At 67.2% G+C, this 46,642-nt stretch carries 43 protein-coding genes and 1 pseudogene; 28 read left to right on the plus strand and 16 right to left on the minus strand.

Annotation, left to right across the window (positions count from 1 at the left end):
* The first annotated feature begins 203 nt into the window (after positions 1-203).
* Positions 204-1,118 (plus strand): alpha/beta fold hydrolase, encoded by a 915-nt coding sequence (locus B1964_RS04430; RefSeq protein ID WP_366664256.1) that lies wholly within the window; start codon positions 204-206, stop codon positions 1,116-1,118.
* A 16-nt stretch (positions 1,119-1,134) separates the two neighbouring features.
* Here the strand turns inward: B1964_RS04430 and B1964_RS04435 are convergent, their stop codons facing one another.
* From B1964_RS04435 to B1964_RS04455, 5 genes are all read right to left on the minus strand, one after another.
* The gene (locus B1964_RS04435; RefSeq protein ID WP_079928998.1) at positions 1,135-1,749 is read right to left on the minus strand and encodes a TetR family transcriptional regulator; all 615 of its coding nucleotides are present in this window, start codon (positions 1,747-1,749) and stop codon (positions 1,135-1,137) included.
* Positions 1,750-1,846: 97 nt separating this feature from the next.
* Positions 1,847-3,508: a SulP family inorganic anion transporter gene (locus B1964_RS04440; RefSeq protein WP_079929030.1), complete on the minus strand. Its 1,662-nt coding sequence runs from the start codon at positions 3,506-3,508 to the stop codon at positions 1,847-1,849.
* Between the two features lie 44 nt (positions 3,509-3,552).
* The gene (locus B1964_RS04445) at positions 3,553-3,927 is read right to left on the minus strand and encodes a metalloregulator ArsR/SmtB family transcription factor (RefSeq protein ID WP_079928999.1); all 375 of its coding nucleotides are present in this window, start codon (positions 3,925-3,927) and stop codon (positions 3,553-3,555) included.
* Positions 3,928-4,075: 148 nt separating this feature from the next.
* Entirely contained in the window at positions 4,076-4,585 is a 510-nt protein-coding gene (locus tag B1964_RS04450; protein ID WP_079929000.1) for a histidine phosphatase family protein, read from the minus strand.
* Positions 4,582-4,944, minus strand: a complete 363-nt coding sequence (locus B1964_RS04455; RefSeq protein ID WP_079929001.1) for a hypothetical protein — start codon at positions 4,942-4,944, stop codon at positions 4,582-4,584. Before B1964_RS04455 ends, B1964_RS04450 begins: the two co-directional genes overlap by 4 nt.
* Positions 4,945-5,000: 56 nt before the next feature.
* Here B1964_RS04455 and B1964_RS04460 point away from each other — a divergent pair, with 56 nt between their 5' ends.
* Positions 5,001-6,023: a DMT family transporter gene (locus B1964_RS04460; protein WP_020170361.1), complete on the plus strand. Its 1,023-nt coding sequence runs from the start codon at positions 5,001-5,003 to the stop codon at positions 6,021-6,023.
* On the opposite strand, the gene B1964_RS04465 is transcribed toward B1964_RS04460, so the two are convergent.
* Positions 5,953-6,411, minus strand: coding sequence for a flavodoxin family protein (locus tag B1964_RS04465; protein WP_079929002.1), 459 nt, complete (start codon positions 6,409-6,411; stop codon positions 5,953-5,955). The two genes, B1964_RS04460 and B1964_RS04465, sit on opposite strands and share 71 nt — an antisense overlap.
* Positions 6,412-6,593: 182 nt before the next feature.
* Between B1964_RS04465 and B1964_RS04470 the strand changes: the two genes are divergently transcribed.
* Genes B1964_RS04470 through mmsB form a run of 3 tightly spaced genes read left to right on the plus strand, consistent with a single transcriptional unit; the run spans position 6,594 to position 10,196 of the window.
* Positions 6,594-8,123: a CoA-acylating methylmalonate-semialdehyde dehydrogenase gene (locus tag B1964_RS04470; protein ID WP_079929003.1), complete on the plus strand. Its 1,530-nt coding sequence runs from the start codon at positions 6,594-6,596 to the stop codon at positions 8,121-8,123.
* 6 nt (positions 8,124-8,129) lie between these two features.
* Positions 8,130-9,293 carry an acyl-CoA dehydrogenase family protein gene (locus B1964_RS04475; RefSeq protein WP_079929004.1) on the plus strand — a complete coding sequence of 388 codons (1,164 nt, stop codon included), beginning with the start codon at positions 8,130-8,132 and terminating at the stop codon, positions 9,291-9,293.
* A gap of 33 nt (positions 9,294-9,326) precedes the next feature.
* The gene (mmsB, locus tag B1964_RS04480) at positions 9,327-10,196 is read left to right on the plus strand and encodes a 3-hydroxyisobutyrate dehydrogenase (protein WP_079929005.1); all 870 of its coding nucleotides are present in this window, start codon (positions 9,327-9,329) and stop codon (positions 10,194-10,196) included.
* Between the two features lie 56 nt (positions 10,197-10,252).
* On the opposite strand, the gene B1964_RS04485 is transcribed toward mmsB, so the two are convergent.
* The 3 genes from B1964_RS04485 to B1964_RS04495 form a co-directional block, all read right to left on the minus strand.
* Positions 10,253-11,122: a type IV toxin-antitoxin system AbiEi family antitoxin domain-containing protein gene (locus B1964_RS04485; RefSeq protein ID WP_172398751.1), complete on the minus strand. Its 870-nt coding sequence runs from the start codon at positions 11,120-11,122 to the stop codon at positions 10,253-10,255.
* Between the two features lie 113 nt (positions 11,123-11,235).
* Positions 11,236-11,739, minus strand: a complete 504-nt coding sequence (locus B1964_RS04490; protein WP_079929006.1) for a MarR family transcriptional regulator — start codon at positions 11,737-11,739, stop codon at positions 11,236-11,238.
* Positions 11,740-11,857: 118 nt separating this feature from the next.
* Positions 11,858-12,490 (minus strand): TetR/AcrR family transcriptional regulator, encoded by a 633-nt coding sequence (locus tag B1964_RS04495; protein ID WP_014361093.1) that lies wholly within the window; start codon positions 12,488-12,490, stop codon positions 11,858-11,860.
* 212 nt (positions 12,491-12,702) lie between these two features.
* Here B1964_RS04495 and B1964_RS04500 point away from each other — a divergent pair, with 212 nt between their 5' ends.
* The 5 genes from B1964_RS04500 to atzF are packed head-to-tail and all read left to right on the plus strand — an operon-like array spanning position 12,703 to position 19,563.
* Positions 12,703-14,304 carry an amino acid permease gene (locus tag B1964_RS04500; RefSeq protein WP_079929007.1) on the plus strand — a complete coding sequence of 534 codons (1,602 nt, stop codon included), beginning with the start codon at positions 12,703-12,705 and terminating at the stop codon, positions 14,302-14,304.
* A gap of 56 nt (positions 14,305-14,360) precedes the next feature.
* Positions 14,361-15,197, plus strand: coding sequence for an urea amidolyase associated protein UAAP1 (locus B1964_RS04505; protein WP_079929008.1), 837 nt, complete (start codon positions 14,361-14,363; stop codon positions 15,195-15,197).
* A gap of 54 nt (positions 15,198-15,251) precedes the next feature.
* A complete protein-coding gene (locus tag B1964_RS04510) occupies positions 15,252-15,923 on the plus strand; it encodes an urea amidolyase associated protein UAAP2 (protein WP_079929009.1) in 672 nt (223 codons plus the stop codon).
* Complete coding sequence (locus B1964_RS04515; protein ID WP_079929010.1) at positions 15,920-17,905, plus strand: 5-oxoprolinase/urea amidolyase family protein; 1,986 nt, start codon at positions 15,920-15,922, stop codon at positions 17,903-17,905. The genes B1964_RS04510 and B1964_RS04515 overlap by 4 nt, the downstream gene beginning before the upstream one ends.
* Positions 17,902-19,563: an allophanate hydrolase gene (gene atzF / locus B1964_RS04520; RefSeq protein ID WP_079929011.1), complete on the plus strand. Its 1,662-nt coding sequence runs from the start codon at positions 17,902-17,904 to the stop codon at positions 19,561-19,563. Before B1964_RS04515 ends, atzF begins: the two co-directional genes overlap by 4 nt.
* A 203-nt stretch (positions 19,564-19,766) precedes the next feature.
* Here the strand turns inward: atzF and B1964_RS04525 are convergent, their stop codons facing one another.
* Positions 19,767-20,363: a TetR/AcrR family transcriptional regulator gene (locus B1964_RS04525; protein ID WP_079929032.1), complete on the minus strand. Its 597-nt coding sequence runs from the start codon at positions 20,361-20,363 to the stop codon at positions 19,767-19,769.
* 48 nt (positions 20,364-20,411) lie between these two features.
* On the opposite strand from B1964_RS04525, the gene B1964_RS04530 reads away from it, so the two are divergent.
* From B1964_RS04530 to B1964_RS04550, 5 genes are all read left to right on the plus strand, one after another.
* The gene (locus tag B1964_RS04530; protein WP_079929033.1) at positions 20,412-20,906 is read left to right on the plus strand and encodes a DUF4188 domain-containing protein; all 495 of its coding nucleotides are present in this window, start codon (positions 20,412-20,414) and stop codon (positions 20,904-20,906) included.
* A 129-nt stretch (positions 20,907-21,035) separates the two neighbouring features.
* A complete protein-coding gene (locus B1964_RS04535; RefSeq protein WP_253193884.1) occupies positions 21,036-22,625 on the plus strand; it encodes a hypothetical protein in 1,590 nt (529 codons plus the stop codon).
* 103 nt (positions 22,626-22,728) lie between these two features.
* Positions 22,729-22,923 (plus strand): hypothetical protein, encoded by a 195-nt coding sequence (locus tag B1964_RS04540; RefSeq protein ID WP_079929013.1) that lies wholly within the window; start codon positions 22,729-22,731, stop codon positions 22,921-22,923.
* A 56-nt stretch (positions 22,924-22,979) separates the two neighbouring features.
* Entirely contained in the window at positions 22,980-23,885 is a 906-nt protein-coding gene (locus tag B1964_RS04545; protein ID WP_079929014.1) for a DUF3558 family protein, read from the plus strand.
* Positions 23,882-24,454: a DUF3558 domain-containing protein gene (locus B1964_RS04550; protein ID WP_079929015.1), complete on the plus strand. Its 573-nt coding sequence runs from the start codon at positions 23,882-23,884 to the stop codon at positions 24,452-24,454. Before B1964_RS04545 ends, B1964_RS04550 begins: the two co-directional genes overlap by 4 nt.
* Here the strand turns inward: B1964_RS04550 and B1964_RS04555 are convergent.
* Positions 24,438-25,316 carry an acyl-ACP thioesterase domain-containing protein gene (locus B1964_RS04555; RefSeq protein WP_079929016.1) on the minus strand — a complete coding sequence of 293 codons (879 nt, stop codon included), beginning with the start codon at positions 25,314-25,316 and terminating at the stop codon, positions 24,438-24,440. The two genes, B1964_RS04550 and B1964_RS04555, sit on opposite strands and share 17 nt — an antisense overlap.
* A 98-nt stretch (positions 25,317-25,414) precedes the next feature.
* On the opposite strand from B1964_RS04555, the gene B1964_RS04560 reads away from it, so the two are divergent.
* From B1964_RS04560 to B1964_RS04585, 6 genes are all read left to right on the plus strand, one after another.
* Positions 25,415-27,109, plus strand: a complete 1,695-nt coding sequence (locus tag B1964_RS04560; RefSeq protein ID WP_079929017.1) for an FAD-dependent oxidoreductase — start codon at positions 25,415-25,417, stop codon at positions 27,107-27,109.
* Positions 27,110-27,181: 72 nt separating this feature from the next.
* Entirely contained in the window at positions 27,182-28,489 is a 1,308-nt protein-coding gene (locus tag B1964_RS04565; RefSeq protein ID WP_079929034.1) for a glycosyltransferase family 4 protein, read from the plus strand.
* A complete protein-coding gene (locus B1964_RS04570) occupies positions 28,483-29,196 on the plus strand; it encodes a class I SAM-dependent methyltransferase (RefSeq protein ID WP_014361079.1) in 714 nt (237 codons plus the stop codon). Before B1964_RS04565 ends, B1964_RS04570 begins: the two co-directional genes overlap by 7 nt.
* On the plus strand, positions 29,193-30,233 hold the full coding sequence (locus B1964_RS04575; protein WP_079929018.1) for a prenyltransferase: 1,041 nt from the start codon (positions 29,193-29,195) through the stop codon (positions 30,231-30,233). Before B1964_RS04570 ends, B1964_RS04575 begins: the two co-directional genes overlap by 4 nt.
* Before the next feature lie 371 nt (positions 30,234-30,604).
* A complete protein-coding gene (locus tag B1964_RS04580; protein WP_079929019.1) occupies positions 30,605-34,594 on the plus strand; it encodes an AAA family ATPase in 3,990 nt (1,329 codons plus the stop codon).
* A 73-nt stretch (positions 34,595-34,667) separates the two neighbouring features.
* Complete coding sequence (locus tag B1964_RS04585; protein WP_079929020.1) at positions 34,668-35,522, plus strand: LLM class F420-dependent oxidoreductase; 855 nt, start codon at positions 34,668-34,670, stop codon at positions 35,520-35,522.
* A 77-nt stretch (positions 35,523-35,599) separates the two neighbouring features.
* Here the strand turns inward: B1964_RS04585 and B1964_RS04590 are convergent, their stop codons facing one another.
* Positions 35,600-36,196 carry a TetR/AcrR family transcriptional regulator gene (locus tag B1964_RS04590; RefSeq protein ID WP_172398749.1) on the minus strand — a complete coding sequence of 199 codons (597 nt, stop codon included), beginning with the start codon at positions 36,194-36,196 and terminating at the stop codon, positions 35,600-35,602.
* Between the two features lie 110 nt (positions 36,197-36,306).
* Here B1964_RS04590 and B1964_RS04595 point away from each other — a divergent pair, with 110 nt between their 5' ends.
* Genes B1964_RS04595 through B1964_RS04605 form a run of 3 tightly spaced genes read left to right on the plus strand, consistent with a single transcriptional unit; the run spans position 36,307 to position 39,400 of the window.
* Positions 36,307-37,680 (plus strand): NAD(P)-binding domain-containing protein, encoded by a 1,374-nt coding sequence (locus B1964_RS04595; RefSeq protein WP_079929022.1) that lies wholly within the window; start codon positions 36,307-36,309, stop codon positions 37,678-37,680.
* Positions 37,677-38,648, plus strand: coding sequence for an alpha/beta fold hydrolase (locus tag B1964_RS04600; protein ID WP_079929023.1), 972 nt, complete (start codon positions 37,677-37,679; stop codon positions 38,646-38,648). The genes B1964_RS04595 and B1964_RS04600 overlap by 4 nt, the downstream gene beginning before the upstream one ends.
* Positions 38,645-39,400: an SDR family NAD(P)-dependent oxidoreductase gene (locus B1964_RS04605; RefSeq protein ID WP_172398750.1), complete on the plus strand. Its 756-nt coding sequence runs from the start codon at positions 38,645-38,647 to the stop codon at positions 39,398-39,400. Before B1964_RS04600 ends, B1964_RS04605 begins: the two co-directional genes overlap by 4 nt.
* Positions 39,401-39,419: 19 nt before the next feature.
* On the opposite strand, the gene B1964_RS04610 is transcribed toward B1964_RS04605, so the two are convergent.
* Complete coding sequence (locus B1964_RS04610; protein WP_006367791.1) at positions 39,420-40,118, minus strand: class I SAM-dependent methyltransferase; 699 nt, start codon at positions 40,116-40,118, stop codon at positions 39,420-39,422.
* Positions 40,119-40,190: 72 nt separating this feature from the next.
* Between B1964_RS04610 and B1964_RS04615 the strand changes: the two genes are divergently transcribed.
* From B1964_RS04615 to B1964_RS04625, 3 genes are read left to right on the plus strand one after another with little or no spacing between them, the layout of a single operon-like run.
* Positions 40,191-41,159 (plus strand): NADPH:quinone oxidoreductase family protein, encoded by a 969-nt coding sequence (locus B1964_RS04615; protein ID WP_079929024.1) that lies wholly within the window; start codon positions 40,191-40,193, stop codon positions 41,157-41,159.
* 11 nt (positions 41,160-41,170) lie between these two features.
* A complete protein-coding gene (locus tag B1964_RS04620) occupies positions 41,171-41,440 on the plus strand; it encodes a DUF2277 family protein (protein ID WP_079929025.1) in 270 nt (89 codons plus the stop codon).
* Between the two features lie 35 nt (positions 41,441-41,475).
* On the plus strand, positions 41,476-42,435 hold the full coding sequence (locus B1964_RS04625) for a hypothetical protein (protein WP_139765626.1): 960 nt from the start codon (positions 41,476-41,478) through the stop codon (positions 42,433-42,435).
* A 16-nt stretch (positions 42,436-42,451) separates the two neighbouring features.
* Here the strand turns inward: B1964_RS04625 and B1964_RS04630 are convergent, their stop codons facing one another.
* The 3 genes from B1964_RS04630 to B1964_RS04640 all read right to left on the minus strand — a co-directional run bounded on the left by B1964_RS04630 (position 42,452) and on the right by B1964_RS04640 (position 45,570).
* Positions 42,452-43,378 (minus strand): amidohydrolase family protein, encoded by a 927-nt coding sequence (locus tag B1964_RS04630; RefSeq protein ID WP_079929027.1) that lies wholly within the window; start codon positions 43,376-43,378, stop codon positions 42,452-42,454.
* A gap of 86 nt (positions 43,379-43,464) precedes the next feature.
* Entirely contained in the window at positions 43,465-44,130 is a 666-nt protein-coding gene (locus tag B1964_RS04635; RefSeq protein ID WP_079929028.1) for a PaaI family thioesterase, read from the minus strand.
* 69 nt (positions 44,131-44,199) lie between these two features.
* A complete protein-coding gene (locus tag B1964_RS04640) occupies positions 44,200-45,570 on the minus strand; it encodes an alpha/beta hydrolase domain-containing protein (protein WP_079929029.1) in 1,371 nt (456 codons plus the stop codon).
* Between the two features lie 449 nt (positions 45,571-46,019).
* Between B1964_RS04640 and B1964_RS04645 the strand changes: the two are divergent.
* Positions 46,020-46,642, plus strand: a pseudogene (locus tag B1964_RS04645) (HNH endonuclease); the annotation flags it as partial.

The following is a 46,642-nucleotide window of genomic DNA, read 5'->3' on the forward strand; positions in this document are numbered from 1 at the left end:
GGGGCCCCGCCGCCGTCACGGCTGACGGCATCAGCTGCGGCTCATCTGCGGGCGAGCAAGGTCTTCTCGACCTTCGCCGCCCGGGGTTACCGTTAGGCGTGTCGTTTCTTCTCGATCACCGCGTGCGCCGCCCCGGGTCCTGCCGTCCGCCAGGGAGTCGGGGCCGACGTCGCGTCACGTCCGTCGCCGTTGCGGCGATGGTCATGGGCTCCGTGTTCGGGATCGGGGCGGCCCAGGCCCGGCCGCACACTCCGTTACCCGTGACCTACGACTTCCTGGCCGGTATCTCCGCCGAACTCGCCCATCCCGGCGGGTCGCTCCCCGGCACCAACGACTACTCGTGCCGCCCGTCGGCCGCCCACCCGCGGCCGGTGATCCTCGTTCACGGCAGCGGCGGTGGGCAGCAGACGAATTGGGCGACGCTCGCGCCAGTGTTGGTCAACGCCGGCTACTGCGTGTTCGCACCCACCTACGGTGCCCTCGGCACGGTGTGGCCGGTGTCGGCGCTCGGCGGACTCGGTCCCAAACCCGACAGTGCCTGGCAGATCAAGGAATTCATCGACCACGTGCGCGCCGCGACCGGCAGTGATCAGGTCGACATCGTCGGACACTCGTTGGGCACCGAGATCCCCACCTACTGGCTGAAATACCTTGGTGGGCGCGGCCATGTGGCCCACTACGTGTCGCTCGCGCCGTACTGGCGTCAGGGACCCGACGACGACGACGTCCGCGGCGAGACGATCGCCGCATTCCGCGCGCGACTCGGGATCGCGCCGCCCGGTCATCCGGCGTGCCCCGAATGCACACCTGCGCCGGCGGATCTGAACTTCAACCAGGCGGTCCGCCTGCCCTCGCCCTACCTGCCGGGGGTGCGGTACACCAACATCGTGACGCGCGACGACGAGATCGTCACCCCGTACTCGTCAGGCATCCTTCCCGGACCACCCGGCACCGACGTCACCAATATCGTTGTGCAGGAAGGCTGTCCGATCGATCACGCCGATCACCTGTCGATCGTGGCGAACCGGCGATCTGTCGCGCTGGTGCTCAACGCTCTCGACCCGGCTCATCCGCGCCTGGTGCCGTGCGTAGCGGTGTCGCCGGTCACCGGTGGCTGATCGGCCGTGACGCTGATCAGGAGGTAACGTACGTGCCGAGCATCCGGACGAACGCGTCGGTGGTGTGCTCGACCGACTCCGGATCACCGGTCATCACATAGCCGAGGGTGAGCCCGTCGGCGGCCGCCACCACCGCGGGAGCGATCTGCTCTTCGGGTATCGCCCAACGGAATCCGCCGAGTCGCGCGCCCTCGCGCAGCATCCGGATGACCAACTCGGTGTAGCGCGCGTACAGGTACTCTGCCAGCGGTTCCAAGCCTGTCGTGCGGCGTGCGAACAGTCCGAGCGAGATCAGCGCATGCTCGCGGGTCGCGTTGCCGACGACGTCTCCGGCGAAGCTCTCGAATCCGGCGCGGATCACCTCGCGCGGATGTAGTGGTGCGTCACTCGAGCGTTCCTCGAGCGCGCCGATCCGCTCGTTGAGCGCATCCAATTCCTCGTTGATGCCATGCTCGGCCACCGCCGCGAGCAACTCGTCGCGACTGTCGAAAGCGTAGAACAGCCCCGACTGCGGAACGCCCGCCTCCAGGGCGATCCGTCGTGTGGTGGCGCTCTCGACACCTTCGGTCGCGATGACCCGCAAGGTGGCCTCGATGGCGAGTCGGCGTCGCTCGGCGACACTCAACCGCATCGGGTTCTCCTCTGTGTGGTCCGGCCGACGAGAAGTCGGCCGAGACATTGTTGTGTGGACGTGTTCAGTGGACGAAAGTGAACACACCGGATAGTACTCACAACGTGGTTCGAGCCGCATCGCCTGCGGGATCCGCGACGGCAACGTGATTGCGGGCGTGCGCAATCGCGCTATCCAAGGAGTCGATCAAATGGTTCTCGTGACGCAGGGAATCCACCACGCCGACACCGGTGAGCAGTCTGAGGTGTGCGGGTTGCACGCCCTTGATGATGACGGTCACGCCGCGGGACTCGAGTTCGGTGACGATCTCGGCGAGGGTGTGAGCCCCGGTCGCGTCGAGCATCCCGAGGTGCGACATGCGGATGATCACCACCTGGACGGTATTGGCGCCTTCGCTGATCGTTGTCGAAATACGTTCGGCCGCACCGAAGAACATGGCGCCATCCAGTCGCAGCAGGGCGATGTGCTCGTCGCCGGGCATCGGCGGGCCGGGTAGGTCCTCGCGAGTCACCGCGGAGCGACGGGCGATCTGGCGCAGCGCGAAGAACGCCGCTACCACGATTCCGATCTGCACTGCCTCGATCAGGTCGAAACAGACCGTGATCACCGCGGTCACGGCGAAGATCAGGGCATCAGATCGTGTGGAGTGCAGGATCTTTCGTATCGTCGATGCCGAGATCATGCGGAAGCAGGTGACCATCAGGACACCGGACAACGCGGCGAGCGGAATCGTCGACACCGGGCCGGTCGCCAGGTAGACCACGCCCAGCAGGAACAACGAATGAACGATGGCCGCCACCCGGGTCCGGGCCCCGGCACGGACATTGACGGCAGTCCGCGCGATCGCGCCCGTGGCAGGCATGCCGCCGAACAGGCCCGATGCCATCGACGCGAGCCCTTGGCCGGTGAGTTCGCGATCGGGATCGTACGGTCCGGTCGGCGACATCGTGGCCGCCACCCGCGCCGACAACAGCGACTCGATGGCGGCGAGCGCGGCGATGGCGACGGCCGCGCTCAGAAGCGAGTGCAGCGCTTGAGTGTCCACATGCGGTAACACCGGCGCCGACAAGTGCGACGGGAGTTCGCCGATCGCTGCCACGTCGATGTGGGCGAAATGGGTGACCAGGGTGACGACGACGATGGCGGTCAGCGATTCCGGGATCGAACGGTGCAGCCGTGGGAGCGTGACCATCAGGGCGGCGACGACTGCGACCACACCCAGTGTCTTCAGTGCGGCCGACCAGTCGGCGTCGGCGATCACCGACCACGCGGCGGGCAGGGTGCGCTCCCCCTTGGGGGGCGTGGAAGCGAAGGCCGCCGGTACCTGCTGCAAGAAGATGGTGATCGCGATACCCAGGGTGAATCCCTCGATCACCGGCCACGGGATGAAGGTGACCGCGCGGCCGAGCCCGACTGCGCCCGCGAACAGCACCAGCAGCCCGGCAAGCACCGTGACCAGTGCGATGCTGCCGATGCCGTGTGCAGCGACGATGGGGGCGAGGATGACCGCCATCGCACCCGTGGGTCCCGAGACCTGCACATGGGACCCCCCGAAGACCGCTGCGACCAGGCCGGCGATGACAGCGGTGATCAGACCTGCGGCGGCGCCGACACCGGACGAGATGCCGAAGGCCAGAGCGAGGGGCAAGGCCACCACGCCGACAGTGACCCCGGAGACGACGTCGACCTTCCACGACGACCGCAACCCCGCATAGTCGGTGCGCGTGGGGAGCAGGCGGGCGGTGCGGCTGCGAACGATCTGCGCGCCTCGGCGGACGGTCGCGCCGGCCTGGTCGAGCTCGTTCACGCCCGGACGACTGGCGGTAACGCGGAGATCGCGTCGTACTGCTCGCGCTGCTCGTCGAGCGTGTCGGCCAGGAAGGTCCGGGCGATGAGCAGCAACTCCGACACCTTCGGATGGGCGAGCGTGTAGAACACGGCGTTGCCGGTGCGCGTCGAGCGGACGACGTGATGCCGTTTGAGCACTGCGAGATGTTGGGACATGGTGGTCGGGCCGATGTCGATGATGGTGAGGAGTTCGCTCACCGGGGTCGGCGAGTCGTTGGCCGAGAGGACCTCGAGGACCCGGATACGCGCCGGATGGGCGAGCGCCTTGAACAGGTTGGCCTTGATCTCATAGAGCGGCTGATCGATGCCAGTGAATCCGTTGGTCGACACGGGGGCTCCTCGGTCATCCATCGCTCTATATCAACGATGAATTAATGGATTGCGTGATTGCTTAATCGATAGTACGGCGCAGAACCCCGCTGGACAAGTCGGAGATTGCAGACCACGAAAGTGGTCGACGGGTGGAGCCGATGCGAGGTCAGTCGCGCGGAACGCGCACACCGAGGAGGTGGGCGTCGGGATCGTGGTCGACGCCGATCGTCTGCCAGGGCACACCGATGCGCACGACCGCGTAGGCGGAGGTGGGGAAGCGATCAATGGTGCCGTGTGGGTCGAGGGTGAGCGCGGTGGTCGGCATACCCGGGTCGTGACCGACGACGAGGACAGTCGTGGCGTCGGACGGTGTGTGCAAGCGCAACGCCTCGAGCACGTCGGACGGGCTGCCGCCGTAGAGGTCGTCGAGGTAGACGGTCGGGGCGCTGATCCCGGTCCGGTCGAGCGTTTGCCGGGTGCGCGTGGCCGTCGAGCACAGCACGGCGTCGACCGACAGTCCCTCCTCGGTCATCCATCGACCGGCCAGGGCTGTCTCGCGCCGACCGCGGTCGGCGAGCGGGCGCCCGTGATCGCCGAAGCCCGGCGGGTAGCCGGACTTGCCGTGGCGCATGAGGACCAGCGTCCGCCGCGGGCCGGCGGTGTCGGCGTGGCTCACGCGACGCCTCGGCCGTTGCGGGCTGTCGTCGCCGGGCGCGACGACAGCGTGTCGCGGGAGTGCTGTGCGCGGGCCAACACCCGGGCGGTAGCCCGCCACGCCGCGGCCTCCTGACGGTGGAAGCAGGCCGACTCGGCGGCGTGGTCCCACTCGCCGTGATTCCGAACGGGGTCGTCGACATCCGCCTCGGTGGCCGCGTCGGCGCAGGTCTCGGCCAGTTCGGCGGCGGTGTCGGCGTCGGCGGCCTCGTCCAGGCACCCGACGATCAGGTGGTCGACGAGCGAGGGGTCGGTGCACACGGCCTCGATCGTGGTGGCATCGAGGGTCGCGAGGATCTCCAGTTCTGATCGCAACCGCATGCATCCAACCTACGACGTGCAAACCTCGCCTCGCGGGTAGGCACACCGTTAGCCTTGTGGACGTGCATTCCTGGGTTCCGGCGATACTCGCGGTTCTCGCGGCACTGTTGATCGCCGCCGGAACCGTGTTGCGTCAGCGTGCGTCCCGGGCGTCGGGTGCGATCACCCGCGGCTGGTGGGCGGGGGCGTCCATCGCGATCGCCGGGTTCGCGCTCCAGGCGGCTGCGCTCGGCCTCGGATCGATCCTGCTGGTGCAGCCACTCGTGGTCCTCGCGGTGCTGTTCGCCCTACCGCTCGAGGCGTGGGCCGATCGGCGCCATCCCGCCAAGCGCGAGTGGGCATGGGGTGCGGTCCTGGTGATCTGCGTGGCAACGTTCCTGCTCATCTCGCGCCCCGAACCGTCGATGCGCCGACCGCACGACCTGGTCGTGTGGGCGACGGTCGCCGCGGTCGCCGCGGTGATCGTGTTGTGTGTGGTCTGTGCCGAGCGTTCGACCCCGCACTATCGGGCGCTGTTCTACGGGTTGGCCGCGGGCACCCTGTTCGGGGTGTCGGCGCTGCTGATCAAGACCATCGTCTACCAGCTGCTGCACCATCCGGTGCACCTGTTCATGCACCCCGAGCTGTACCTGTTCGTCGTGGTCGCCACCGGCGCGATCCTCGCCCAGCAGAAGGGTTTCGGTGCCGGCGACCTGCAGACGTCGTTCCCGGCGATGAATGTGATGGAACCCGCGGTGGCGATGGCACTCGGCGTGGTGCTGCTCGGCGAGAACCTCAAGGTCTCGACGACCACGGCCCTGTTCCTCGGAGTGGTGTTGGCGGTGATGATCCGGTCGGTCGTCGAGCTGGCCAAGGAATCGGCGGTCCGGTGCGGCACCTTGCCCGGCCAGCCGGCGCCTACGGTCTCCGAGGGCCCTGTCTCCGAGGACGCGGGGGTCGATCCGACCGGGGATGCGTCGACGCCCCGGGCCCAGCCCGAGCCCGGAGCGTCGACTGGCAGTGATCAGATCAGGCGGTTACCGGATCGATCACGGGGATCAGATTCTGCGCCCACGTCGCGGCCATCACGCTCGGCTTGACCGCCGAGGAGTTGTCGTGGCGGGCGTGCTCGCCGACCTGCGTGGCGCCCCGTGCGGTGAGCTTCTCGGCCATCAGTTCACCGCCGCGGTTGAAGGTCTCGCCGTAGACCGTGTCGCCGAGCCCGAACACCGCGAACCGTAGGCCGGACAGGTCGGGGGCCAGGGCGTCGAGTTCGTCGGCGAAGGGCTCGGCGCCGGTGGGCAACTCGCCCTCACCGTAGGTGGAGCAGATCACCACGAGGAAGTCCTGGGCGTCGAGATCCTCCACCGCGAACTCGCTCATGTCGTAGATCGACGGATCGTGATCGACGCTCAGGACGTCGGCGATGGCATCGGCGACCAGCTCGCTGTTGCCGGTCTCGGTGCCGTAGAGGATGACGACGGACATGGGACTCCTTCCAGAAACATAGCAAGGCTACCCTAATTTGCTCCCGCTTCACCATCCGGTCGGGTCGTGCTGCTCACCACATTCGCCGCCGGTGCATGACGGCCGACCCTTGCGCAATTACTTGGATGTCCTAGTATTGGGGTGTCCCCAGAATCCCGAGCAGAAGTCCAGGTGATCTCGCGGTGAGTACAACCACCACCTCCATCCCGCACTACCTCAACGGCACCAAGGTGACCGCCGACGGCGGTCGCTTCGCCGACGTCTTCAATCCGAGCACCGGCGCCGTCGCGGCACAGGTTCCGCTCGCCAGCACCGACGACGTGGCCAAGGCGGTCGAGACCGCCAAGAAGGCCCAGCAGGAGTGGGCCGCGTGGAACCCGCAACGGCGCGCCCGGGTGCTGATGCGCTTCGTCGATCTCGTGAACAAGAACGCCGACGAGATCGCCACCACCCTCTCGCTCGAGCACGGCAAGACCCACGCCGACGCCCTCGGCGACATCCAGCGCGGCATCGAGGTCATCGAATTCGCGATCGGCATCCCGCACCTGATCAAGGGTGAGTTCACCGAGGGCGCCGGGTCGGGCATCGACGTGCACTCGATTCGTCAGCCCCTCGGTGTGGTCGCGGGCATCACCCCGTTCAACTTCCCGGCGATGATCCCGCTGTGGAAGGCCGGCCCGGCGCTCGCCTGCGGTAACGCCTTCATCCTCAAGCCCAGTGAGCGGGATCCGTCGGTTCCGGTCCGCCTCGCCGAATTGTTCACCGAGGCAGGACTTCCCGACGGTGTGTTCCAGGTCGTCCATGGCGACAAGGAGGCCGTCGACGCGCTGCTCGATCACCCCGACGTCAAGGCGCTCGGCTTCGTCGGCAGCTCCGACATCGCGCAGTACATCTACTCCACCGCCGCGGCGAACGGCAAGCGTTCGCAGTGCTTCGGTGGCGCCAAGAACCACATGATCATCATGCCCGACGCCAACCTCGATCAGGTCGTCGATGCATTGATCGGCGCCGGCTACGGCAGCGCCGGGGAGCGGTGCATGGCGATCAGCGTGGCCGTGCCGGTCGGGGAACAGACCGCAGAACGGTTGCGCGCCAAGCTTGTCGACAAGGTCAACGCGTTGCGCGTCGGACACTCACTCGACCCGAAGGCAGACTACGGGCCGCTGGTGACCGCAGCCGCACTCGAGCGGGTGCGCACCTACATCGGCAAGGGTGTCGAGGAGGGTGCCGACCTGGTGATCGACGGTCGGGAACGGGGCAGCAACGAGCAGACCTTCGGTGACGAGGACCTGTCCAACGGCTTCTTCATCGGCCCGACGCTGTTCGATCATGTCACCAAGGACATGTCGATCTACACCGACGAGATCTTCGGTCCGGTGCTGGCCATCGTGCGCGCCGCCGACTACGACGAGGCGCTCGCCCTGGCCTCGGATCACCAGTATGGCAACGGTGTTGCGATCTTCACCCAGGACGGTGACGCCGCCCGCGACTTCACCGCCCGCGTCGAGGTGGGCATGGTCGGGGTGAACGTTCCCATCCCGGTTCCGGTGGCCTACTACACCTTCGGCGGCTGGAAGCGGTCGGGCTTCGGCGACCTCAACCAGCACGGTCCGGCGTCGATCCAGTTCTACACCAAGACCAAGACCGTCACCTCACGCTGGCCGTCGGGCATCAAGGACGGCGCGGAGTTCGTCATCCCGACGATGGACTGATCGGCGATGACGACCTTCGTGGACTCCGGTCTCGACGCCGACGAGCGCGTCATCGTCGAGACCGCGGCCGACTTCGCCGCGAAACGCATTGCCCCACATGCTCTGAGGTGGGACGCCGACAACCACTTCCCGGTCGCCGAGCTGCGCGAGGCCGCGCAGCTCGGCATGGGTGCGATCTACTGCGCCGAGGATGCCGGCGGTAGCGGTCTGCGCCGACTGGACGGGGTGCGGATCTTCGAACAGCTCGCCTACGCCGATCCGGCGGTCGCCGCCTTCCTGTCCATCCACAACATGTGTACGTGGATGGTCGACGAGTACGGCACCGATGAACAACGCGCACAGTGGGTTCCACGGCTGGCGGGCATGGACACCGTCGCCAGTTACTGCCTCACCGAGCCGGGTGCCGGTTCGGACGCGGCAGCGTTGTCGACCCGTGCCGAGCGGGTCGGGGACGAGTACGTGCTCACCGGCGTCAAACAGTTCATCTCCGGTGCGGGTTCGTCGGATCTCTACGTCGTGATGGCGCGGACCGGGGATGCCGGGCCCAAGGGCATCTCCACTTTTCTCGTCGAGAAGGACTCGCCGGGGCTGAGTTTCGGTGCCCAGGAGCACAAGATGGGGTGGCACGCCCAACCCACCGCGCAAGTGATCCTCGACGAGGTGCGGGTTCCGGCGACCAACCTCCTCGGTAACACCGAGGGCATCGGATTCGGTATCGCGATGAACGGCCTCAACGGCGGCCGGCTCAACATCGCGGCGTCGTCGTTGGGTGGTGCGCAGGCGGCCTTCGACAAGGCGGCCGCCTACGTCGCCTCCCGAAAAGCCTTCGGGGCGGCGCTGATCGACGAGTCGACCATCCGGTTCACGCTGGCCGACATGGCGACCTCGCTGCACACCTCGCGCCTGATGCTGTGGCACGCGGCGAGTGCACTCGACGCCGGCGCCCCGGACAAGGTCGAACAGTGTGCGATGGCCAAGCGCTACGTCACCGACTCGTGCTACACCGTCGCCGACCAGGCGCTGCAGCTGCACGGCGGCTACGGCTACCTGGCCGAGTACGGAATCGAGAAAATCGTCCGGGATCTGCGCGTGCACCGCATCCTGGAGGGGACCAACGAGATCATGCGAGTCGTGGTGGGTCGGTCCATCGCGTCGCGCTTCTCGAACTGACATCACCGAGAGATTCGATATGGAGATTCGACAATGACGACGATCGCCTTTCTGGGACTGGGCAACATGGGTGGGCCGATGGCGGCGAACCTGGTCAAGGCCGGGCACACGGTGCACGGCTTCGATCCGGTGCCCGAGGCGGTGAAAGCCGCGCAGGAGAGCGGTGTCGAGACCTTTCCGACCGCGGTGGAAGCCGTCGCGGTCGCGCAGGTCGTGATCACGATGCTGCCCAACGGCGCGATCGTCAAGCAACTCTACGACGAGATTCTCCCGGCGAGCGCCACCGGCACGCTGTTCATCGACAGCTCGACGATCTCGGTCGCCGATGCCCGTGAGATCAATTCGCGCGCCGGTGATCTCGGCTTCGCGCAGGTCGACGCCCCGGTGTCGGGAGGTGTGAAGGGCGCGACCGCGGGCACCCTCGCATTCATGGTCGGCGGCAGCGAGGAGGCCTTCGCCGCGGCGCGCACCACCCTGGATCCCATGGCAGGCAAGATCATCCACTGCGGTGACGCCGGTGCCGGACAGGCCGCGAAGGTCTGCAACAACATGCTGTTGGCCGTGCAGCAGATCGCGGTCGGCGAGGCCTTCGTCCTCGCCGAGAAACTCGGCCTCTCCGATCAGGCGCTCTACGACGTCGTGACCGGTGCGACCGGCAATTGCTGGGCCATCGAGACCAACTGTCCGGTGCCCGGCCCGCAGCCGGCGTCGCCGGCCAACAACGAGTTCAAACCCGGCTTCGCCACCGCGCTGATGAACAAGGACCTCGGCCTGGCCATGGACGCCATCGCCGACACCGGTTCCCGCGCACCCCTGGGAACCCATGCGGCGCAACTGTATCGGGCCTTTGCCGAGCAGAACGCGGGACTGGATTTCTCGGCGATCATCGAGACCTTGCGTTGAGGTGAGCACTTCTGGGTGATGTTGTGTCCGCAATCCGGGCACAACATCACCCGGAATCACGCTGCTGGTGACTGCAGCGCCTGCGCGACTCGGTCAGCCACGACGGCCGGGCGGTCGATCAGGTCGGACCACGTGAAGTTGAGTACCGTCCACCCCGCCGCGACGAGTGCGTTGCGCTTGGTGCGGTCTCGTTGAAACGTTACCGCGTCGCGGTGGAAGCCGAAGCCGTCGATTTCCACCGCGACCATGTGGCCGGGAAACGCGAAGTCGATGACGTACCCGCACGAAGGCAGGTTGGCGACCCACCCGGTGATGTCAGCCGAGCGAAAGAGCTTCACCGTGAGTCGTTCGGCCTCGGATCGTGCGCCGTCGCCGACCAGCCGCAGATACTGCGCCACTTGTGCCGCGCCGCGGCGTCGTGGGTACCGGGCATGCGCTGCCGCAAGCGACTCGGGGGTGACGCGCCGGGACAGGAGGGCCGAGTCGATCACCGACATTCCCAGGTCGAGTGCGGCGTCGAGGACGGTCAGGTCGGGGCCGGTGGTCCGGAGGCCGTCGTGGACGATGATGTCCTTGTCCTGCAGTGGTCGGTAACGTGCCACGGCGGTAGCCGACGACCGATGATGTCGCCCGTGGGTGCTGGTGAAGACCACGTGCTTGCGCGGCTCCGTGGCGTGTAGGCCAAGCCACCACGCGGCGGCAACTCCACCCAGGACGGCTTGCCGATGTACCGAGAGCACCGCGATGCGTGCTTGTGCGCGATCCGAACGTGCGTGTCCGGAAACGAGATAGACCCCTCGTGCGACGACCTGCCAGGTGCCGGAGGCGACCCGTCGTTGGATCGCCGACGCGCTGAGTCCGCACGCAGTCGCCTCCTCGGTGGTGAACACGCCGTCACGTCGCACCGACAACTCGTGAATGTCCATGACGAATTCGACGCGGGACACCGCCAGTCGGTTCCACGACGCTTCGGATCTGTGTTCCGGGTGATGCTGTGCCCGCATTCCGGGCATAACATCACCCGGAACGACGACCACCGTCAGAAATCCCCCGCGTGATGACGCAGCGAGTGGATGGCGCCGACCAGACCTCGGATCTCGTCACCGTCCATGCCGACGTCGGCGAACACCTCGCGGTTGAGTGTTGTCGTGGCGTCCTCGACGGTGGAGCGCCCCAGGTCGGTGATCTCCACCAGCGTGGTCCGGCCGTCGGTGGGGTGGGGCAGTCGCCGGACCAGCTGTGCCTCCTCGAGTCGACGGATCGCGTGGGTGACGCTGGTGACGTGGACCTGGAGTCGGTCGCTGGCCTTGGTGATCGGCAGGGCGCCGTGCCGCGAGAACGCGAGCAGACGGAGCAACTCGAAGCGAGAGAACGTCAAATCGTAAGGGCGCAAGGCGGTCTCGACGCGTGCCAACAGAATCTGATGGGCGCGCATCACCGAGGTGACCGCGACCATTCCATCGGCGACATCACCCCATCCGGCTTCGGCCCAGTTGTCCTTCGCCTCGGCGATGGGATCGAAACGCATGCTCCGGCCTGCCATGCGTCATACCCTATCCCGGCACCCGGTGTGCCGCGGCAACCGATCGCCCTGGTCGCCACGCACGGGAGGGCCCGAGATCGGTCGGAACAGGTGGGTCGACGGAGTCCGACCCCCGGCGTCACGGCGCAGCGAGCAGGACGCGGATGGCGCCGACGATGGTGTCGACCAGCGCGGCGACGGTGTGATCGCCGAGTTCGCCGCGTTGCTCGTCGGAGCGCAGCATGATCACCGATTCGACGAGGCGGAAGGGGAGCAGTCTGCGCATGTCGGTGGGGTCGTCGAGGGCGGCGGCGGCCAGGGACTCGTACGCTCCGGCCAATTCTTGTCGGGCGGAGCGGAAGTGGGCGTATCGCTCATCGGCGACCTCGGGTAGTAGATAGAGCGAGCCGAGATTCCAGCGTGCGTCGACAAGCTGTTGGGCGTCGATGCGCGCAAGTTCGAGGAGCCGGTCGAGGGCGGGGGCGTCGGACCCCAGCAATTCGCGCGCGGTCTCGAGCGAACCGACGACGGTCGTGTCCAGCAGCGCGGCGAGGATGTCGTCCTTGTTCTTGAAGTAGTGATAGAGCGAGGCCTGCCGAATCCCGACCGCGTCGGCGATCATACGCGTCGAGGTACCGCTGTAGCCGTGTCGGACGAACAACTCGCCTGCGGCGTCGAGGATCTCGTCGCGTGCGGTGGCTCCGCGCCGCTTGGGCTCGGTCAGGCGAGGCCGCCCGGGGCCGGTGCCGCGGGGTGGCGCGGTACGGGACATGGCGGCTGGCTCCTCGCGCTCGGCTCCTCGGAAAGAGGAGCATGCTGGTCGGTTTCGCGACAGAATCAGCCTAACGCAACGGTGCGTAACACGGCTGTCACAGGGGTTTCCCGGCCCGCAACATATCTATCACTCGACAGAAATAGATCGACGGTTATCTATCAACTGACAGATACAGCGCTCGACGGGGAGCCCTACCGAAGGACATCGCCATGACCATGACCGCTCACTCATCCCCGGAGCCCACCCCGACTCCTGCCTCTCCGTCGTCGGGCGGAGGTGACTCCGACGACCTCCTCGACCTCGGCTACGACCAGCAACTGCACCGCTCGCTCGGCAAGTTCGCCTCGTTCGCGGCCGGCTTCTCGTTCGTCTCGATCCTGACGACCATCTTCCAATTGTTCGGTCTCGGTTTCGGATTCGGCGGACCGGCTTTCTTCTGGACCTGGCCCATCGTCTACGGCGGCCAGTTCCTGGTGGCGTTGTGCTTCGCGGAGATCGCCGCGCGCTACCCGATCTCGGGTGCGATCTACCAGTGGTCGCGCCGAATGGGCGGAGAAGTCGTCGGCTGGTTCGGGGGGTGGTTCATGATGATCGCGCAGATCGTCACCGCGGCCGCGGCGGCGATCGCCCTGCAGGTCGTCCTGCCCGCCGTCTGGACCGGTTTTCAGATCATCGGGGACGACCCGACGCTCACCAGCACCTCCGGTGCGGCGAATGCTGTCCTGCTCGGTTCGGTACTGCTCGTGGCCGTCACCGCGATCAACTGCGTCGGGGTGCGGTGGATGAGCCGCGTCAACAACATCGGCGTGACCTGTGAGCTCGTCGGCGTCACCGCCGTGGTGCTGGCACTGTTCACCCACGCCAAGCGCGGCCCCGACGTCGTCTTCGACACCGGACTACCCGGACAACAACCCGGCTACATCTGGGCGTTCATCGTCTCGGGTCTGATGGCCGCGTACGTGATGGTCGGCTTCGGGTCGGCCGGTGAGCTCGCCGAGGAGACCCGCAACCCCCGTCGGGTCGCACCGCGTACCATCCGGATGGCGCTGACCGTCTCGGCGATCGGTGGTGGCCTGATGCTGCTCGGCGCGTTGATGGCCGCTCCGACACTCGGTGACGACCTCGCGACCGGAGGCCTTCCGTACGTGCTGGATTCGGTGCTCGGTGGTTTCTGGGGCAAGGTCCTGCTGTGCGACGTCGCGGTGGCGATCTTCATCTGCACCCTGGCCATCCAGACCGCGTGTTCGCGGTTGATGTTCTCGATGGCCCGCGACGGCCGACTGCCCTTCTCCGCGCGACTGGCACATGTCAACGCCCGCACCGGAACCCCCATCGCGCCGTCCATCCTGATCGGGCTGCTCTGCGTCGCGACCCTGCTGGTCAACGTCGGCAACCCGGCGATCTTCGCGACTCTCGCGAGTGTCTGCATCATCCTGATCTACCTGGCCTACCTCGCGGTCACCGGACCGATGCTGTACCGACGTCTGCAGGGCTGGCCGAAGGGGACCGTGGAGGTCGACGCCGAGGGCAAGAAAATGTTCGGGCTCGGGCGATTCGGCATCGTCGTGAATCTGGGAGCGGTGATCTACGGGGCGCTGATGGTCGTGAACCTCGCCTGGCCGCGCACCGAGATCTTCGACCCCGCAGGCGACATGCCGATACTGCGTTGGGCCGGCCCGATCTCGATCGCGATCACGGTGCTCGTCGGAATCGCCTGCTACCCCAGGGGAAAAGAGCATCCCAAGCCGGTCACTCCCATCGGCCGGGCCGCAACCAGCCGCCAGACCAGCGACATCGCCACCGTCGACTGACTCCCACGTCGATCACCCCGAACCACCACACCTGTTCGATCCCAAGGACTCTCACCATGAATGCCACCGCAACCACCGCCGGCGCCCGCGCGCACGCCCGGGCCCAGGCCACAACCCTGACCGACTCGATGCCGGTGGTGCCCGCCGCCGGATGGCCGCACCCGCCCGCCGGCGTCGAGGCCGCCGACCTCACCTGGGCCGAGACCGTCCCGGGTGGTCGTTACACCACCAAGGTGCTCGCCCGGGGAACCCGACTTCGCCTGCGCGACATCACCGGAACTGCCTGTGCGCACCTGCTGGTATGGCGTGCCGACGCCCCCCATGAACGTCTCAACGTCGCCGACACCGTCAAGGTGCCCTGGCAGGCCTACCTCACGACGGGGCACACGCTGCTCAGTGACCAGGGCCGGGTGCTGGCCACCGTCGTCGCCGACGACAGCCGTCATCACGACGCACTCTGCGGCACCACGACCCTCGCCGGCAACATAGCCAAATATGGTGCCGGGAGCCTGCATTCGGGCAGTCCTGCCGGACGCGAGATGCTCGTGTTGGCCGCAGCCAAGAACGGGTTGACACCCACCGACGTGGCACCGTCGTTGTCGTTCTTCCACGGCGTCACCGTCGACGCCGACGGCTCGTTGCGTTCCACCGGGTCGGCGGGCGCCGATACGACGGTGGAACTGATCTTCCATCTCCCGTGCATCGTCGCCCTCGCCAACACCGCCCACCCTCTCGACCCCGCGGCCGATTTCGAGGTCGGCCCACTCGAGGTGCTGGCCTGGCGCGCGACAGCCGACCTCGAGGCTCTCGTCGCCGACGCCGAGCGCCGCGACCCCGAATATCAACGGGCCGTCGCCAACAGCGAAGACGCCCACCGCGCAACCCATTTCTGACCTCGACACCCACCCGCGACCACACCCACCCCGATCACACCCACAGGGACAACCATGACCGCCACACTCGATCCGACCCTCGACCCGACGACGGCATCTGCCGATGAGATCGCCCTCGTTCCCGGCGAGGTGATCCTCGACGAGATCGTCGGCGAACGCGGTCCCTGGTCGGGAATCGTCACCGCCGGTGACGTTCTCACCATCGTCGATCTGCACGGCAACCAGGCTGTCGATACCCTCTTCTACGGCGCCCACGATCACACGATCCGCTACAGCGCACAGGCGACGATCGCCGAGCAGGGCAACATCTTCCTGACCACCGGAACGGTGATCCGGGACCAGGAATCGGCGCCGATGATGACCATCGTCGCCGACGAGGTCGGCAATCACGACACCCTCGGCGGCGCCTGCTCGCAGGAATCCAACACCCTGCGCTACGGACACCACACCAAACACCAGCACGCGTGCGTGGAGAACTTCCTGATCGGCGGTGCACGGCACGGTCTGGGCAAACGCGACCTCGTCGGCAACATCAACTTCTTCATGAACGTGCCCGTCGACCCCGACGGATCACTCGGCATCGTCGACGGCCTCTCGGCGCCGGGACGTCGGTTGGCGTTGCGCGCAGAGGTCGACACCCTCGTGTTGGTCAGCAACTGCCCACAGATCAACAACCCGTGCAACGGTTTCGACCCGACCGCGGTGCGTGTGGTGGTGACCCGATGACCGCGTGCGAGATCCTGCGTGCCGGACCGTTCACGACCGTCCAGGACTGGCCCGGTCGCGCCGGCTACTGGAAGGTCGGGGTGCCGCCGTCGGGGCCGATGGACGATCTGTCGTTCCGGCTTGCCAATCAAGCGGTCGGCAACCCCGACTCGGCTGCAGGCCTCGAAGCCACGATGGCCGGCCCCCGACTGCGCTTCGACGAACCCACCGTCGTCGCCGTCACCGGTGCACCGGCGAGTATCTCCATCGACGGAACACCTGCTGCACAATGGGTTCCACTGCATCTTCAGGCCGGCCAGGTCCTCGACATCGGGACCGTCGGGGCGGTCGGTTTGCGCGTGTACGTCGCAGTTGCCGGCGGCATCGACGTCGAGGAGTATCTCGGCAGTCGATCCACCTTCACCATGGGACGATTCGGAGGCAAGGACGGACGGACCCTCGCCGACGGCGATACCCTCCCGATCGGGCCCGCCGGATCGGGTCCGATCACCCGGATTCTCACCGACGAGATCCCGGCGCTGACCAATTCGTGGGAACTCGCGGTGACCGTCGGTCCGCACTCGGCGCCGGAGTTCTTCACCGCCGCCGACATCGACGACCTGATGTCGACCGGCTACGAGGTGCATTTCAATTCCGACCGCACGGGCATCCGTCTGATCGGTCCCCAACCGCGGTGGGCGCGCAGTGACGGCGGCGAAGCCGGCCTGCACCCGTCCAACATCCACGACAACGCGTATTCGGTGGGCGCACTGGACTTCACCGGGGACACCCCGATCCTGCTCGGGCCCGACGGCCCGTCGCTGGGCGGGTTCGTCTGCCCGGTCACCGTTGTCGCCGCCGAACGATGGAAGCTCGGGCAACTCAAGCCCGGCGACACGGTGCGCTTCGTGGCGGTGCGCTCGAGGGCGGCGGCGTCTCCGTCGACGCTGGGCCGCGACCGCCGCGCGAGTTTCCCGCACGTGCTGTCCACCGGCGGCGACGCCGACCACGGCATCCTCGGGCGCACGACCACCGCCGACGGCACCACCGAGGTGACCCACCGGCGCAGCGGCGACGACAACATCCTCGTCGAATACGGGGACATGCGACTGGATCTGGAGCTGCGAGCACGCGTGCATGCGCTGAGTGAACGTATCGCCGCCGAACAGCCGCGTGGGCTCATCGACCTCACCCCGGGCATTCGTTCGCTGCAGGTCAAGGCCGACCCGGACGTCTGGTCACAGACCTCGATGTTGCAGTGGCTGAGCGAATGCGAGGCACAGCTCCCGTCCGCCGACGACCTCGTTGTTCCGAGTCGGGTGGTGGATCTGCCGCTGTCGTGGGACGATCCGGCGACCCGCGAGGCCATCGAGCGGTACATGCTCGGCGTGCGGTCGGATGCGCCGTGGTGCCCGTGGAACATCGAGTTCATCCGACGGATGAACGGGCTCGACTCGGTCGACGACGTCCACCGCATCGTCTTCGACGCCGAGTACCTGGTGCTCGGTCTCGGCGACGTGTATCTCGGTGCACCCGTGGCGGTTCCGCTGGATCCCCGTCACCGGCTGGTGACCACCAAATACAATCCGGCGCGTACCTGGACCCCGGAGAACGCCGTCGGCATCGGTGGCGCCTACCTGTGCATCTACGGGATGGAGGGCCCCGGCGGCTACCAGTTCGTCGGCCGCACCACCCAGGTGTGGAACCACCGCCACCCGCAGACCGCACCCGGCTTCGACCCGGAGCACCCGTGGCTGCTGCGCTTCTTCGACCGCATCCGCTGGTATCCGGTGAGCGCCGAGGAACTCCTCGACATGCGCGCCGACGTCGCCGCGGGCCGCGGCGACTCCGTCCGCATCACTGACGGTATGTTCTCGTTGTCGGCACACCAACAGTTCCTCGACGCGCACGCCGACGAGATCGACGCCACCCGCGGGGCGATGGAGAGTGCGCGCGCCGAGGAACGCGAACGCTGGTCGCAGGGAGGGGAATTCGCCGCATGACACGCATCGATGATCTCTACGCACGTATCGCCGAGGCCGACCGGCCGGAGGTCTTCATCACGCTGCGACCGCACACGCAGGTCGCCGCCGAGTACGCCGAGTCTCTCGCCGCGGGCGGGCCGCTGGCCGGAATGGTGCTGGCGGTCAAGGACAACGTCGACGTCGCCGGTGTGCCGACGACCGCGGCGTGTCCCGGTTACGCCTACACCCCCGACACCGATGCCCCGGCGGTCGCCGCCTTGCGCGCGGCGGGCGCGGTCGTGATCGGCAAGACCAACCTCGACCAGTTCGCGACCGGACTGGTCGGCACGCGCAGTCCTCATGGGGCGGTGCGGGATTCGCGTCGGCCCGACCGGATCTCCGGTGGGTCGAGTTCTGGGTCGGCGGTCGCGGTGGCGTTGGGTTTCGCCGACATCGCCATCGGCACGGACACAGCCGGCTCGGGCCGGGTTCCCGCGGCGCTCCAGGGCATCGTCGGGGTCAAGCCGACCCTCGGGGTGGTGTCCACGACCGGTGTGGTGCCGGCTTGCGCCGATCATGACGTCGTCACGATCTTTGCTGCTGACCTCGACACCGCCGACCGTGCCATGGCGGCCATGGCCGACGCGCGCGGCCCCCGACCTTTCGACGGACACGTCGCCTTCGCCGCCCCCGAGACACCGGTACTCGCCGTCCCGGAGCAACTTCCCGAACTCGACTCCGCGTGGCGGGCAGCCTTCGCCGAAGCGGTCACACGCGCCGAGGACTCCGGCTTTCGGGTGAAGACCATCGATCTGTCGGCTTTCCTCGCCGCCGCCACGCTGCTCTACGACGACGCACTCGTCGCCCAGCGATACGACGCGGTGGGTGAATTCCTCACCGGACTCGCCGATCCGGTGGCTGCGGGCGTCGATCCGACGGTCGCCGCGATCATCACCGGTGCCGGTCGGTTCAGCGCCGTCGACCTGCTGCGGGCACACCGGCGATTGGCCGAGCTGCGCGAGCGGGCGATGCGCGAGTGGGGTGACTCCGACGCGCTGATGGTGCCGACGGCACCGCTCCACCCCCGGATCGACGAGGTGGCCGCTGATCCGATCGGCGTCAACTCGAGGATGGGCTCCTACACCAATTTCTGCAACCTCCTCGACCTGTGCGCGGTCGCCGTGCCCGCCGGTACGGTCACCGAGCCTGACGGCAGCACAGCACAATTCGGGATCACGCTGTTGGGCAAAGCGCATCACGATGCGGCGATCATGGATCTCGCCCGCCGGTACTGTGGTGACCGCGTGCCGCGTGCGGCGTGGCCGGAATCGCATACCGCCGGAGTGGAATTGGCGGTTTTCGGGGCGCACATGCGGGGCGGTCCGCTGACCCACGAGTTGTCCGGGCGTGGTGCCCGGTGGGCGGGGGAGGTACGCACCGCATCGAACTATCGGCTGGTGAAGCTCGACACCGTACCTCCCAAACCGGGTCTCATCCGAGACCCGGAGTGCGGCAAACCGATTCACGGAGAGCGATGGGTCCTCTCGCCCTCCGCCCTCGGCGAGTTCCTCGCCGCCCTACCTGAACCGATGATGCTGGGTCGGGTCGAGCTGTCCGACGGTCGATGGGTCGTCGGATTCGGCTGCGCGGCCGACGCGGGAGCCGAGGGGGAGAGGCTCGGTCGGGATCGGTGGTGACGTTCCCAACGATGGTCGAGACCTCTTGTTCCCGGAAACAGCACCGTAGCAAGCGGTCTCGAGGCTCGGCGCACGCGCCTCGCACCTCGACCATCGATGAGGAAACGACCCGTCATTGCGGGTGGCGGCGGCTTCTGTCCGATGGTCGAGGCCTCGAGACCCTTTGTGCCGATGGTTATCCGGTGCCCGGCGCCCATCAAAAGTCACCCGATCGCGCCCGCACGCCACCCGTCGACGATGGCCGAGATGGCGAGGACGGGGTCGGCGCCGTCGGGAAACAAACCGGCGAGGAGAAGTAGTGACGCGCCGTGTACCTGCGCCCACAACGACGCGGTGACCGTCGTCGGATCGACCGGCCGGAACGCGCCCGAGTCGATGGCCGCGGCCACCGCCTCGTGCAGTGGAGCGAAGGCGTCGGCGCCGGCCGTGATGGTCTCCTCGGTCGCCTCGATACCGAGTGCGCTCAGGCCGAACATCAGCTCGTAGAGTCGTGGGTTGACCAAAGCCCAGCTGACGTAAGCGGTTCCGAGTGCGGTGACATGCTCGATCGGCTCCTCGGTACCCGCCTCGCGTTGCGCCGCGGTGAAGTCACGCAGCGCGCGTACCAGCACCGCTCGGGTGAGATCGTCCTTGCTGCCGAAGAGTGAATACACCGCGGTGGTCGACGTCGACGCCGCCCGCGCGACCGATCGCACCGAGAGCGTCCCGAGACCGTCCGTCTCGACGATCGCGGTGGCCTCGTCGACGAGACGCGCGCGGAGTTCATCGTCGTGGATCTTGGGTCTTGCCATACCCGCAATCGTTCCATAACATCGTTTCGTAACAACGTTACAAAACGAGGAGTCGTCATGGCCGCACGCGAGGCTCGACGAATGACCAACAAGACGCCGCCCGAGGGCACGACGCTGTTCCTCATCGGCATGAGCATGCCGCGGCTTCGGCATCCCGGGGCGTGGCTTGCCGTCTTCCTCGCCATGCCACGAATGTTGATGTACCTCAAGCGAAACCCCGAGGCGGGACTGTTGTCGGGCAAGCTGTACGTGGGGGTGTCGATCATGGTTGTGTCGTACTGGCGAAGTGCGGAGGACATTCGCCGGTTCGCCGCCGACGCCCAGGCGCCACATCTGCCGGCGTGGCGATGGTTCAACAAGCGCTTCGCCGACCGCAATGCCGTCGGCATCTGGCACGAGACCTACGTGATCGGTGAACACGAGACGATCACCAGTGGGATATCGCCGTGGGGTCTGGCCGAAGCGGTGGGTGCTGTGCCGGTGGGTCCGGGAACCAAGACCGCCGCGCAGCGCAGTCGGCACAACGTGGCCGAGATGTCGCACTCGGTCTGAGCCCTCCGGAATCCGCTTGCCGTGTTGTCGAAACTGCACGTTATAGCCTGATGATGAATTGGATGCGCAGCTCGGGTTAGCCGTGGTTTACTGTCTCAGCTTCTCTTCAGGAACCAGGAGTTGGACACCATGGCCGATGTGCTGACCCGCCGCGAAACCGCGCGCCCAGAACGTATTTCCCCGCCGAGCCCGCGGCCACCACGCCACCGGCGCTTCGGGGTTGCGGTGGTCGCGCTGCTGTCGGTGCTGGCCATCGGACTCGGTGTGAGCATGGGGGAGGGGCAGGCACGAGCGGCCAGCACTCAAGACATCATCAGCGGATTGAATGCGATGAAATCCCTCAATCCGGCGACGGGTATCGGGAACGTCGTCGCAGTGCTGATCAACAACAAGGGATCGCAGGTGGCGCTCGAGCAGTGGCGCATTCAGGCCTGTGGGTCCGGCGCCTCGAGTGGCGGCGCCGATTGTTCGGGATCAACGGGGACGGGCATCGCCATCGTGATGCCGGGTCGGTTCGAGCTCACGCCGGATGCCATCTACAAGGGTGCTCAATCGATCGCCAACGATCAGGCCATCAAGACGATCCTTGGCTGGTTCGGTATCGACAGTTCCCTTCCTGACGCCGCCACCCCTCTCGGAAATGCCACCGTGATCGGTGACGGTTTCCAGTTCGCGATGGCCTCCACCGGCGGTAAGGCGACGGCGATCTCGTATCTACCGGTGAGTCTTGCGACAGCCGGCGCCAGTGGCGGGCGAACCGCTTACGCGTTCGCGCTCGTCGGTATCGCCAATGCGTGGACCACCGACGACATCCCGATCGTGATTCTCTCGAAGCCGACCGGGTTGACGATCCCCGGCATCAAGACCGTCGGCTGCTACGGCGGACTCACCGCTGCGTATGCCGAGGGCGTCGGTGCATGCGCAAATGCGTTGGGTACCTTTGACTTCCGGTTCAATCAGTTGGACGCAGCGGGCAAGTCGCTGACCGTCCCGCAGGTGCAGTTCGCGCTGACCGATCCGTCGGCGGTGCTGACCGACCCTTCCGGTGTCTTCAGCAAGGTGATCACCGATATCTTCGCCGGCAAGACACCGACCCTCAGCAAGGACTTCACCCGCCTGTCCCTCGGCGGCGATTCGCTGCTGGCGCTGACGAGTGACTACGGACTGTCGGCGCCGATCACCGTGAACTGGCTCGGGTCGACGATCACGATCTACCCGACCGCGACCGTCAACGGCGCAACCCGCCCGGACATGCTTGCGCTGCCGCAGATCGTGACCGGTGATCTCGACACCTCCCAGATCATCCCGATCATCACGATCCCGCAGATCACCTTCCCGTTCGGGCTGGCGCCGCTCGGGCCGTATGTGAGCAGCACACCTGCGCTGACGACGACGTCGGCCCGGACGTTGGCCGCGACGAAGACCACCACCTCACGCGCCGCGCAGAGCGCCGTCGCCGATGACGAGACCGGCACCACGTCGTCGAGCTCGAACGCAACGACGTCGAGCACCACACCGAGCACGACGACGTCGAGCAGCACAACCACGCCGAGTTCGTCGTCGAGCACCAGCCGGTCGTCACAGTCGAGCACCTCGTCGGAGACGCGAACCAGCGCGCCGTCGGCGGCCCCGACCTCGTCGGCGGGCACGGACACCGGTACCGACTCCGGCGGCACGCAGAGCTCCGGCGGCGTCCCGGCGGTCAGCCCGGCCAACTGAGGGTTCTCCTCGTCGGTGGGAGCACCACCGCGCATGTCGCCGATGCACCACGCCCGGTTCGTTACAGTGGATGGCAACTCGCCGACAAGGAGACTCCGACGTGATGGCCATCGATCCGAACAAGAGCAAAGCCGTCGGTCAGGTGGTGCGGCAGCATCCGATGATGAGTCTGGTCGCCGTGTCCCCGGCCATCGCGATCTTCGTGCTGCTCTGGGTGTTTGGCATCGAATGGCTGGCCATCGTCTTCGCCGTCGCGGCGATCGGTGGTGGCTACTACCTGCTGACCCGGCAGAAGTAGGCCTGGTCGATGTCAGCGGGGGAGATCGTGCGCAGTCCCCGACGGGAGCGCTGATCGTGGCGTCCACCCGCGTCGACAGCTGGATCTGGGCAGTGCGTCTGACCAAGACCCGATCGGCAGCCGGTGCCGCCTGCCGCGGCGGTCATGTGCGCGTCAACGACGTCACGGCCAAACCCGCTCAGCAGGTCACCGTCGGCGACCGCGTGCAGGTGCGCCTGGCCGGGCGTGAACGCATCGTCGAGGTCACCAAGCTGATCAGCAAGCGGGTGTCGGCGCCGGCAGCGGCCGAGTGCTACATCGACCACAGCCCGCCACCGCCACCGCGCGAGATCCTGGCCAGCCAGCCGCGCCGCGATCGCGGGGCGGGTCGTCCCACCAAGCGAGAGCGGCGCGATCTCGACAAATTCCGCGGTGGCGCAGGCTTTCTCGGGCTGGCCGCGGTACTCGCGGTGCTCCTCGTCCTCCTGGGTGCGTGTTCGTCGGACTCCGACGACTCCTCCGCGCCGACCCGCAACACCCCGGAGGCACCGGGGCCGGCCGGCGGTGGACCGTACTTCGGGGAGTGTGGGGGCGTCACCACCGACGAGGTCGGCAAGATCACCAACTTCGGCGGCCTGTCCCTCGTCGTCGACAATCCGTCTGTGTGCGAATGGAGTTCGGGTCCCAGTCGCACCGGCGCGGTGGCGTCGTTCAACTGGTACCGGGGCTCGCCGATCGGTCGTGAACGGGCCACCGAACAACTGTCCCGGGAATCGACCAAGGACATCGACATCAACGGGCACAAGGGTTTCATCGCCTCCGACCCGGGCATCTGCGAGATCGGTATCCAGTTCGGCGCCGACTTCTTCGAATGGTCGGTCAGCTCCGGGACCGGCGTCGCGGGCACCACGCCGACCGACCCCGACGCGATCTGCACCGCCGCGCGTCAGCTGTCGACGATGTCGATCGAGCGTGCGAAATGAAGCGCCGCAACCGACTTCGCGCCATGCTGGTCCTGCTGATCGTGACGGTGGTGGCCGTCGTCGCCGCCGGATGCTCACGATCGGTGGACGGAACGCCGTTGTCGGTGCAGCAGGCCAACTCCCAGGGCGGAGACCAGTCCGGCAATGTCGACACCGATCAATACGATCAGCTCACCCTCGAATGCCAGATCCTGCGCACCGACCAAATCGCCAAGGCGGTCGGCGGTACGGGCGCCGAGGCCATCTTCTTCGGGGCGAACTGCCGGTGGTACGTCGACGGCCCGGTGGCGGCGTACGTGACCTTCAACTGGTTCGAATGGGGCACCGTCAACGTCGAGAAGGACACCGCGAAGAAGCTCGGCTACACCACCAACAACGTCAAGGTCGCCAGTCAGGCCGCCTTCACCTCGACCGATCCGCGCCGCCCCGCGGTCTGCGGGGTGACCACGCGGGCGCCGAGTCGGGGCATCTACTCGTTCTGGGTCGAGCCGGTGGGCGGCTCGGCCGCTGCGGACCCGTGCGCCGCGCCGACGAAACTGATGGAACTGGTGCTCAGCGGCGGTCAGTGAACGCTGCGCGCGTCACCGACACCGTTGCTGCGACCCGTAATCCGTCCGGGCTGTCGTCGTCTGCGGGCACCATCATCCACACCAGTAGCTGGTTGGGTTCGCGTATGCGGCGCAGTGTGATCGGCGTGCCCGGCACGATCGGGCGCAGATATTCGATGACCACCCGGTGCGGACCGTCGATGAGATCGGGGTGCTCGCCGAGCTCGTCCTCGATCGCCTCGAGGTAGGCGGCGTTGTTGAGGTGCTTGAACGGATCGAAATCCGTGCTGCGCAACACATGTGGACGGTCGGGCACATCGAGCATCTCCGCGGCGGGCGCGGTCTCGGGATTCATCGACTTCCACCGCAGGCGGTGTTCGTCGGTCATCGACGAGAGCATCTCGAAGGCATTGTCCGACAGTCGTGACGGCATCCCGAGATCGTTGACGTTGATCCAGAACGCCTCGGTCTCGATGAGACCGGCCGGGCGGGGATCGGGATTGAAGCGATTCGTCTCGTGGTCGGCGGTCAGACGCACCCGCATGTTGGTCCACCGGGTGGACAGGGCACCGCACCAGCGCTGCGCGGTGATCGACGCGGGCCAGGAGAACGGGACGATGACATCGATGATGGTGCGACGCACGATCCAGAACGGATCGGTGTCGCCGAAGTCGGTGGCCTCGATGTTGTCGTTGGCGACGTCCTGTAGGTACCGCGCGACGGCGTCGAGCCGTACCCGCATCTGTTGGTCCACGTCGCCGGTGCGGACCCGATACCCGGCCTCGAAGTACCGCGCTCCGGTCTTACGATCGGGGAGTGGGGTCGTCGTGGCGGGATCGCCTGGGACCTGTCCGGATGCGTCGGGCCGGGCGGCTGTGCTCACTCGAAGTCCTCGTGTCTCGTCCGCTGTGTCAGAGTTAAGATACAGTGAACCGCTAAACTAGAACACGTTCTAGATGGAGAGAAGCAGGGAAACCCCAGATGGCGCATGTGATCACTCGACCGTGTTGCAACGACGCTTCGTGCGTGGCCGTGTGTCCGGTGAACTGCATCCACCCGACGCCGGACGAGCCCGAGTTCTTCACCGCCGAGATGCTGTTCATCGATCCGGAGACCTGCATCGACTGCGGCGCCTGCATTGACGAGTGCCCCGTCGAGGCCATCATTCCCGACGATCAGCTCGAGGAGAAGGACGAGCCCTACCTGCAGATCAACGCCGACTACTACAACGACCACGACGTCGAGGGCGGTCTCGTGCCGCCGAAGAAGGCGCCGCAACTCCCGGACGGACCGCTGCACGTCGCGATCGTCGGCGCCGGGCCCGCCGCGTTCTACGCCGCCGAGGACCTCGTCCGTCGACCCCAGATCGCGGTCGACATGTTCGACCGGCTGCCCACGCCCTACGGCCTGGTGCGTGCGGGGGTGGCCCCCGACCACGCCGCCACCAAGGGCGTCGAATCGGGCTTCGCCTCGACCGCGGCCAAGAAGAACTTCACCTATCACCTTGACGTCGAGGTCGGCAAACACATCAGCCACGACGAACTCGCCCAGCGCTACCACGCGGTCATCTACGCCGTCGGTGCACCGACCGATCGGCGTCTGGGCATCGACGGCGAGGACCTGCCGAACTCCTTGCCCGCCACCGAGTTCGTCGCCTGGTACAACGGTCACCCCGACTACGCGGATCTCGCCGTGGACCTCTCGGCGCAGCGCGCGGTGGTCGTCGGCAACGGCAACGTCGCGCTCGACGTCGCGCGCATCCTCGTCACCGACCCCGACGACCTGGCCCGTACCGACATCGCCGACCACGCGCTCGCCGCCCTACGGGACTCGCAGATCACCGAGGTGGTGCTGCTCGGACGGCGTGGCGTCGCCCAGGCCGCCTACACCAACAGCGAATTCCTCGCGCTCGGCGACGTCGACGGGGTCGACGTCATCGTCGATCCCGAGGAGCTGCTCCTCGACTCGGCCACGCAGGAGGCACTCGACGACGGGACGCTCGATTCGACGATCGCCACCAAGATCCGGCTGGCCCGCGAGTTCTCCGAGCGTCCGACAACCGCGGGCAACCGTCGCATCGTCTTCCGGTTCATGGCGTCACCGCTGTCGATCAACGGTTCCGGTGACGAGGCAACCCGCGGCGTGCAGTCGGTGACCTGCGTGCGCAACGTATACGCCGACGCCACCGGTGCCAGCGTCGCCATCACCCCCACCGAGGACAACTTCGACATCGACGCCGGACTGGTGCTGCGGGCGATCGGATACCGCGGCGTACCGATCACCGACCTGCCCTTCGACGAAGGCCACGGCGTCGTCCCCAACACCGCGGGCCGGGTGACCGCGGGCGTCGACGGTGAGGTGATCCCCGGCCTCTACGTCGCCGGGTGGATCAAGCGCGGGGCGACGGGAGGGATCGGCCGCAACCGCCTGTGCGGTCAGGAGACCGCCGAGTCGGTCATCGCCGACTTCGTCGCCGGCACCCTGCCCGAGCCGACGGCGTCGCGGGACGACGTCGCCGACCTGGTCGCCGACCGCGGAGCGCATCGCATCGATCTGGCCGGGTGGAAACGCATCGACCTGGCCGAACGCGGTGCCGGCAAGACCACAGGCCGCCGGCGTGTGAAGCTTGTCGATATCCGTGAATTGGAAAAAGCCGCCGAGGCCGAACCGGCCTGAGGTCCTGGTGCCCGCCGACCGGTGGGCGCCTCGCCGGCAATCGGGTCACACGAGAAGAACGGGGTACACGACGTGCGCGTCGCACTGCTCTCCTACCGGAGCAAACCGCATTGCGGGGGACAAGGGGTTTACGTCCGGCATCTGAGCCGCGAACTCGCGTTACTCGGACATGAGGTCGAGATCTTCTCCGGCCAGCCGTATCCCGACCTCGACCAGGCCGCGCTCGACGCCGGAGTGCGTCTGACCAAGGTGCCCAGCCTCGGCCTGTACGACGAACCCGACCCGTTCCGCACGCCGCGGCCGGGTGAATACCGGGACTGGATCGACGCACTCGAGGTGGGGTCGATGTGGACGGCCAGTTTCGGTGAACCACTGACCTTCAGCCTGCGGGTGGCCCGGCTGCTCGCCGACCGCCGCGACGACTTCGACATCGTGCACGACAACCAGTGCCTCGGCTACGGCCTGCTGCAGATCCAGAAGGCCGGATTCCCGCTGATCGCCACGATCCATCACCCCATCACCCGCGACCGCACGCTCGCGGTCAAGGCCGCCAAGGGGTGGCGCAAGATCACCGCGTGGCGCTGGCATTCGTTCCTGCGCATGCAGGGACGGGTGTCGCGACGCATCCCGGAACTGTTGACCGTCTCGCGCAGCAGCGAGGTCGACATCCGCAAGGCCTTCGACATCCCGTCGGGTCGCATCACGACCATCCCGCTCGGCGTCGACACCGATGTCTTCCGACCGGCCGGACAGCGAATCCCGGGCCGCGTGGTGTCCATCGCGAGCGCCGACGCCCCGCTCAAGGGAGTGTCGTATCTGCTCGAGGCCATCGCCAAACTCGCCGCCGAACGTGACGTGACGCTGACCCTGGTGTCGAAACTCGACCCCGAGGGGCCTTCGGCGAAGCTCATTGAGGACCTCGCGATCGGCGACCGGGTCGAGGTCGTCTCCGGGCTCACCGACGAGGAGATGGCGCAGCTGCTCGCGTCGGCCGAAGTCGCTTGCGTGCCCTCGCTCTACGAAGGATTCTCGCTGCCCGCGGTCGAGGCCATGAGCTGCGGCACCCCGCTGGTCGCCACCCGCGCCGGTGCCATCCCGGAGGTCGTCGGCACCGACGGCAGCGCGGCCCGCCTGGTGCCGCCCCGGGATTCGGGCAAGCTCGCCCAGGAGATCGGGCGGCTGCTCGACGACGCCGACCTCCGCGCCGCGATGGGCGCCGCGGGGCGCGCCCGCGTCGAGGAACGCTACAGCTGGGCGGCCGTGGCCGCGAAGACCGCCGAGCACTATCAGACGGTGCTGGACAGACCAGGGCTCGACAGAACAGGGCTCGACAGAACAGGGCTCGACCGGGTGAACACAAAGGAGACGAGTGCGTGCTGACAGTTGATTTCGACCGGCTGGGTGTGGGTCCGCAGACCAAGGCGATCGACATCGGGGCCGGGCAGGGCAGGCATTCGTTCGAGATGTTCCGACGCGGCGCCGACGTGATCGCCTTCGATCAGTCCGAGTCCGACATGGCCGATGTGGCCGAGATGTTCGACGCGATGATGGCCGAGGGGCACGTACCCGCCGAGGCGAAGGCCCGCGCCGAGGTCGGTGACGCGCTCCGACTTCCCTACGCCGACAACAGCTTCGACGTCGTGTTGATGTCGGAGATCCTCGAGCACATACCGACCGACGAAGGTGCCATCGCCGAGATGGTGCGGGTGCTGCGGCCCGGCGGCGTCGCCGCGGTGACCGTGCCGCGATACTGGCCGGAAAAGGTGTGTTGGGCGCTGTCGGACGCGTACCACGAGGTCGAGGGCGGTCACGTTCGTATCTACAAGGCCTCCGAACTGGCCGGCAAGCTCGAGGCCGCCGGCCTCGAGGTCACCGGCACCGACCACGCCCACGCCCTGCACGCGCCGTACTGGTGGCTCAAGTGCGCGGTCGGCGTCGAGAACAATGACAACCTGCTGGTCAAGGGCTACCACCAACTGTTGGTGTGGGACATGATGAGCAAGCCGTGGCTGACGCGGGTCGGCGAGCAGGTGTTGAACCCGGTCATCGGTAAGTCGGTCGCCCTGTATCTGCGCAAGCCGGAATGAGTCGGGCCACACCGGCGATCGCCGGTGTGCTGACGGCCGAGCAGGTCACCGCGACCGGGGCGGCCATCGTCGGCATGCAGGAGGACTCCGGCGCGCTGCCGTGGTTCCCCGGCGGACAGACCGATCCCTGGGATCACATCGAGTCGGCGATGGCGTTGAGCGTCACCGGCTTCCTGGCCGAGGCCGAGGCGGCCTACGACTGGTCACGGCGTCATCAACGGCCCGACGGATCGTGGCCGATCCGGACGGTGCGCGGGACGGTGACCGACCACGGTATCGATTCCAACTTCTGCGCCTACATCGCGGTCGGCGTCTGGCATCACTACATGATCACCGGCGACACCGCGTTCCTCGATCGGATGTGGCCGACGGTGTGGTCGGCGATCGACCTCGTCTGTCGCTTCCAGCGGCCCGACGGCGCCTTCCGGTGGGGCGGTGACCACCGCACGCACGCGATGTTCGACGAAGCCCTCGTCACCGGCAACGCGAGCATCCACCACGCCCTCGACTGCGCGATCAGGATCGCCGCGGAGATCGACCAGCCCGACGACGAGTGGGTGCGTGCGTTCGAGGCGCTCGGGGAGGCATTCCGCGAGCGGATCGAGGTCTTCGAGGACCCGTCGGAGCATTCGATGGACTGGTATTACCCGGTGCTCGGCGGTGCACTGCGCGGACGAGCCGGCCAAGAACTCATCGCTCGGCGGTGGGACGAGTTCGTGGTGCCCGGCAAGGGTGTGCGCTGCGTCGACCACCGGCCGTGGGTGACCGGGGCCGAGACCTCGGAGCTGGCCCTGGCCCTCGACGCGCTCGGCGACACCGCCGACGCCGTCGAACTGATCGCCTCGATCCAGCACCTGCGCGATCCCGACGGCTCGTACTGGACCGGCCTGGTCTTCGCCGACGGGAAACGCTGGCCGGTCGAGAAGAGTTGCTGGACCTCGGCGGCCGTGATCCTCGCCGCCGACGCGGTCAGCCGGGCGTCGGCGGCCAACGGGATCTTCCGCGACGTCGGCAGCTGGATGGCCGCTCGACGCTGAGGCGGTTCGCCCCCGAGGGGGTTGGCCCAGAGGCGTTTGCCCGGAGGGGTCCGCCCTGAGCGGACTGCCGCCTTCTCTCGAATGCGCTCTCGCCGCCGCCCCACGTCGGCGACGAGAGCGCATCCCCCGACACTCGACCCGGTGGTCGTGACACCGACCGGGGAGTGCCCTCAGTCAAATGGATTGCGCTGGGTCCATGCCACCCGCAGACCGGATATCGCCCGAAAACCGCTGGTAGAGTCATCGCACGAATATTCCGGACCGGAAAACCGGCACCGGATCGGCGGGCGTGACCAAACTCTGATTTGTCCTGTGCGTACCTGGTTCGTAGATTCGCAGGGAACCCGAGACCGGGGGAGGGGGAAGCACCAATGACGACGCGTCTGTCGGACGCATCCGCGGTCGACGGCCCCGGACGCTTCGGTTCCCAACTGCACGCGTTGTTCACCGCGGCCGGATCGCCGACACTGGCCGCGACCATCGCGGGCGCTGCCCGCATCGCCCCCGGGCGTGGTGAGGTGTCGGTGCAGCGCCTCTCGGACTGGCGTCGCGGACGTCACCTCCCGGCCCGGTTCGAGACCCTCGAACCCGTCCTCGCGTGGCTCATCCTGCAAGCGCAGTCGCGGGGTGCCGACACACCGTCGCTGAGTGACTGGCGACGCTGGTGGTCGGCGGCCAATGGCACCCGCACCCGTGACGCGGGTCCGTCGAAGCGGCGCACCGCCGAGCCGATCCCGACGCTCGCCTGCCCGTACCCCGGCCTCGGGGTGATGACCGCCGACGACCGCGACGTCTTCTTCGGCCGCGACCGCGTCCTCGACGAACTCGCGGCACTCATCGGTGCCGCCGACCGCGACCGCGAGCTCTCGCCGGCGATGGTGCTCGTCACCGGCGTCTCGGGGGCGGGCAAGTCGTCGTTGCTACGCGCGGGCCTCGCCCGGCTCGCCGAACGTCCGGAGAACCGCTGGGAAGTGCGTGCGCGCCCGGCCGTCGCGCTGCTCGACGACGCCGATGGGCAGGGTGCCGAGGGTGCGGGAGGCGACGAGCCCGCCGAACAACCCAACGCCGAAGAATCCAGTACCGATCATCCCGGCGCCGACCCCGACACCGGACTCGATGATCACGCCGCCGCGCCGACGCTGACCGTGCAGGTGGTCGACCAGCTCGAGCAGGTGCTCGTCGGGCAGTCGCGTCGCGCCCCGCGCGTACAGCAGCTGATGGAGGCGTTGGGCGGGCTCGCATCGGAGCCGGGAACCGTGGTCGTGGTCGGGGCCCGCGCCGACATGTACGAGATGGCGTCCACGCTCGAGCCGGTCGCCTCGGCGTGGCAACACCGATCTATCGTGGTGCCGCCGATGACCGACACCGAACTCGAGGAGGTCATCGCCGCGCCCGCACGGGTGTCGGGAATCCGCGTCGACAAGGGCCTCGCCCCGACCATCCTGTCTGATTTGCGCGGCCTGACCGGGCGGCGCGGCCCGGTCGAGGACCGCGCCGGGCAGCTCCCGCTGGTGGCCCACGTGCTGTCGGTGATGTGGGCGACCCGTGCGGGCGCCACGCTCACGGTCAGCGGCTATCACGCGGCGGGTGGGGTCTCCTCGGCCATCGCCGAATCCGCAGAGGCCATGTGGCAGGCCCTGACACCGGCCCACCGCGTCACCGCGCAGCGGCTGCTGCTGTCGCTGATCCACATCTCCGACGGGGTGACCGCGCGCCGGCCGCGCCCACTCGCCGACCTCGTCGCCCTCGGTGACGATCGCGCGGGCACGGTCGCGGTGATCGAAGCGCTGTCGGAGTCACGCCTCGTCACCGTCTCCGACCAGCAGGTCCAGATCATCCACGACGTCGTGCTCAGTGCCTGGCCGCGACTGAGCGAACTCATCGAACGCACCCGTGACAGCGCTCCGGTTCTCGAGCGCGTCACCTCCGATGCCACCGAGTGGGACCGTCAGGGCCGCGACACGTCGTTGCTCTACAACTCGACGCGCTACGAGTGGGCCGCGCAGGTGGCCGACGACCCGGTGCTCGGCTCGGTGGCTCGCGACTTCCTCGACACCGGCCGCCACCACATCGACACCCAACGCCGCCGCCGGCGATGGGCGATCGCCGCGGTCTCGCTGCTCGCGGTGATCTCGGTGGTCGCCGCGGGGGTGGCCATCTTCTCCAACGTCGCGCTGGCACGCGAGAGTGACAATGCGCGGTTCTCGGCGCTGCTGTCGTCGGCGGGGCGGCTGGCCCAGACCGATCCGGGCCTCGCCGCCCAACTCGCGGTGGGCGCGTGGCGCATCCACCCCGACAACCCGCTGGCGCGGATGCGGGTGCTGCAGACCCAACAGCTTCCGCTGCCGATCTCGGCGCGACAGGGCCACCAGGGGTCGGTGTACGACCTGGGCCTGACCTCCGGCGGCGCCGGTGGCACGGGTTCGGGGGGCAGATTGCTCGCGACGGCCAGTTACGACCGCTCGGTACGCCTTTGGCGGGCCGACAACCCCCGCGACATCGTGGCAGCCGGTCCGGCCCTGCGCGGGTACGGTTCCTTTGTCACCTCGGTCGATTTCCGGCCCGGCTCGCCGACCCTGGCCTCGGCCGACGGAGAGGGCAAGATCGCGGTGTGGGACATCGCCGACGTCACCCACCCGGTGCGGACTCAGACGTTGCAGTCGCCGTACGGCACCGGGACGTCGTACATCCTGCGCTACAACCGCACCGGCCGGGTGCTCGCGACCACCCATGACAATGGGGTCGTCACCTTGTGGGACACCACCGCACCCGGCGGGTATCGCGCGGTGTCGGCGATCCGTGATCACACCGGTCCGGTCCGCACGGTTGCGCTGTCGCCGACCCGACCGGTGCTCGTCGCCGGTTCCGACGACGGCACCATCAGTCTCTCCGACATCGCCGATCCGGCTGCGCCGGTGCATCTCTCGGACCTGCGGGACGGTATCGACAGTGGGTGGCATTCGGTGGCGATCTCCCCCGACGGCACGCTACTGGCGGCCGGCCGGGACGACGGGACGGTCGCGGTGTGGAACATCGCCGATCCGCGCTCGCCGATCGCGTTGGGTCGCGTTCGGGCGCACGGCGCGGCGATCTGGTCGGTCGGATTCTCCGCGGATGGGCGGTCGTTGATCTCGGCCGGTCTCGACGGGTTCGCACGCCGTTGGGACGTCGGCACCGACGGGACATCGGCGTCGGCCGATCTGCTCACCGAACTCGGCGTGCCGATGCGGACCTCCGGCGGCGCGTTCTTCACCGCCCGCGAGATCGCGCCACAGGTCGTCCTCACCGCCGGTGGCGCAGGGACGATCCAGGCCTGGGCCATCCCGGCCTCACCGCAGCCCGCGCACTCGCTGCCCATCACCCAGACCTCGGTCAGCCCCGACGGAACGACCTTGGCCACCAGCGCCGCCGACCAGACGATCGCGCTGTGGAACCTGCCGCGCGGGCGGGCGCCGACAGAGCTGTCCCGCATCTCCGCGCAACCGCGACCCAGTGGTGGGTATGTGACCGCGTTCAACCGGACGGGCACCATTCTCGCCAGCGCGTTCACCGGCGGTGGTGAGGTGGATCTCTACGACATCTCCGATCGCCGGGCGCCGCGTCGTCTGGTGACGCTGCCGGTGCAGACCCGGCACACCTTCCCGCTGGCCTTCGACCCGACGAGGGATCTGCTGGTCACCGGCAGCAGCGACAACTCGGTCCAGCTGTGGGACGTCGCCGACCCGCATGCGCCACGGATGCTCGGACAGCCGTTCGCCACGGCGGACGGCTTCATCGAGGACGTCCAATTCGGTCCCGACGGTGGTGACCTCGTCGTCGCCGATGCCGCACATCGCATCACCCGGTGGGACATCGACGACCCGCGCAATCCCCTCCTGGCACAACAGATGACCTCGCACACGAGTGCGGTCAATGCGGCGGTGTTCAGTCCGGACGGGCGGTTCATCTACGGCGGCGCCGACGACCAGACCATCTCGGTGACCGCGGTCGGTTCCGAATCGGCTGCGCGCGTGCGTGTTCCGGCCGGGGTTCGGGTGACGTCGCTGTCGGTCTCGGCCGACGGCACAACCCTGGTGGTCGGCGCCGACCTGAGCGTGCAGCTCTGGGACATCTCGAAACCCGATGCGCCCAAACCGATCGCACGCGACGAGTCGATCACCGCAGAGTCCGTATACGTCCGCGAACCGATGATCGCTCCCAACGACGTCATCTACGCCGGTGGCCGTTCCGATCTGCAGTGGTGGACGATCGACGCCGGAGCCGTGGCGAGCCGCGTCTGCGCGGCCGACAATCACATCGATCGCGGCACGTGGGACGAGTTCGCCGAGGGGGTCCGGTACCCCGACATCTGCCCCGGCTGAGGCATGACGGGAACTCGGATAAAACGAGAACTTGTTCTAGACAGGTGTCCAGGCCTGTGTCTAAGGTGAGGGCATGGATTTCGGGATCGTTCAGTTCACCAGCGACCGCGGACTGACGCCGCAGGTTCTGGCCCCGCTCATCGAAGAGGCCGGGTTCGCGTCGTATTTCGTGCCCGAGCACGGGCACATCCCGACCCGCCGCGATACGGCCCATCCGCGGACCGGTGATTCCTCGCTGCCCGACGATCGCTACATGCGCACCCTCGACCCCTGGACCACGCTGGCCGCGGCCGCGGCGGTCACCGAGCGGATTCGGCTCGCCACGGCGGTCGCGCTACCGGTGCAGTCCGATCCGATCACCCTCGCCAAGACCCTGGCCACCCTCGATCACCTGTCCGGCGGACGGCTGACGCTCGGTGTCGGATTCGGTTGGAACCTCGACGAATTGGCCGATCACAAGGTGCCGCCGAAGCTGCGACGGACAATGTTGCGCGAATACCTCGAGGCGATGCGCGCACTGTGGACCGACGAGGAAGCCGAATACCACGGTGACTTCGTCGATTTCGGGCCCAGCTGGGCATGGCCCAAGCCGCAGGCGCACATCCCCACGCTCGTCGGCGCCGCAGGCAACGAGAAGAACTTCCGATGGATCGCCCGCAGCGCCGACGGCTGGATCACCACGCCGGGCGAAGAGGACATCGAGGGCTCGGTGGGCCTACTGCACCGGATCTGGTCCGACGCCGGCCGTGACGGCGCGCCGGAGATCGTCGTCCTCGACTTCAAGCCGGTCGCCGAGAAGCTGGAGAAGTGGCGCGAGATCGGCGTCACCACGGTCCTCTACGGGCTTCCCGACGACTCGGTGGAGCGTGCCCGCGGCTACCTCGCCAAACTCGCCGGCAAGCTCGGTCTCGCCCCTGCGGTGGTGTGACCCTCCCACGCCGACAGCGCTCGTCCCATCGCCGACAGCGCTCGTCTCGACGCCGACAGCGCCTTTGAGCGCTCCGGCTACGGCGCGGCCGCGAGCCCCGGAATGACGAAGCGCTCCACCTGTCGTCGCACCGACGCCGGGTCGTCGGCGTCGACGGTGGTGCCGGGAACGGTGCCGAGGCTGATGAGAATGCGTGCCACCCACTCCGATACCTCGACGGCGTCGTGATCGGGGTGTACCTGTCCGGTCTCGATCGCCGCATCGACGAATGGTCTCCAGAACAGTGCGAGGTCGGGGACGAGGGCGCTGACGCCCAAGCCTGCGCACGCGGCGAATTCCTCCGGCTCTTCCGTGCGCAGCCGCAGTAGTAACGTCCCGGGGTCGTCGTAGGCGCCGCGGCCGATCCGGACGCCTGCCACGAGTTGCTCGGTGAAGTCCCCAAGGGTTTCGAGTTCGACGCGCGCATCGTTCCAGAACGAATCGGTGAGCCGGACGATCGTCGCCCCGACCATCGACTGCTTGTCGGGGAAGTGTCGGTAGAGCCACGCGCGCGACACCCCGGCGACATCGGCGACCTGCTGCATCGTCGTGGCCCGAATACCCTTGTCGGCGAGCAACTTCTCGGCCGCATCGAGCAGGCGGTCGGCGACGCTCGTGGTCGGGGCGGGTGTCATGGACACCAACTCTAACAACCGGGCTGGACAGTTTCGTGAAAGTGTTCACTCCGAGCTCTTTCGTGCGGTAGACAGATTCAGAGATCTGTCAACTATCCAAAGGGGCTCCCATGCGCGATCTGCCGCGTACCGCCATCATCGGCGCCGGAATCAGCGGTCTGACATCGGGAAAGATGCTCACCGACTACGGCGTCCCGTACACCTGTTTCGAGAGTTCCGATCGGGTCGGCGGCAACTGGGCGTTCGGCAATCCCAACGGGCACTCGAGCGCCTATCGGTCGCTGCACATCGACACGTCCAAACATCAACTCTCGTTCCGGGATTTCCCGATGCCGTCGGAATACCCGGATTTCCCGCACCACACCCAGATCAAGCAGTACCTCGACGACTACACCGACGCCTTCGGGCTGCGCGAGAACATCGAGTTCGGCAATGGCGTGACCCACGCCCGCCGAGTCGACGGCGGCGGGTGGGAGCTGTCGACCCAGCGCGGCGAGACGCGCCGCGTCGACCTGCTGGTGGTGGCCAACGGGCATCACTGGGATCCGCGGTGGCCGGATTTCCCGGGCGAATTCGCCGGCGACGAGATCCACTCCCATTCCTATATCGACCCGCGCACCCCGCTGGACTTCGCCGGCAAACGAATCCTGGTGGTGGGCTTGGGCAACAGTGCCGCCGATATTGCCGTCGAACTGTCGTCCAAGGCGCTCGACACCACGGTCACCATCTCGACCCGGTCGAGTGCCTGGATCGTCCCCAAGTACTTCGCGGGTAAACCGGCCGACAAGTACTACCACACCTCGCCTTATATTCCGTTCTCGTGGCAGCGTAAGTTCACCCAGATCATGCAGCCGATGACCGCAGGGCGCCCCGAGGATTACGGCCTACCGACCCCGAATCACAAGTTCTTCGAAGCACATCCGACGCAGTCGGTCGAGCTGCCGCTGCGACTCGGCTCGGGTGACGTCACCGCCAAGGGCAACATCGAGCGACTCGACGGCCACACCGTGCACTTCGTCGACGGCACGAGCGCCGACTTCGACGTGATCATCTACGCCACGGGATACAACATCACCTTCCCGTTCTTCGACCCGGACGTCATCGGCGCCCCCGACAACCACATCGACCTGTACAAGCGCATCTTCTATCCCGGCATCGACGACGTCGTGTTCGCCGGGTTCGCCCAGTCCACGCCGACGCTGTTTCCGTTCGTGGAATGTCAGGCCCGGGTCATCGGTGCCTATGCGGTCGGACAGTACCGACCGCCGTCGGTGCCGCAGATGCGCGAGACCATTGCCTCCGACCAGCAGTACTTCACCGGGCACATGCTGCACACGGCAAGGCACACACAGCAACTCGACCACTATCTCTACGAACACAACATCCGCACCAAAGAACTGCCCGCCGGGCGTGCGCGGGCCGCCGAGCAAGGGCCCGTCCGCTGGGCGGGCGTCGACGCCGCGCCACTGCAGGAGGCACGATGACCACCGCCGACACCGACCGTCGCACAGTACATTTCGAGTCGGTACGTTTCGAGTCCGGGGGAACGAACTGTGACGCATGGTTCTTCGCACCCACCGGGAACGCATTCACCACCGACGCGGGAGTGCCGGTGGTGGTGATGGCCCACGGCTTCTGTGGTACCAAGGATTCCGGGCTCGAGCCGTTTGCGCGCCGCCTGGCCGACGCCGGTCTGGCGGTGTTCGCGTTCGACTACCGGAACTTCGGACTCTCTGATGGTGAACCGCGCCAACGGGTCTCGATGTCCGGTCAGGCCGCCGACTACCATGCCGCCATCGACGCCGCCGGCCGTCAGCCGGGTGTGGACGCCTCCCGCATCGTCCTGTGGGGGCTGTCGCAATCCGGCGGGCACGTGTTGATCGTGGCAGCGCAACGCGCACGGACGGGACGCGACGACGTCGCCGCCGTCATCTCGGCGGTGCCTCTCGTCAACGGACTGGCCGCGGGGGTTCTCCACTACCCGCAGGTGGGTGCGGTCTCGATGTTGCGATCCACAGCTGTTGGCATCGGAAGTGCTCTGGGCGCCAGACTTGGGCGTGACCCGGTGATGATGCCGGTCGTCGGCAAGCCCGGTGACAAGGCCGCGTTGACCAGCGACGGCTACCTGGAGAGTTACCTCGCGATCGCCGGCCCGAGCTGGCGCAACGAGGTCGATGCGTCGATCGGTCTGGAGCTCGGCTCATTTCGCGCCGACAAGGCCGCGCCGGATGTGGCGGCGCCGGTCCTCATGCAGATCGCCGACCTCGATCGGGGAGCGCCGCCCCACGCGGCGGCCAAGGCCGGATTCGCCGCGCGCGCCGAGGTCCGGCATTACCCGTGTGACCACTTCGGGATCTTCGCCGAGGTGGCGGATTCGTGGTTCGAGCCGGTCGTGTCCCACCAGATCCTGTTCCTGACACGCCATCTCGCCACCTTGGCGGTGACCGCGTGAGCACGGCACTGGTGGTCGGCGGTGCGTCGGGCATCGGAAAGGCCACAGCGCGAATGCTGCACGAGGAGGGCCATCGCGTGGTCGTCGCCGACGTCAATGCCGATGCCGCGGCGGCGGTTGTCGCCGAACTGGGCGGCACCGCGACCGCGGTGCACCTCGATGTCACCGACGAGGCCTCTGTCGCTGCAGGATTCGACGGACTCGACGACCTCACGATCGTCGTCAACTGCGCAGGGCTGTCGATGCCCGGAGCGCTCACCGAACTGGAGTTGTCGGCGTGGCAGACAACCGTCGATGTCTGCCTGACCGGCACCTTCCTCGTGCTCAAGTATGCGGGACGCCATGTCGCCCAGGGTGGTTCGATCGTTTGCGTGGCCTCGCTGAACGGCCGGCAACCCGGTGCCGGGATGGGGTCCTACTGTGCGGCCAAGGCCGGGGTGCTGATGCTCGTCGAGGTGGCCGCCCTCGAACTCGCCGAACGAGGGGTTCGCGTCAACGCCGTCTCGCCCGGACTCGTCGACACCCCGCTGACCGCCGGAATCGCCTTCGTCCCCGGGCTGACCGAGGAGTACATCGAGAACACGCCGTTGGGTCGGGCGGGTACTCCCGAGGACATCGCCGCGACGATCGCGTTCCTCACCTCCCCGGCGTCGGGGTGGATGACCGGTGCCGCAATCGATCTCAACGGCGGCGCGCACCTGCAGCGCTATCCGGACGTGTTGGGTAAGGTGCGGGCACTCGCAGGCGGGTAGATCCGGTGTTCGGCGACGGTCAACCCCGCGGCAACGGAGCCCCGACCTCGCCGGAGTCGCGTCGCAGGACGCGCAACGAACCCTCCGCGCGGACCTCGGTGAACTGTCCGGTCTCCAAGGCCTGGCAGTAGATCTCGTAGGGGGGACGGCCGCCGTCGGCGGGATCGGGGAACACGTCGTGGATCAGCAGCGCGCCACCGATGCGCACCCACGGTGCCCACCCGTCGAGGTCGTTCTGCGCGGCCTCCATCGAATGGCCGCCGTCGATGAACACGAAGTCGGCGGGTTTGCCCCAGGCCCGGGCCGCGACGGTCGACGGTGCGAGCATTCCGATCACGGTCTGCTCGAGGCCGGCGTCGAACATCGTGCGCCGAAAGCGGGCTGAGGTGTCCAGCGTGCCCGAATGCGGATCGACGAGAGACTCGTCGTGGTACTCCCAGCCGGGCTGGTGTTCCTCGGAGCCGCGGTGGTGGTCGACGGTGACGATCACCGCCCCTGCCGCCTCGGCCGCCGAGCCGAGGAATACCGTCGACTTGCCGCAATAGGTGCCGATCTCCACGCCGACCTTTGTCGAATCCGGTTGTGTCAGATACTCACCGGCGATCTCGAACAGGGTTTGCGCCTCGTCGAGCGGCATGAAGCCCGGCGCGTCGTCGGCGACCTGACGACGTTCGGGTGAGGGAGCGGAGAGCGGCTGCGATGCCGGCGAGGCGGTCATGAAAACCGATCCTAGGGCATCTCTGCGGTTACCGACCGAGCGATTGTTCTCCCCGGCGTAGGGTGGACAACCATGAAAGCTCAGGTGCTCACCGCAGAGTCCGGACCGTCCGCCCTCGAACTGACCGACGTCCCCGATCCGACGCCCGCCGAGGGCCAGGTCCTCGTCGACATCAAGTCGTGCGGGATCTGTTTCCCCGACCTGCTGATGAGTCAGGGAAAGTACCAGCTCCGCATGCCGACGCCGTTCACGCCCGGCACCGAGGTCGCAGGCGTGGTGCGCCAGGCTCCCGAGGGGTCGTCGGTGAAGGTGGGCGACAAGGTTCTCGTCGCGTCCATCGTCGGCGGCTTCGCCGAACAGCTGGCCGCCTCGCCCGAGCAGCTGCTGCCCCTGCCCGAGGGGCTGACCTTCGATCAGGGCGCCGCGCTCGGCATCAACTATCAGACCGCGCTGTTCGCGCTGAAGTTGCGCGCACAGACCGCGCCCGGTGAGGTCGTCGGGGTGCTCGGCGCTGCGGGTGGCGTCGGGACCGCGTCGATCATGGTGGCCAAGGCGATGGGCGCCAAGGTCATCGCGATCGTGCACCGCAAGGGTGCCGAGGAATTGCTCCGCAGCGCAGGCGCCGACGAGGTCATCCAGCTCGAAGAGGGCTGGGGAGCCGAACTGAAGAAGATCGCGCCCGAGGGTGTCGACGTGATGATCGACCCGTCCGGCGGCGAGGTGTTCGACGAGGCGCTGCGCCAGGTCGCCCCCGACGGTCGGTACGTGGTCATCGGCTTCGCGGCCGGCGGCATCCCGACCGTCAAGCTGAACCGCGTGCTGTTCCGCAACATCGCCGTCGTCGGCGCCGCCTGGGGTGAGTACGTGCGCACCCACCCCGGTGTGCCGGAACTGTTGCACGACGAGCTGACCGAGATGATCGCCGCGGGGCTGAGTCCGCAGGTCAACACCACCTACACCCTTGATCAGCTACCGACCGCATTGACCGATCTCGCCGAAGGGCGGATCCTGGGGAAAGCCGTCGTCCACATCGCCGATTGAGAGGTCACCTCATGTGCCGCAACATCACCGAACTGCGCGGACTCGAACCCGCGGCGACCGAGGAAGAAATCGAGGCAGCCGCGCGCCAATACGTTCGCAAGGTGAGCGGCATCCGTCATCCGTCGGCAGCCAACGCCGAGGTGTTCGAGGCGGCGGTCATCGCGGTGACCGCCGCCACGCGCACCCTGCTCGATGAGCTCCCGGAGCGTCGCCAGCCGCCGAAAACCGTACCGCCGCTGCGGCGTCCGGAGGTCCGGGCGCGGATCGCGGCGCGGGGGTAGGGCTGCGGCGCAGTGATCGGAGACGGCGCGAGGTGATGATCAGGTGGATACCCCCACTCAACGAGGTAGGGGTCCGGGTACCGCTCGACGGCGTGATCAATCGTTGCGCCGACGTGGTGGTCTGGATTAACCAGACGGTGGCGTACACCACCGGGGTCGAGATGACCGTCGAGGTTCGAATCCGCAAGGACGCGATGACTTTTGACGGCGGACTGTGGTTCGGGCGCGATGGTCACCGCAGCTCCGTGGTTCCGTTGCTGGTCGGGTTCGAATGGGCCGACGGGACGACCTCGTCCAATCTGCCGTCGCCGGAGTTGAATGCGGGTGGACTCGGGCGGTTCCGCGGCACAGCCGGCGCCCACAACGCCTCCTTCGCCTTCGGCCTCGACCACCTGCCGCCTCGCAGCGAGTCTGTACTCGTCACTGCGGCACCTTTCCTCGGACTTTCGGAACGAAAGATCACGTTCGACGCGGGAATCATCCTCGACGCCGCATCCCGTGTGGAGGTGCTCTGGCCCGATGATCGCCGCCCGATCCCGTGTGAGCGCGGTGACCGCGACGCGGTCCCGCGAATCCCGTCGACCGGATGGTTCGCTGATCACTACGTGCAGGCGCCACCGAGGCCGGCGGGTGGGTATGCCGCCGTCGTCACACCGGCAAAAGGTGCGCCGAGGTATCCGGACGACTGGGTCGACGGCGCGCCGACCAACAGCACCGACCAGTCATGCGCAATCTGCGGAAGCGTCAATGTCGTCTGGGTACATCCACTCGACATCGACAGGACCAGCTATCGCGTTTATGGCAAAGGGCATTCGCTCCCCTCGTTTTGGGCATTGTGCGAGGACTGCGAACAGATGTACCGCGCAGGCAATGACGACGCCGTGGTCGCCGTCATGGAAAAGTACTGGATATTCCAAGACACCGACGAACAGCTTCATCAGGCGCTGACCGTGTTTCGCCGGGCAGACAAGGGAGCTCGTCGTTTCTCGAGTTGAGTCTTCCGAGAGGGGCTCAGTTCACACCGAACAACCCCGCCGCATTCCGATAGAGGACCCCGCGTACCCAGTCGTCGCCCAGATCCAGCCGCACGATCGCGTCGAGGGCGTGGGTGTAGGCGTAGGGGATGTTCGGGAAGTCGCTGCCGAACAAGATCTTTGGTCCCAGGTCGGCCAGCCGGGGTCGTAGCTCGGGTGGGTACGGCGCGTCGGCCTCGGAGAAGTCGGTGAACGACATCGTGGTGTCGAGCCGCACATTCTCGAATCGTTCGGCGAGGCCGAGGAATTCCTCGTATTCCGGTGTGCCCATGTGGGCGACGATGAGCGGCAACGACGGGAATCGCTTGAGAAGTCGGGCGATCGGCTCGGGCCCGGTGTAGGTGCCCGGTGCCGGCCCGGAGCCGCAGTGGATGATCACCGGGACCTGCGCGTCGGCGATCTGCGACCACACACCGTCGAGCAGCGGATCCAGTGGTGAAAAGGCGCCGACCTGGATGTGGCACTTGAAGACCCGGGTGCCCGCGGCGATGGCCTTCGAGACGTAGGCGGTCGCCGGCTCCTCGGGGTAGAAGGTTGCGGTGTGCAGACAGTCGGGGTGGTGGGCGGCGAAGTCGGCGGCCCATCCGTTGAGCCACTCAGCCATGTTCGGCTTGTGCGGATACACCAGTGACGAATACGCGCGAATACCGAAAGCCTGCAACGCAGCCACCCGGACGTCCTCGTCGGCTCGATAGGTGATCGGCCATTCGCGTCCGACGAGCGGGCCTGCCGAGTCGAAGTACGCCCACACCTTGTCCATCACCGACCTCGGCATGAAGTGGGTGTGGACGTCGATCAAACCCGGCAGTCCCAACGTGCCCCAGATCGAGCGGACCCGTTGTGCCTCAGCCTCGCTGAACGGTGTCGGCGCGGACGGATCTTGCTCGGGAACGACGCTGCTCATGCATCGACGGTACCGCGCGTGACGCCACGGGTCGCGGAGAGTCGATCACCGCGCCTTCCCCATCGAGATGACCGCAGTTCGCAATGTCAGTCCTGCGTGTGAGCGGGGGAGTGGTCCTTGGACGCGCGCGGCATGCGCCCGGTCCAGTCGCGGGGAACGATGAACACGCCCTCGGCCTCGACGGTGACCCCGTCGGTGTCGGCGAGGGTGCCCCGGACGGTCTTCTTGCGGCCGTCGCGACCGACGATCGACGCGCGTGCGGTCAGCGGTCCCAGTGGCGTCGGGCGCACGTAGCGCAGCGAGATCGTCCCGGTGTAACACGGCACGTTGTCGACGCTGGCGGCCTCGCCGAGTACCTGATCGAGGATCATCGCGGCCACTCCGCCATGCACATGATCACCGGGACCCTCATAGGCGGCACCGAGGGTGAACTCGGCAGACACCTCGTGCCCGTCGTGGCGGGTCCGCAACGGAGGAGCGATGGCATTACGAACGCCGACAACCGAATTGCCCCACGGCATTCCGACGAAGTCGGGCGTATAGCGCACGCCGTACGGACCGTCGATCTGCTCGGCGCGCAAGGTGTCGACGATGTCGTCGATCCGCTCGCGCGCCGCCGCCACCACGTCGTCGGGCACCTCGGTGCGAATCACCGCATCGATGAGCTGGCGCACGGAGTCCGTCAGCGGTTCATAGATCGCGCGGCGACGGGCGATCTCGTCGTCGGAGATGTCCTCGAGGGTGAACTGCATGCGGCGACTCCCGGGTCGTGCCGGCCGTGGCGATCCGCGGACCGAAACCAGACTAGAACGTGTTCTAATCTAGCGGAAGGCGTCGGCGTCGGCCACCAGATCGATGCGGGCATCGGCGATCACTTCGGCGCGATCATCCGGGCGGACAAAGCCGGCCTCGATCGCTGTGTCGGCCGCCTCGGTGTAACGCTTGAGGTAGGTGTCCTGGTCAGGGTAGAGATCGGCGATGACCGTCGGCGGCAGGGGCGTCGTGACGCCGAACAGCACACAAATGCGGGGCACGTCGTCCTCGACCACGCCACTGAGGATCTGGGTCGGTACGTCCACGCACGGAGTGCGCACGCCGTCGCGCGCATTGCCCACCTGGTCGAGTTCGAACCGGTGGCCGTCCCCGGCGTCGACGACCAGCAGCGGGTCCGCGACCGGGGGCTCCGACTCCTCGTCGACCCACGACCGCAAATGGTGCAACGCCGAACGCAGCACAAAGCGCTGCTGACCGCGGTTCACCGGCGCCGGACAACCGAGCATCGACTCGTACTCGCCGATCTGAGCGAAATCGGCATGCGACGTCCCGGCCATCTCCCATACGCGCAGCAGAGACGAATCCGGTTGTCGGGCTTGCACATACTGAAAGTTGGTGAGAACGTCGGTCTCGGTTTGCACGACGAAGACCGGAACGGTCAGATCGTTGGATATCCGCACAGGTAACCCGCGATAGGCTTCGGTGATGTCGGCGGGGCCGTCGGCCTCGCCGAGCGGCAGAGCGCCAAGAGACCGGCTGTGAATCAGAATCCCGTGAAAGACGTTGTGTAGGTTGGCGAAATGATTCACGTAGGTCGTCAGTGCCATGGCCGATTGGGATTCGCCCGCGGCCAGTAGTCGGCGCACGGTGAGTCCGGCCAGTGGGTGGCCTTGAGTGTGGTTCGCGGCGAGTGCGCCACCGATGGCGCCGAAGATGTCGTAGCTGTAACCGTCACCCGGGTGGCGTAGTGACCCATATCGATCGGGGTCCTTGTCGGCGAGACGCGTGGGCGTGTCACCGTCGTCCATTCCGACAGATCCGGCACCGCCCTCGATGCCGGTGTACTGCGCCGAAACCCCCACCCAGGCACACCCCGATCGGACGATCTCCGGCGCGAGGTACGTGTACTCGGGTGCGGCGTCGGTTCCGCTGGACACGTTGAACCACTCGACGACGACGTATCCGTTGAAATCGGAGTCATTCTCGGGGCGCCGCACCAGGATTCGGGTGGTGAACTCCGCGGAGACGGCTTCGGCAACGTCTCCGGACGAGGTGCTCTCGAATCGGCGGGCTCGTCCGACAGCAGCATATTCGCGCTCGTCATATCGGTGGGCTGTCAGGTTCGGACCGGGGCTGGCGCTGAGGATGTTGTGACCTTTTCCGCCGGTCAGTTCGATGAAGGTCACTCGTGACGACATCTTTCGACCTTAACCCTCGTCCGCCGTTCGACGTGGTCTTCCTGATGTTTGACGTCGACGTCCTCGAGACGTCTTCCCCCGATGGTCGAGCAACTCGCCCTGCCCGATAGCCGGAACCTTCCCCGATGTCCCAGGCACCGGGCCTTCCCCCCGATGGTCGCAACCCCCCGACAATCGAAGACCTTTCCTCCCGATGGTCGAGGTGCGAGCCGCGTGCGGCGAGCCTCGAGACCCGGCGAGACAACCAGCCTCCCAACCACATCCACCAACCACAGCGAAACCCGCACCCCTACCACACCCCACCGACAGAAAACCTCAGCCAGCCCACCAACGAAACCCGTTGTCCACAAGCACCTTTCCCTCCGCAGAATAATCGAACACCCTTGCGCTACTCTGTATGTTCGAGTAGAGTGGAGTCATCTCACCGATCAGCCACTGGGGAGGGGCCCATGATCGACACCACCGAAGCTCTTGACGCCGAGGCAGTTTTCGCCGCGATCGTCAGCCGACTCAGCGACCTTCAATGGAATCCGGAGATGACCGGGCCACAGGCTTACGGTGCGATGAAACAAGTCCTGTTGTTGCGGAACCTGGTTGATCATCACGCGACCACCCTCACCGGAGAGATGGATCGGCTGGGCGTGGCCGATCACAAGACCACGCGGCTACGGGAGTTGTTGATCAGCATGGGTTGCGCACCCGCCGTCGCAGGTCGGTATGTGCGGATTGCTGCCACCGGCGACATCGATCTGTTGTTGGCGCATGCCGCTGACGGGTCCATCTCGTCCGAACACACCGACGCCATCGTGCGCGGGCTGGCGCACATCGACACCCGCTCCTCCGAACCCCTCGACACCGTCCAACGCTGTGAATACCTGCGGAAACTCCTGTCGCACTACTTCGCCGGCTTCACCCCCGCCGAGATCAACCTCTACGCACGACAGTTGGGCAACGAACTGGCCGCGGAGACTCCTGGCGGTTTACCTGCCGCCGAAGACAAGAGAATCAACTCCTACACCGACCGCATCACCGACGACGGCCGGTTGGAGATCTCGGCGAACCTCGACATCAT

This window comes from Gordonia sp. i37 (assembly GCF_002043085.1).
GTDB lineage: Bacteria > Actinomycetota > Actinomycetes > Mycobacteriales > Mycobacteriaceae > Gordonia > Gordonia polyisoprenivorans.

What these genes read in the sequence shown, in the direction of transcription:
- B1964_RS04475 (WP_079929004.1), top strand. Translation starts at nt 8,130, where the DNA reads ATGACGACCTTCGTGGACTCCGGTCTCGACGCCGACGAGCGCGTCATC.
- B1964_RS04640 (WP_079929029.1), bottom strand. Translation starts at nt 45,570, where the DNA reads ATGTCGTCACGAGTGACCTTCATCGAACTGACCGGCGGAAAAGGTCAC.
- mmsB (WP_079929005.1), top strand. Translation starts at nt 9,327, where the DNA reads ATGACGACGATCGCCTTTCTGGGACTGGGCAACATGGGTGGGCCGATG.
- B1964_RS04535 (WP_253193884.1), top strand. Translation starts at nt 21,036, where the DNA reads ATGGCCGATGTGCTGACCCGCCGCGAAACCGCGCGCCCAGAACGTATT.
- B1964_RS04550 (WP_079929015.1), top strand. Translation starts at nt 23,882, where the DNA reads ATGAAGCGCCGCAACCGACTTCGCGCCATGCTGGTCCTGCTGATCGTG.
- B1964_RS04575 (WP_079929018.1), top strand. Translation starts at nt 29,193, where the DNA reads ATGAGTCGGGCCACACCGGCGATCGCCGGTGTGCTGACGGCCGAGCAG.
- B1964_RS04490 (WP_079929006.1), bottom strand. Translation starts at nt 11,739, where the DNA reads ATGGCAGGCCGGAGCATGCGTTTCGATCCCATCGCCGAGGCGAAGGAC.
- B1964_RS04580 (WP_079929019.1), top strand. Translation starts at nt 30,605, where the DNA reads ATGACGACGCGTCTGTCGGACGCATCCGCGGTCGACGGCCCCGGACGC.
- B1964_RS04515 (WP_079929010.1), top strand. Translation starts at nt 15,920, where the DNA reads ATGACCGCGTGCGAGATCCTGCGTGCCGGACCGTTCACGACCGTCCAG.
- B1964_RS04610 (WP_006367791.1), bottom strand. Translation starts at nt 40,118, where the DNA reads ATGACCGCCTCGCCGGCATCGCAGCCGCTCTCCGCTCCCTCACCCGAA.
- B1964_RS04630 (WP_079929027.1), bottom strand. Translation starts at nt 43,378, where the DNA reads ATGAGCAGCGTCGTTCCCGAGCAAGATCCGTCCGCGCCGACACCGTTC.
- B1964_RS04540 (WP_079929013.1), top strand. Translation starts at nt 22,729, where the DNA reads ATGGCCATCGATCCGAACAAGAGCAAAGCCGTCGGTCAGGTGGTGCGG.
- B1964_RS04465 (WP_079929002.1), bottom strand. Translation starts at nt 6,411, where the DNA reads ATGTCCGTCGTCATCCTCTACGGCACCGAGACCGGCAACAGCGAGCTG.
- B1964_RS04620 (WP_079929025.1), top strand. Translation starts at nt 41,171, where the DNA reads ATGTGCCGCAACATCACCGAACTGCGCGGACTCGAACCCGCGGCGACC.
- B1964_RS04505 (WP_079929008.1), top strand. Translation starts at nt 14,361, where the DNA reads ATGAATGCCACCGCAACCACCGCCGGCGCCCGCGCGCACGCCCGGGCC.
- B1964_RS04625 (WP_139765626.1), top strand. Translation starts at nt 41,476, where the DNA reads ATGATCAGGTGGATACCCCCACTCAACGAGGTAGGGGTCCGGGTACCG.
- atzF (WP_079929011.1), top strand. Translation starts at nt 17,902, where the DNA reads ATGACACGCATCGATGATCTCTACGCACGTATCGCCGAGGCCGACCGG.
- B1964_RS04435 (WP_079928998.1), bottom strand. Translation starts at nt 1,749, where the DNA reads ATGCGGTTGAGTGTCGCCGAGCGACGCCGACTCGCCATCGAGGCCACC.
- B1964_RS04430 (WP_366664256.1), top strand. Translation starts at nt 204, where the DNA reads ATGGGCTCCGTGTTCGGGATCGGGGCGGCCCAGGCCCGGCCGCACACT.
- B1964_RS04510 (WP_079929009.1), top strand. Translation starts at nt 15,252, where the DNA reads ATGACCGCCACACTCGATCCGACCCTCGACCCGACGACGGCATCTGCC.
- B1964_RS04595 (WP_079929022.1), top strand. Translation starts at nt 36,307, where the DNA reads ATGCGCGATCTGCCGCGTACCGCCATCATCGGCGCCGGAATCAGCGGT.
- B1964_RS04585 (WP_079929020.1), top strand. Translation starts at nt 34,668, where the DNA reads ATGGATTTCGGGATCGTTCAGTTCACCAGCGACCGCGGACTGACGCCG.
- B1964_RS04500 (WP_079929007.1), top strand. Translation starts at nt 12,703, where the DNA reads ATGACCATGACCGCTCACTCATCCCCGGAGCCCACCCCGACTCCTGCC.
- B1964_RS04590 (WP_172398749.1), bottom strand. Translation starts at nt 36,196, where the DNA reads ATGACACCCGCCCCGACCACGAGCGTCGCCGACCGCCTGCTCGATGCG.
- B1964_RS04560 (WP_079929017.1), top strand. Translation starts at nt 25,415, where the DNA reads ATGGCGCATGTGATCACTCGACCGTGTTGCAACGACGCTTCGTGCGTG.
- B1964_RS04635 (WP_079929028.1), bottom strand. Translation starts at nt 44,130, where the DNA reads ATGCAGTTCACCCTCGAGGACATCTCCGACGACGAGATCGCCCGTCGC.
- B1964_RS04495 (WP_014361093.1), bottom strand. Translation starts at nt 12,490, where the DNA reads ATGTCCCGTACCGCGCCACCCCGCGGCACCGGCCCCGGGCGGCCTCGC.
- B1964_RS04600 (WP_079929023.1), top strand. Translation starts at nt 37,677, where the DNA reads ATGACCACCGCCGACACCGACCGTCGCACAGTACATTTCGAGTCGGTA.
- B1964_RS04455 (WP_079929001.1), bottom strand. Translation starts at nt 4,944, where the DNA reads ATGCGGTTGCGATCAGAACTGGAGATCCTCGCGACCCTCGATGCCACC.
- B1964_RS04530 (WP_079929033.1), top strand. Translation starts at nt 20,412, where the DNA reads ATGGCCGCACGCGAGGCTCGACGAATGACCAACAAGACGCCGCCCGAG.
- B1964_RS04485 (WP_172398751.1), bottom strand. Translation starts at nt 11,122, where the DNA reads ATGGACATTCACGAGTTGTCGGTGCGACGTGACGGCGTGTTCACCACC.
- B1964_RS04615 (WP_079929024.1), top strand. Translation starts at nt 40,191, where the DNA reads ATGAAAGCTCAGGTGCTCACCGCAGAGTCCGGACCGTCCGCCCTCGAA.